The 57325-nt window shown below is 63.1% G+C and carries 57 protein-coding genes (2 of these 57 only partly in view); 32 read left to right on the plus strand and 25 right to left on the minus strand.

From position 1 onward, the window contains the following. On the minus strand, window positions 1-272 hold the 5' end (the start) of the coding sequence (locus tag LCM4577_RS29195; protein ID WP_198541107.1) for a helix-turn-helix transcriptional regulator. It extends 511 nt beyond the left edge of the window; only the first 272 of its 783 coding nucleotides appear in the window; the start codon lies at window positions 270-272; its stop codon lies beyond the left edge, outside the window. Between the two features lie 397 nt (window positions 273-669). On the opposite strand from LCM4577_RS29195, the gene LCM4577_RS29200 reads away from it, so the two are divergent. The 30 genes from LCM4577_RS29200 to LCM4577_RS29345 all read left to right on the plus strand — a co-directional run bounded on the left by LCM4577_RS29200 (window position 670) and on the right by LCM4577_RS29345 (window position 27397). Continuing rightward, a complete protein-coding gene (locus LCM4577_RS29200) occupies window positions 670-1011 on the plus strand; it encodes an HAD family phosphatase (RefSeq protein WP_157900514.1) in 342 nt (113 codons plus the stop codon). A 244-nt stretch (window positions 1012-1255) separates the two neighbouring features. Continuing rightward, window positions 1256-2704 carry a sigma-54 dependent transcriptional regulator gene (locus LCM4577_RS29205; protein WP_071074421.1) on the plus strand — a complete coding sequence of 483 codons (1449 nt, stop codon included), beginning with the start codon at window positions 1256-1258 and terminating at the stop codon, window positions 2702-2704. An 8-nt stretch (window positions 2705-2712) separates the two neighbouring features. Further along, entirely contained in the window at window positions 2713-2949 is a 237-nt protein-coding gene (locus tag LCM4577_RS29210; RefSeq protein WP_071074422.1) for a hypothetical protein, read from the plus strand. A gap of 226 nt (window positions 2950-3175) precedes the next feature. Further along, complete coding sequence (locus tag LCM4577_RS29215) at window positions 3176-4138, plus strand: hydrogenase (RefSeq protein WP_071074423.1); 963 nt, start codon at window positions 3176-3178, stop codon at window positions 4136-4138. Window positions 4139-4178: 40 nt separating this feature from the next. Further along, entirely contained in the window at window positions 4179-5777 is a 1599-nt protein-coding gene (locus tag LCM4577_RS29220; RefSeq protein ID WP_040971355.1) for a nickel-dependent hydrogenase large subunit, read from the plus strand. 83 nt (window positions 5778-5860) lie between these two features. Continuing rightward, window positions 5861-6175: a hypothetical protein gene (locus LCM4577_RS29225; RefSeq protein WP_040971354.1), complete on the plus strand. Its 315-nt coding sequence runs from the start codon at window positions 5861-5863 to the stop codon at window positions 6173-6175. Window positions 6176-6213: 38 nt separating this feature from the next. Beyond that, window positions 6214-6531 (plus strand): hypothetical protein, encoded by a 318-nt coding sequence (locus LCM4577_RS29230; protein ID WP_040971353.1) that lies wholly within the window; start codon window positions 6214-6216, stop codon window positions 6529-6531. 13 nt (window positions 6532-6544) lie between these two features. Further along, entirely contained in the window at window positions 6545-7021 is a 477-nt protein-coding gene (locus LCM4577_RS29235; RefSeq protein WP_040971352.1) for a hydrogenase maturation protease, read from the plus strand. Then, entirely contained in the window at window positions 7018-7338 is a 321-nt protein-coding gene (locus tag LCM4577_RS29240; RefSeq protein ID WP_052459186.1) for a hypothetical protein, read from the plus strand. The genes LCM4577_RS29235 and LCM4577_RS29240 overlap by 4 nt, the downstream gene beginning before the upstream one ends. Window positions 7339-7431: 93 nt before the next feature. Beyond that, window positions 7432-8454, plus strand: a complete 1023-nt coding sequence (locus LCM4577_RS29245; RefSeq protein ID WP_244508457.1) for a hypothetical protein — start codon at window positions 7432-7434, stop codon at window positions 8452-8454. A 19-nt stretch (window positions 8455-8473) separates the two neighbouring features. Then, window positions 8474-8686 carry a hypothetical protein gene (locus tag LCM4577_RS29250; RefSeq protein ID WP_052459184.1) on the plus strand — a complete coding sequence of 71 codons (213 nt, stop codon included), beginning with the start codon at window positions 8474-8476 and terminating at the stop codon, window positions 8684-8686. Between the two features lie 9 nt (window positions 8687-8695). Next, window positions 8696-8920, plus strand: coding sequence for a hypothetical protein (locus tag LCM4577_RS29255; RefSeq protein WP_040971350.1), 225 nt, complete (start codon window positions 8696-8698; stop codon window positions 8918-8920). Window positions 8921-8928: 8 nt separating this feature from the next. Continuing rightward, on the plus strand, window positions 8929-9798 hold the full coding sequence (locus LCM4577_RS29260) for a NifU family protein (RefSeq protein WP_071074424.1): 870 nt from the start codon (window positions 8929-8931) through the stop codon (window positions 9796-9798). After that, complete coding sequence (locus tag LCM4577_RS29265) at window positions 9795-10988, plus strand: NHL repeat-containing protein (RefSeq protein ID WP_040971348.1); 1194 nt, start codon at window positions 9795-9797, stop codon at window positions 10986-10988. Before LCM4577_RS29260 ends, LCM4577_RS29265 begins: the two co-directional genes overlap by 4 nt. Further along, a complete protein-coding gene (gene hypF, locus LCM4577_RS29270) occupies window positions 10985-13456 on the plus strand; it encodes a carbamoyltransferase HypF (RefSeq protein ID WP_244508458.1) in 2472 nt (823 codons plus the stop codon). The genes LCM4577_RS29265 and hypF overlap by 4 nt, the downstream gene beginning before the upstream one ends. After that, window positions 13426-13707 carry a HypC/HybG/HupF family hydrogenase formation chaperone gene (locus LCM4577_RS29275; RefSeq protein ID WP_071074425.1) on the plus strand — a complete coding sequence of 94 codons (282 nt, stop codon included), beginning with the start codon at window positions 13426-13428 and terminating at the stop codon, window positions 13705-13707. Before hypF ends, LCM4577_RS29275 begins: the two co-directional genes overlap by 31 nt. Window positions 13708-13722: 15 nt before the next feature. Beyond that, on the plus strand, window positions 13723-14415 hold the full coding sequence (locus LCM4577_RS29280) for an SIS domain-containing protein (protein ID WP_071074426.1): 693 nt from the start codon (window positions 13723-13725) through the stop codon (window positions 14413-14415). Then, the gene (gene hypD, locus LCM4577_RS29285) at window positions 14412-15560 is read left to right on the plus strand and encodes a hydrogenase formation protein HypD (protein ID WP_071074427.1); all 1149 of its coding nucleotides are present in this window, start codon (window positions 14412-14414) and stop codon (window positions 15558-15560) included. The genes LCM4577_RS29280 and hypD overlap by 4 nt, the downstream gene beginning before the upstream one ends. Beyond that, window positions 15557-16621: a hydrogenase expression/formation protein HypE gene (hypE, locus tag LCM4577_RS29290; RefSeq protein ID WP_071074428.1), complete on the plus strand. Its 1065-nt coding sequence runs from the start codon at window positions 15557-15559 to the stop codon at window positions 16619-16621. Before hypD ends, hypE begins: the two co-directional genes overlap by 4 nt. A gap of 6 nt (window positions 16622-16627) precedes the next feature. Continuing rightward, window positions 16628-16966 carry a hydrogenase maturation nickel metallochaperone HypA gene (locus LCM4577_RS29295; RefSeq protein WP_071074429.1) on the plus strand — a complete coding sequence of 113 codons (339 nt, stop codon included), beginning with the start codon at window positions 16628-16630 and terminating at the stop codon, window positions 16964-16966. Beyond that, window positions 16966-18000, plus strand: coding sequence for a hydrogenase nickel incorporation protein HypB (gene hypB / locus LCM4577_RS29300; protein WP_083354880.1), 1035 nt, complete (start codon window positions 16966-16968; stop codon window positions 17998-18000). The genes LCM4577_RS29295 and hypB overlap by 1 nt, the downstream gene beginning before the upstream one ends. 94 nt (window positions 18001-18094) lie before the next feature. Next, the gene (locus LCM4577_RS29305) at window positions 18095-19144 is read left to right on the plus strand and encodes a HoxN/HupN/NixA family nickel/cobalt transporter (protein ID WP_071074430.1); all 1050 of its coding nucleotides are present in this window, start codon (window positions 18095-18097) and stop codon (window positions 19142-19144) included. Window positions 19145-19789: 645 nt separating this feature from the next. Continuing rightward, window positions 19790-20458 (plus strand): DUF2278 family protein, encoded by a 669-nt coding sequence (locus LCM4577_RS29310; RefSeq protein WP_071074431.1) that lies wholly within the window; start codon window positions 19790-19792, stop codon window positions 20456-20458. Window positions 20459-20462: 4 nt separating this feature from the next. After that, window positions 20463-21002, plus strand: coding sequence for a hypothetical protein (locus LCM4577_RS29315; RefSeq protein WP_071074432.1), 540 nt, complete (start codon window positions 20463-20465; stop codon window positions 21000-21002). Then, entirely contained in the window at window positions 20999-22096 is a 1098-nt protein-coding gene (locus tag LCM4577_RS29320; RefSeq protein WP_131803540.1) for a hypothetical protein, read from the plus strand. Before LCM4577_RS29315 ends, LCM4577_RS29320 begins: the two co-directional genes overlap by 4 nt. A gap of 181 nt (window positions 22097-22277) precedes the next feature. Then, a complete protein-coding gene (locus LCM4577_RS29325; protein ID WP_083354881.1) occupies window positions 22278-23987 on the plus strand; it encodes a phospholipase D-like domain-containing protein in 1710 nt (569 codons plus the stop codon). Window positions 23988-24455: 468 nt separating this feature from the next. Next, complete coding sequence (locus tag LCM4577_RS29330) at window positions 24456-24743, plus strand: DUF2604 domain-containing protein (protein ID WP_071074435.1); 288 nt, start codon at window positions 24456-24458, stop codon at window positions 24741-24743. Next, window positions 24736-25353, plus strand: a complete 618-nt coding sequence (locus LCM4577_RS29335; RefSeq protein ID WP_071074549.1) for a putative metal-binding protein — start codon at window positions 24736-24738, stop codon at window positions 25351-25353. Before LCM4577_RS29330 ends, LCM4577_RS29335 begins: the two co-directional genes overlap by 8 nt. After that, window positions 25350-25838 carry a Mov34/MPN/PAD-1 family protein gene (locus tag LCM4577_RS29340; RefSeq protein ID WP_071074436.1) on the plus strand — a complete coding sequence of 163 codons (489 nt, stop codon included), beginning with the start codon at window positions 25350-25352 and terminating at the stop codon, window positions 25836-25838. The genes LCM4577_RS29335 and LCM4577_RS29340 overlap by 4 nt, the downstream gene beginning before the upstream one ends. Window positions 25839-25840: 2 nt before the next feature. After that, a complete protein-coding gene (locus tag LCM4577_RS29345) occupies window positions 25841-27397 on the plus strand; it encodes an E2 ligase fold family C protein (protein ID WP_071074437.1) in 1557 nt (518 codons plus the stop codon). A gap of 1062 nt (window positions 27398-28459) precedes the next feature. Here the strand turns inward: LCM4577_RS29345 and LCM4577_RS29350 are convergent. From LCM4577_RS29350 to LCM4577_RS29450, 21 genes are all read right to left on the minus strand, one after another. Further along, window positions 28460-30640 carry a nitric oxide reductase activation protein NorD gene (locus tag LCM4577_RS29350; protein ID WP_157900515.1) on the minus strand — a complete coding sequence of 727 codons (2181 nt, stop codon included), beginning with the start codon at window positions 30638-30640 and terminating at the stop codon, window positions 28460-28462. Between the two features lie 71 nt (window positions 30641-30711). Next, on the minus strand, window positions 30712-31545 hold the full coding sequence (locus LCM4577_RS29355) for a CbbQ/NirQ/NorQ/GpvN family protein (RefSeq protein WP_071074438.1): 834 nt from the start codon (window positions 31543-31545) through the stop codon (window positions 30712-30714). A 134-nt stretch (window positions 31546-31679) separates the two neighbouring features. Then, on the minus strand, window positions 31680-32717 hold the full coding sequence (locus LCM4577_RS29360) for an aliphatic amidase (protein ID WP_040985664.1): 1038 nt from the start codon (window positions 32715-32717) through the stop codon (window positions 31680-31682). 33 nt (window positions 32718-32750) lie between these two features. Next, window positions 32751-33446, minus strand: a complete 696-nt coding sequence (gene urtE / locus LCM4577_RS29365) for an urea ABC transporter ATP-binding subunit UrtE (protein ID WP_040985665.1) — start codon at window positions 33444-33446, stop codon at window positions 32751-32753. Next, window positions 33439-34200 (minus strand): urea ABC transporter ATP-binding protein UrtD, encoded by a 762-nt coding sequence (gene urtD / locus LCM4577_RS29370; protein WP_071074439.1) that lies wholly within the window; start codon window positions 34198-34200, stop codon window positions 33439-33441. The genes urtE and urtD overlap by 8 nt, the downstream gene beginning before the upstream one ends. Then, window positions 34197-35327, minus strand: a complete 1131-nt coding sequence (gene urtC, locus LCM4577_RS29375) for an urea ABC transporter permease subunit UrtC (protein WP_071074440.1) — start codon at window positions 35325-35327, stop codon at window positions 34197-34199. The genes urtD and urtC overlap by 4 nt, the downstream gene beginning before the upstream one ends. Window positions 35328-35360: 33 nt before the next feature. Next, entirely contained in the window at window positions 35361-36230 is an 870-nt protein-coding gene (urtB, locus tag LCM4577_RS29380; protein ID WP_071074441.1) for an urea ABC transporter permease subunit UrtB, read from the minus strand. Window positions 36231-36287: 57 nt separating this feature from the next. Further along, the gene (locus LCM4577_RS29385; RefSeq protein WP_071074442.1) at window positions 36288-37535 is read right to left on the minus strand and encodes a transporter substrate-binding domain-containing protein; all 1248 of its coding nucleotides are present in this window, start codon (window positions 37533-37535) and stop codon (window positions 36288-36290) included. Between the two features lie 212 nt (window positions 37536-37747). Beyond that, window positions 37748-38419: an ANTAR domain-containing response regulator gene (locus LCM4577_RS29390; protein WP_083354883.1), complete on the minus strand. Its 672-nt coding sequence runs from the start codon at window positions 38417-38419 to the stop codon at window positions 37748-37750. A gap of 26 nt (window positions 38420-38445) precedes the next feature. Beyond that, the gene (locus LCM4577_RS29395; protein WP_071074443.1) at window positions 38446-39606 is read right to left on the minus strand and encodes a transporter substrate-binding domain-containing protein; all 1161 of its coding nucleotides are present in this window, start codon (window positions 39604-39606) and stop codon (window positions 38446-38448) included. 80 nt (window positions 39607-39686) lie between these two features. Beyond that, a complete protein-coding gene (locus tag LCM4577_RS29400) occupies window positions 39687-40703 on the minus strand; it encodes an alpha/beta fold hydrolase (protein ID WP_041002006.1) in 1017 nt (338 codons plus the stop codon). A 60-nt stretch (window positions 40704-40763) separates the two neighbouring features. Next, a complete protein-coding gene (locus LCM4577_RS29405) occupies window positions 40764-42077 on the minus strand; it encodes a cytosine permease (RefSeq protein WP_071074444.1) in 1314 nt (437 codons plus the stop codon). A gap of 643 nt (window positions 42078-42720) precedes the next feature. Next, window positions 42721-43434 (minus strand): ABC transporter ATP-binding protein, encoded by a 714-nt coding sequence (locus LCM4577_RS29410; RefSeq protein ID WP_071074445.1) that lies wholly within the window; start codon window positions 43432-43434, stop codon window positions 42721-42723. Further along, window positions 43431-45149: an ABC transporter permease subunit gene (locus LCM4577_RS29415; RefSeq protein WP_041006735.1), complete on the minus strand. Its 1719-nt coding sequence runs from the start codon at window positions 45147-45149 to the stop codon at window positions 43431-43433. The genes LCM4577_RS29410 and LCM4577_RS29415 overlap by 4 nt, the downstream gene beginning before the upstream one ends. Further along, entirely contained in the window at window positions 45136-46005 is an 870-nt protein-coding gene (locus LCM4577_RS29420) for a branched-chain amino acid ABC transporter permease (protein ID WP_041002001.1), read from the minus strand. Before LCM4577_RS29420 ends, LCM4577_RS29415 begins: the two co-directional genes overlap by 14 nt. Before the next feature lie 139 nt (window positions 46006-46144). Beyond that, entirely contained in the window at window positions 46145-47329 is a 1185-nt protein-coding gene (locus LCM4577_RS29425; protein ID WP_041002278.1) for an ABC transporter substrate-binding protein, read from the minus strand. A gap of 36 nt (window positions 47330-47365) precedes the next feature. Beyond that, window positions 47366-48454, minus strand: a complete 1089-nt coding sequence (locus LCM4577_RS29430) for a GTP-binding protein (RefSeq protein ID WP_041001999.1) — start codon at window positions 48452-48454, stop codon at window positions 47366-47368. Then, entirely contained in the window at window positions 48441-50105 is a 1665-nt protein-coding gene (locus LCM4577_RS29435; RefSeq protein WP_071030775.1) for an amidohydrolase, read from the minus strand. Before LCM4577_RS29435 ends, LCM4577_RS29430 begins: the two co-directional genes overlap by 14 nt. Before the next feature lie 67 nt (window positions 50106-50172). Continuing rightward, on the minus strand, window positions 50173-50946 hold the full coding sequence (locus LCM4577_RS29440; protein WP_071074446.1) for an SDR family NAD(P)-dependent oxidoreductase: 774 nt from the start codon (window positions 50944-50946) through the stop codon (window positions 50173-50175). Continuing rightward, window positions 50943-51740 carry an SDR family oxidoreductase gene (locus LCM4577_RS29445; RefSeq protein ID WP_071074447.1) on the minus strand — a complete coding sequence of 266 codons (798 nt, stop codon included), beginning with the start codon at window positions 51738-51740 and terminating at the stop codon, window positions 50943-50945. Before LCM4577_RS29445 ends, LCM4577_RS29440 begins: the two co-directional genes overlap by 4 nt. A gap of 3 nt (window positions 51741-51743) precedes the next feature. Next, window positions 51744-53138: a transaminase gene (locus LCM4577_RS29450; protein WP_244508461.1), complete on the minus strand. Its 1395-nt coding sequence runs from the start codon at window positions 53136-53138 to the stop codon at window positions 51744-51746. A gap of 158 nt (window positions 53139-53296) precedes the next feature. Between LCM4577_RS29450 and LCM4577_RS29455 the strand changes: the two genes are divergently transcribed. Further along, a complete protein-coding gene (locus LCM4577_RS29455) occupies window positions 53297-54043 on the plus strand; it encodes an IclR family transcriptional regulator (RefSeq protein WP_071074448.1) in 747 nt (248 codons plus the stop codon). Window positions 54044-54111: 68 nt separating this feature from the next. Here the strand turns inward: LCM4577_RS29455 and LCM4577_RS29460 are convergent, their stop codons facing one another. Next, window positions 54112-54498 (minus strand): VOC family protein, encoded by a 387-nt coding sequence (locus LCM4577_RS29460; RefSeq protein WP_041006727.1) that lies wholly within the window; start codon window positions 54496-54498, stop codon window positions 54112-54114. Between the two features lie 308 nt (window positions 54499-54806). On the opposite strand from LCM4577_RS29460, the gene LCM4577_RS29465 reads away from it, so the two are divergent. Beyond that, a complete protein-coding gene (locus LCM4577_RS29465; protein ID WP_071074449.1) occupies window positions 54807-55766 on the plus strand; it encodes a helix-turn-helix domain-containing protein in 960 nt (319 codons plus the stop codon). 162 nt (window positions 55767-55928) lie between these two features. Here LCM4577_RS29465 and LCM4577_RS29470 read toward each other — a convergent pair whose 3' ends face one another. Together LCM4577_RS29470 and LCM4577_RS29475 are read right to left on the minus strand one after the other, a co-directional pair. Continuing rightward, window positions 55929-56897: a branched-chain amino acid ABC transporter permease gene (locus LCM4577_RS29470; RefSeq protein WP_041001989.1), complete on the minus strand. Its 969-nt coding sequence runs from the start codon at window positions 56895-56897 to the stop codon at window positions 55929-55931. A 5-nt stretch (window positions 56898-56902) separates the two neighbouring features. After that, on the minus strand, window positions 56903-57325 hold the final stretch of the coding sequence (locus tag LCM4577_RS29475) for a branched-chain amino acid ABC transporter permease (RefSeq protein ID WP_041001987.1). 471 nt of this gene lie beyond the right edge of the window; the window shows 423 of its 894 coding nt (coding positions 472-894); its start codon lies off the right edge, out of view — the gene reads right to left on this strand; its stop codon occupies window positions 56903-56905.

Here is a 57325-nt window from a genome sequence, read left to right on the forward strand (position 1 = left end):
TCGCTGGACGCATTGACGTCTGCACTTTGTTTCGCCAGGGCTTGGGTTGGAGGAATCTGCGAAATTGCCTTGGCGATCTCTGTGGCGTTCAAGGCGAGTTTGATCGTGTCTTTGGGGCGCGACGGGTCTCTCGTGACGTTCTTGAAGGCGTCGCCAGACGCGTTGATTTCCATAAGCAGCTTCGTCAGCTCCTGGGAAGGACCTGCCTGGGCAAGCAGCTTTGCGATGTCTGTTGCGCTCGTGGCGCCGATGGATTGAGAGGTCTTGGTCATCGTTTGCTCCCGATCGGGAACATAATCTTACTTCCTATTTGATTCAAGGCCTGGGGCTCCCGATCGGTATCAGAGCCGAATTTGATCCCGAGCGGGTTCATCAACCCTAAAGCAGGGCTAGAACTGGGCCGCCTGATACCGTTCGGGTGCAAAATTGGCGAAAGTGCGGGTGTGTGACCTTTAAAGCCGACGAGGCCGCCCGAATAGAACTTTTCGTTAGTCGAAGGGCATTGTCGGCAGCACAGCCCCCGATCTTCGATTGCTGCCGCTGGCGCGACCCGGTTCCATGCCGAATGTTTAAGTCCTGTATCCTGCAACCAACTTCAATGCCTGTCCCCTTCATCGGCCACGAACGGGGTCTGGTGCTCGCCACCGGCACGACCACAAGCAGACCGACGTGGTCTCGCTTCTTGGGTCAACTCTGGGCGCCGAGGCGCTTCGACTGTTCGCCAGCATCCGCACCGGCAAGGACGTAAGCGCCAATAAACCGCATCCGGAGGTCTATCGACTGGTGCTTTCGGATCTCGACCTCAACGGCCTGGAGTGCCTCTGCATCGAGGATTCCAGGAACGGGCTTCTGGCCGCGCGCGCTGCCGGCATGCGCACTGTGATAACCCCCAGCCAGTTCACCTGTCATGAGAACTTCAGCGGCGCCGATCTGATCCTGCGCAATCTAGCCCTGCCATGGTCGTCGCCCGAGTTCCACCCATTTCACCTCCTTGACGGACCAGTCGGTTGATTTCTGTCGCCTGCTTGCCCACAGGACGGTAGAGCGCTTCACTGTTTCAAGGAACCGGCGAACCACCCCATCTCTTTGTTTTTCAARCAATTCCGCACGAAAGTCGTTACACGCTGTTCCTGGAATTGCTCCCCCCGTCGGGGCGAAATGGGTGAGGTTCCAGTCTTCGGCCGAGTCGACACACCGACGTTGCGCCGAGGAGAACGAACTGCTAATCAAGTAGACACTTTGGAAACATAATTTCATGGATCATTCGGGTACGGTCGTCATTGTCGCTCGTCCGGGCAGCGACTGGTCGGACAGCCTGGAAGTGCTGTCGGAACGCTATGCCTATCGGGTCCTGCTGGTCGGCAGCCCGGCCGAAGCCCTGACCGCGATGAGCAGCATTCATGTCGATCTCGCGGTCGCCGAAGACCGGCAGGATGAGACCGTCGGCCTCGATTTCCTCACCCGCCTGCGCGTCTCGCATCCGGAGATCATGCGTGTCTATGTGAGACGGGCTCCTTCGTCGGTATCGCATCATGAGCTCTCCAAGGCCGCGATATATCAGTTCCTTCTGACGCCGCTCGACCCGGCGCAGCTTGGCCTTGTCGTCGAGCGGGCGTTGGAAGCGCGCGAACTTCATCGCCGGCATCGCATACTTTCGCGGGAATTCAAGATTTCCGGCGCACTCATGTTCGGAGAGCGCCGCGACCCGGCGTTCAGGCCGGAAAGCCATCAGTTCGAAAAGCTCGTCTACGCCAGCGAGAAGATGGCGGAGATGTGCGATCTCGCGCGGCAGGCGGCGGCGACGGAACTGCCGATCCTGATCCAGGGCGAAACCGGTACCGGCAAGGAGCTTTTGGCGCGCGCCATCCACTACAATTCGCCGAGGCGCGCGAGCCCTCTCCTGGTCCAGAACTGTGGCGGCATGCCCGACGAGTTGCTGCAATCGGAGCTGTTCGGCCACAAGCGCGGCGCCTTCACGGGGGCGATTTCCGATCGCCTCGGCCTGTTTCGCGCCGCCGATGGCGGAACAGTCTTTCTCGACGAGATTTCGGATGTGTCGCCATCCTTTCAGGTCAGCCTGCTGCGCTTTCTCCAGGAAGGCGAGGTCAAGCCGCTGGGCGCTGACAAGGTCATCCACTGCAACGTCCGCATCATCGCGGCCTCCAACAAGCTTTTGCAGGACCTTGTCGCGCAAGGCAGGTTCCGCCAGGACCTCTATTTCCGGCTGAAGGGCTTCGAGTTCGAGGTGCCGCCGCTGCGGGAACGACCGGACGACATCGGGCCGCTGGCCGAGTTCTTTGCCGCCAAGCATGCCGATGCCATGGGCCGCAAGGTTCTGGGCATCACCGCCAACACGCTGGAGAAGCTCGCCCTCTGCGGCTTTCCCGGCAACGTCCGCGAACTGGAGAACGAGATCCGCCGCATGGTCGCGCTGACCAAGGATGGCGAATACATCACCACCCGCAACATGGCGCCCTCGCTGCTCGCCGCCGCATCCGCTCGCAAGCAGGGCGACGGCCTCAGGGGCTTCGTGCCCGAGGGCACCACGCTCAAGGACCAGGTCGAGAGCCTGGAAAAGCAGATCGTCGGGCGCGCTCTTATCCGCAACCATTGGAACCAGAGCCGCACCGCCTCCGAACTCGGTTTGTCGCGCGTGGGGCTTGCCAACAAGATCAAGCGCTACAATCTCAACGAAAACGGTTGAGAGGCATCATGAGCAACGACAAACCGCAGCAGCCGGGCGCAGCCGTCATTCGCTTTCCCCAGTCTCGCGTGCTTCCGTCCGGACATGCGGAACCGACGCGATATCTGGGCTTCGGCGCGATGGCCACGGCAATCGGCGCGCCCGAGCACCAGGCCACGGGTCACTGGTGCAGCCGCTGCAAGGGCATCTGGTACGGCTATCTGCTCGAGGTCACCTGCCCAGCATGCGGCAATCGTCACGGTTGAGCCGCGGCCGTGCGGGACGCACGGGCGATAAACGAACTTTCCACCTGCTAAGATAGTTTGCAGGTCGACACGCGGGCAATGTTGCGCCGCAAAATATGCCTGATAATGCCAACCATCTGATTTAACGTCATTTTCCTCACTTGCGCCAACTTGGCACGCCGCTTGCGATTTCCTTTTCGTAGACGCGCTGCACCCAAAGGTCAGTGGCGTAGCGAAGGAGGAATTAATGGCCAATCTTCTATGGCTCCAGGGCGGAGCCTGCTCAGGTAATACGATGTCGTTCCTCAACGCCGAGGAACCAAGCGCTTGCGATCTCGTGACCGATTTCGGCGTCAACGTGCTTTGGCACCCGTCACTGGGACTGGAGCTCGGCGAGAATCTGAAGAAGCTCTTGGACGCCCTGACCTCGGGCCAGATGCCGCTCGACATCTTCGTCTTCGAAGGCACCGTCGTGAACGCGCCGAACGGAACGGGCGAGTGGAATCGCTTTGCCGGACGGCCGATGCGCGACTGGGTAAGCGACTTGAGCAAGGTGGCGAATTTCGTGGTCGCGGTCGGCGACTGCGCGACCTGGGGCGGCATCCCGGCGACGGCGCCGAATCCCTCCGAAAGCCAGGGGCTGCAATTCCTCAAGCGCAACCAGGGCGGCTTCCTCGGCAAGGACTACAAGTCGAAGGCCGGCCTGCCGGTCATAAACATTCCCGGCTGTCCGGCCCATCCGGACTGGATCACCCAGATCGTCGTGGCGGTGGCGACCGGCCGCGGGGCCGATCTCAAGCTCGATGAATTCCAAAGGCCGAAGACCTTCTTCACCTCCTTCACCCAGACGGGCTGCACCCGCAACATGCACTTCGCCTACAAGGTGTCGGCCACCGAATTCGGCCAACGCAAGGGCTRCCTCTTCTACGATCTCGGCTGCCGCGGCCCGATGACCCATTCGCCGTGCAATCGCGTGTTGTGGAACCGGCAGTCGTCCAAGACGCGCGCCGGCATGCCCTGCATGGGCTGCACCGAGCCGGAATTCCCGTTCTTCGATCTGGCGCCGGGCACGGTCTTCAAGACGCAGACTGTCATGGGCGTGCCGAAGGACATGCCTTCCGGCGTCGACAAGACCGGCTACATCAAGCTGACCGCCGCCGCCAAGGCTGCTTCGCCGCGCTGGGCTGAAGAAGACATCTTCGTCGTCTGACCGCGCTTCACCGAACCCGATCGACAAAGGTCAAGACATCATGTCCGCTGCAGTTCAAACACTTGATATTTCGCCCGTGGGACGCGTCGAGGGCGATCTCGACGTGCGCGTCGACATTCAAAATGGCGTCGTGGTCAACGCCTGGACCCAGGCCGAGCTCTTCCGAGGCTTTGAGGTAATCCTGCGCGACAAGGATCCGCAGGCGGGGCTGGTGGTGACACCGCGCGCCTGCGGCATCTGCGGCGCCTCCCACCTGACATGCGCGGCCTGGGCGCTCGACACCGCCTGGAAGACGGAGGTGCCGCGCAACGCGATCCTTGCCCGCAATCTGGGGCAGATCGTGGAAAGCCTGCAGAGCCTGCCCAGGCATCACTACGGCCTGTTCATGATCGACTACACGCACAAGAACTACTCCCACTCGAAATACTATGAGGAAGCCGTCAAGCGCTGGTCGCCATTCACGGGAACCAACTACGAGCTCGGCGTGACCATCTCCGGGCGCCCGGTGGAAATCTACGCCCTGCTCGGCGGGCAATGGCCGCATTCGAGCTATATGGTCCCGGGCGGCGTCATGTGCGCGCCGACGCTGACCGACGTCACCCGCGCCTGGTCGATCCTGGAGCACTTCCGCCGCAACTGGATGGAGCCGGTCTGGCTCGGCTGCTCCTTTGAGCGCTACGAGCAGATCCAATCCTATGACGACTTCATGGCCTGGCTGGACGAACGGCCCGAACATGCCAATTCCGATCTCGGCATGTTCTGGCGCATGAGCCTCGACGTCGGCGTCGACAAATACGGCAAGGGGCACGGCAAATACGTGTCGTGGGGCTACCTGCCGCATGAGGACAAGTATGACCGCCCCACCATCGAGGGCCGCAACGCCGCGGTCTTGATGAAGAGCGGTGTCTATGACGGCGCGACCGACAGCCACAAGCTGATGGACCAGGTCTACACCCGCGAGGACCTCATGCATGCCTGGTACGACGAGCCGGGCGGCAAGCATCCTTTCGACCGCGTCACCAAGCCAGTGGGCAAGAATCCGGTCGACTACGACAATCAATACTCCTGGGCCGTCGCCGTTCGCCACGACCAGAACGGCCGTCTCGAGGCAGGCCCGCTCGCGCGGCAGCTCATCGCCGGCGGCCGGCACGGCGAAAGCTGGCAGCACTATGACCCGCTGGTGCTAGACATGTATAAGAAGCTCGGCGGGGCAAGCGTGATGCTGCGCCACTTCGCGCGCATGCACGAAGGGGTGAAGCTCTATCGCCAAGCCGAGCACGCGCTGCGGGAATTCCGGCTGAACGACCCGTGGTATGTCAAACCGACAGAGAAGGACGGCCGAGGTTGGGGGGCGACGGAAGCCATTCGCGGTGCGCTTTGCCACTGGATCGAGGTGCAAGGCGGCAAGATCAAGAACTATCAGATCATCGCGCCCACGACCTGGAACGTCGGCCCGCGCTCCGACGGCGGCGAACTGGGCCCAATCGAGGAGGCGCTGATCGGAACGCCGATCGCGGATATGAACGACCCGGTGGAGGTCGGTCATGTCTGTCGCTCGTACGATTCGTGCCTTGTCTGCACCGTGCACGCCCACGACGCCAGCACCGGCGAGGAGCTTGCCCGGTTCCGTACGGCATAGGCACCTGCCGCTTCAACGACGCTGCCCGGTCGTCTGCCTCGCCGACGGCCGGCCCGCTGCACAAATGTCGGGGACGGTAGCCGATGAACAATGAGCAACAGCACGCCCTGCTGCGCAAGATGGCGCAGCTGATGAGGTCGGGCCTCGAGACGCAGACCGAGCCTTTTCCGGAAACCGAAAAGGAGTTCGCCGCGATTCTGGACGAGTTGCGCAAGCTCGATCCGAACAACGTCCAGGGCAAGATGGTCATCAGCGGCTTTGTCGACCACCCCTACGGGCCCGACAAGCAGCGCTGCATGGAATGCATGTACTACCTCGTCCACCGGGAATGGTGCGACTTGCCGGAGCTTGCGGTGCCTGTCGACGCGGACTGGTGGTGCCGGCTCTGGCGCATCTGACGTGCCCTTGCGCAGGCGTGCTCTGGACGGAGGCTGCGATGACGACCATTGACGACGGTCAGTTGCGTGAAACCATCGAGACGCTGCTGACCCGATCGCCGGACACGGAAGCTTTTCCACGGGCCGACAGCCACGAGGATGTGCTCGCCGTCATTGCCCGCCTGCGGGCGGCCGGAAACGATCTGGCGGCGAAACTCGTGATCGCGGGCTTCACCTTGCGCCCCGTCGAGCATCAGGGGATAGGGCAGGCATGTGAGAGCTGCATGTACTATCTCGTCCACCGGAGGTTCTGCGAGCTTCCCGAACTCGCGGTGCCGGTCGAGGCGGAGTGGTCGTGCCGCCTGTGGCGGATATGACGGGCCGGCGGGCATGATCGCGATCGTCGGCTGCGGCAACCTCAACAGGCAGGACGATGGTGTCGGGCCGGAGGTGATCCGCGCGCTGCGCGCCGGCGGCCTGGAAGGGCCCGGCGTCAAGCTGCTCGATGCCGGAACCGACGGCATGGCCGTCATGTTCGCGGCTCGCGGCTGCACATCGCTGGTCCTGGTGGACGCGGCCCGCACCGGCGTCGAAGCCGGCGCCGTCTACGAAGTTCCAGGCCGCGAACTGGAGCGCCCCTATACGCCAGGGCTCAATCTCCACGACTTCCGCTGGGATGCCGCGCTTCATGCCGGCCGGCGGATCTTTGGCGCAGCCTTCCCGCAGGACGTCACCGTGTTCCTGATCGAGGCGGAGCATCTGGATTTCGGGACGGACCTCAGTCCGAGCGTCGCGGCGGCCGCATTGTCGGTGGCCAGCCGTATCGAACGGATCGTCGCTGAACGCCGGACGGATCGACCCGGATGAACGCAGGCGGCTTCATGGTTCGCGTGAGCCGCGGCGGCCTGCACGTGTCCGCCGAAGACTATGAGCGATATTTCGATGGCATCAGCGGGATCGTCCTGATCCGGCGCGACAGCGACCTTCTCATCCTGCCGGTGCGGCTGGCGCAGGCCGGCGGCTATATCCTGAAACGCAAGAACCTGGCTGGCGACCGGGTCGCGCACGCGCCCGACTTCTTTCGCGCAAGCGGGATTGCCGACGAGAACGACCGGGAAATCGAGGTGACCTGGGACAAAGCTCAGGGCGGATTGGTCGGCCGGGGCGCATTTTTTGCATACTAAGTTTACACTTCGTAATTCAAGTAGACAACATACAAAAAGCTGCTAGCATCCGCCCCCATAGAGCTGCAGCCAAGCAGCATGGGAGGATATCGGGTGAGGCAGTTTCGCGTGGAGGAGGAGGTGCGCGCCGCGTTGGCGGCTGCGGACGACTCTTTGGCCTCGCAGCAGGAACGGGCCGAGATGCTGATGGAGATCGCGATGGGTCTTCAGCAGCGCCCGAAATCCCCSGACCAGATCGAAGCCGCGATTGATCTCTACGATCGGGCCGGAGCCATCTGTCCGACCGGCGAGCGGTTGCTCGGCGCCCGCATCGCCGCTCGCCGCGCCACCGCCCTGCTGGCCCTGCCGGAGGGGGGTGCTGAAGCTCTTGAAAAGGCGCGGACCGAACTGGAACGCGCGATCAGGCACTTCGCCGATCTCGGCCGGCCGGAAGAACTGGCGGAAGCGGAGATGAATCTCGGGCTGGCGATCCACAATCTCGTCGGCCTGAACAGGGCGCGCATCACCGACGCCATCTCCGCCTATCAGCGGGCGCTGCGGACATTCGACCGCGCGAGGTACCCGAAGGAATTCGCCATCCTGCAAAACAACCTGGCGACCGCCTTCCTGTCCATGCCTTTCACCGACAGTCGCGCCAGGATGCGCGAGGCGCTGGCCGTGCAGGCTTTCGAGGAAGGGCTGAAGAGCGTCAGCCTGATCGACCATCCCGCCGAATACGCGATGCTGCAGAACAACCTCGGCAACGCGCTGCAATATGCCTCGTCGAGTCATGTGGTGGAAAACAATCTGCGGGCGCTCGACGCCTATGACGAGGCGCTCAAGGTGCGAACCCGCGCGGCCATGCCGCTGGAATACGCCAACACCATCGCCAATAAGGCGAACTGCCTGTGGAACCTTCCCGACGATCCCGCGCAGCCGGGTGACGGCAACCGCGCCAACCTGACGGCAGCGCGCGAATACTATCGTGAATGTCGGGAGATATTCATGAGCGCCGGCGAGACGGACAAGGCGCGCATCGTGGCGGAGGCCTGCGAACAGATCGACCGCGAGCTGCTTTCGGCGCCGCCCGCGACATCCGACGGCCTGGCCGGGACCGTCCGGCATCATCTCAACTGAGGACAACAGGGAGCACGACGTGACAGGTGTTGAACTGACTGCAGGCGGAGCGGCACTGGCCCTGGTGGCCGGCGTCGTGACGTCCGGGATAGGCGGCGCCATCGGCGGCATCGCTACCGGCGGAAAGGCGATCGGAAACCAGCTGGCGGCGATGATGGGCAGCTTCTACGGGCCGGTGGGCGGCGTGGCTGGCATCATTGTCGGCCTGGTCCTGCTGGCGCTTATCGGGTGAGGTTCAATCATGTGGGAAATGGCGAAAAGCTCGATCCTTCTGTTCCTCAAGGGCAAGCTCTTTGCGGAGCCCGCCAAGGTCTACAGGCAGACGGCGATCGGTGCGCTGGTCACGGCCGCCTTGCTGCTCATCCTGGCCAAGCTCGGTGTCCCGGTGGTCGCCGCCGCGGCGGTGGCCGGCCTCGTGGGCGGCGCCCTGCAGCCATACCTCTTCAAGGACCTGCGGTATCGGTAGGATAGGAAATGAACGCCGTCGATCTCGTTCCGACCCATCGCGAGACGCTTGCCGGATACGTCGGGGACATCGAGCGGCTGGAAGCACTTTTCACTTCCTGGGACGAGACGCAGCGCGCCGCCGTGGACGCCTACCGGCGATCGATAGAGGAACTGCAGGGCGAGGCATTTCGCCGTCTGATCCGCGCTCTGAAAGCCGATCCGGCGGCGATGCAGGCCATGAAGACCGCGGTCGCGGACGAGATCGTCTACGCCGTGCTGCGGCGTCACAACATCCTGAAGCCAAGCCTGAGCGAGCGGGTCGAGGCAGCGCTCGATGGCGTGCGGCCAATGCTCGCCTCCCATGGCGGCGATGTCGAGCTCGTTTCGATACGTCCGCCCGCCATAGAGGTCCGCTTCACCGGCGCCTGCGACGGATGCCCCGCCTCCGCGCTGACCTTCCATGCAGGCGTCAAGAAGGCCGTTGAGGAAGCCTGCCCGGAGATCACCGACATTCTTCAGGTCAAGGGATCCGGCGGCGGCTCCAACGACAGCGTACGTTTCGTCAGTCCGTTTGCCCTTGGCGCCGTGGATGGCTGGCACCTTGTCTGCCGGCTCGACGAGATCCCGCAGGGCGGCATGCTTCGCCAGGTGGTCGGCGGCGAAAACGTGATTTTGTCTCGGCAGGGAGCGGTCGTCTCCTGCTTCCAGAACGCGTGTGCCCATCTCGGGCTGGAGATCGATGGCGGAGAGGTCGAGGACGGCATAGTGACCTGCCCGTGGCACGGCTTCCGCTACGATCTTGCGACCGGCGAGTGCCTCACCGCTCCCGAAGTGCAGCTCCAGCCGCACATGGTCAAGGTCATCGGCAACCGCGTCGAGGTGAGGCTCGCCAGATGACGCGCGTCTCGCTCGCACCCGCTTTCCGGCCGGCTTGCCCGGTCCCCTTGCCGGCCGCGCCGCTGCTCGATCCCGCCGGCGCCAGCATCGTGCTCGGCCACCATGTCGCTGCGAACGGCCTGCCGGTGCCGATCGCGCCCGGCCGCTCGACATTGTTCGGGCCGCGCGGCGTTTGCCTCGCCGGACCGGACGGCCCCCTCCTGGTGGCGGACACCGGTCACCATCGGCTGCTCGGCTGGCGTCGGATTCCGCGGGCCGACAACGCTCCAGCGGACTTTGTCATCGGCCAGCCGGACTTCTTCGCGGAAGGCCGAAACGCGAAAGGCGGGCCGGGACCGGCGACGTTGAACATGCCGACAGGCATCGCCAGCGATGGCCATATGCTGGCCGTGGCGGACGCGTGGAACCACCGCGTCCTGATCTGGAACTCGCTGCCGGAAATCTCCAATCAGCCGGCGGACCTTGTGCTCGGGCAGCCGGACTTCAACGGCGGCCTTGCCAATCGCGGCGTCCGGCAGGCCGGCCCGGACACGCTGAACTGGTGCTATGGCGTGACGATCTCGGACGGACGTCTTTTCGTCGCCGACACCGGCAACCGCCGCGTCCTGGTCTGGAACTCCCTCCCTGAGCGCAATGGCCAGCCCGCGGACCTTGTGCTGGGCCAGCCGGACATGATCGGGCGCGACGACAATGCTGGAACCGGCGCGAGCGCCGTCGGCATGCGCTGGCCCCATGCGATCGCCATGGCCGGTGGCAGGATCTTCGTCGCGGACGCCGGAAACAGCCGCATCATGGCCTGGAACGGCATGCCCAATGCCGACGGCGCGCCGGCCAGCTTCATCCTTGGCCAGAAGCATTTCGAGGAGCTCGATCACAATCGCGCCGCCTATGATCCGACCGAGCGGGCCTTGCAGATGCCCTACGGAATTGCGGTTCGGGACGGCACGTTGATATGCGCCGACACCGCGAATTCGCGGCTCGTCGGTTTCCCGCTCGCGGACATCGACATGGATGCGCCGGCGACCGCCCTCGCCGGCCAGGACGGTTTCGGCGCCAAGGGCGACAACCGCTGGGAGGCCGCCACGCGCGACAGTCTGTGCTGGCCCTTTGCCGTAGCGGTCCGCGGCGACCTGGTCGCCGTGGCCGACACAGGAAACAACCGTGTGCTGCTTTGGGAGGCCGCGCCATGACGGCGATGCTCGCCCGCGACATCGCAGACCGGCGGGTCAGCCTGCAGATCCGCGTGCGCGGGCGGGTGCAGGGCGTCGGTTTCCGCCCGACCGTATGGCGGTTTGCCAGGGAATACCGCCTCGACGGCGAGGTGCTCAACGACGGCGAAGGTGTCTTGATCCGGGTAAGCGGGCCGCGCGGCGAAATCGAACGTCTGGTCGAGCGACTGCGCGGTGAGCCGCCGCTCCTGGCGGCGATCGAGGCGATCGAGCTTTCTCCATTCGTCGGACGGCTGGACGAAGGCTTCAGGATCGTCGAAAGCGCGGCGGGCGAAGCCCGCACGGAGATATCGCCCGACGCCGGAATTTGCGCCGCTTGCGCGGCCGAAGCGCTGGACCCGTTCTCGCGCCGCTATCGCTACCCCTTCACCAATTGCACGCATTGCGGCCCGCGACTGACCATCGTGAGAGGCATTCCCTACGACCGTGCCTCGACCACCATGGCGCCGTACCCACTCTGCGCCGATTGCGCCGCCGAATATAGCGAGCCGGCCGACCGGCGCTTCCACGCCGAACCGATCGCCTGCCACGCCTGCGGGCCAAAGGCCAGGCTGGTCCGTTTCGACGGACGCGCGGTGAGCTACGAGCAGCACTCGATGCTGGACGATGTCGATGCGGCGATGAGCCTGATCCAGAAAGGCGAGATCGTCGCGATCAAGGCGCTTGGCGGCTACCAGCTGGCCTGCGACGCCACGCGCGCCGACGCCGTCGCCAGGTTACGGCAATTGAAGCGCCGCGACCGGAAGCCCTTCGCGCTGATGGCACGGGACATGGACGTGATCCGCAAATACTGCGCGGTCTCCTCCGAGGAAGAGCAGGCGCTGCGCTCGGCCGCGGCGCCGATCGTCCTGCTCGATGCCCCAGGCCCGCAGTACCTGCCCGAAAGCGTGGCGCCGGGCATGTCGACCCTCGGCTTCATGCTACCTTCGACACCGTTGCATGTGCTTCTGTTTCGCCGCATGGGCCGGCCGGTGGTGATGACCAGCGGCAACCTTTCCGACGAGCCGCAGGTGACGGATGACGCCCAGGCAGCGGCAAGGCTCGGGATGATCGCGCCCTTCGCCCTGATCCATGACCGCGACATCGCCAACCGCGTCGACGACAGCGTCGTGCGCCTCACTGCCGGCAAGGTCCGCGTGCTGCGCCGCGCGCGGGGCCACGCGCCCGCCTCTATCCGCCTGCCGCGGGGGTTCGAGACGGCACCGCAGATCCTCGCTTTCGGCCCGGAGATGAAGGCGACCTTTTGCCTGGTCAAGGACGGGCGCGCGGTTCTCTCGCAGCATCAGGGCGACCTCGAGGACGCGGCGACCTTCGACGACTATCGCAAGAACCTCGCGCTTTTTCGCGACCTGTTCGACCACCAGCCACAGGCCTTGGCCTGCGACATGCACCCCGAATATGTCTCGGGCAAGCTGGCGCGGGAGCGCGCGCAGGCACAGCAGCTCCCGCTTGTCGAGGTGCAGCATCATCATGCGCACATAGCCGCCTGCCTCGCCGAGAACGGCAGACCTCTGGACGCGCCGCCCGTGCTCGGCATCGCGCTCGATGGCCTGGGTTTCGGCGCGCGCACCGATATGCGGGGCGGCGGGATCTGGGGCGGCGAATTCCTGCTTTGCGACTACCGCCGCTTCGAGAGGCTGGGAACCTTCAAGCCGGTCGCCATGCCGGGCGGCGCGCAGGCCTCGCGCGAACCCTGGCGCAACCTCTACGCCCATTTGATGGCCGAGATGGGCTGGGCGCAGTTTGCGATGAATTTCGGCGAACTCGAAATCTTCCGGGCGCTTGCCGGCAAGCCGCGCGCCACGCTCGACGCCATCATCAAGGGCGGCGTCAACTCTCCGCCGGCATCGTCATGCGGCCGGCTGTTCGACGCCGTAGCCGCCGCCCTCGGCATCTGTTTCGAACGCCAAGCCTATGAGGGCGAGGCCGCGATGCGCCTGGAGGCGATGGTCTGCCGGAAAACCATGGTCGAGGAGGGTGATGAACTCGCCTATCCGCTCGCCATCCCCAATCTGAAAGGCAGCGGCCTCCCCTATGTCGAGCCGGTCGCGATGTGGAATGCGATCCTGGGCGATCTCGTCCTGCGGGCGCCCGTCGGCGTGATGGCGGCGCGGTTCCATAAGGGGCTGGCGAACGTGCTTGTCGCGATGGCTTTGAAACTCGCGCGCCGCGCCGGCGAGACCGGCCCGCGCTTCGAAACGGTCGCCCTCTCCGGCGGCTGCTTCCACAATCGGGTCCTGCTCGAAGAGACGACACGCCGCCTCGAGGAGAAGGAATTCGAAGTCCTTACCCACGCCGAGGTGCCCGCCGGTGACGGCGGCGTCGCGCTCGGCCAGGCAGCAATTGCCGCAGCGCATTGCATGGACGCCGGGATAACCCGGCAAGAAGGAGGAAACCCATGTGTCTCGGTATTCCAGGACGGATCATAAGGATCGACGACGCCGGGCGTAAACTCGCGACCGTCGATGTCAGCGGCGTCCGGCGCCAGATCAACATCGCCTGCATCGTCGATACCGAGCACCCGGTGGAAAGCTGCGTGGGCGACTGGGTGCTGGTCCATGTCGGCTTCGCGATGAGCCGCATCGATGAACACGAAGCCGCCGAAACGTTGAAAATCCTTACAGAGCTCGGCGAGGCGCAGGCCGAAATCGAGGCGATGCGCGCATCCGCCGTCCATTAGGGAAGGAGATTGGCGATGTCGAACGAAGGCACATTGAGCGGGCTCTACCCCTTTCTTCACGGAAAAAAGCAGGACCCCGCCAAGCTGCAGGCTGCCCTGCTGCATTCGGTTGCGGAAAAGGCCCGCGACTCGCGCGAGACGAACGAGGCGTTCTTCGGCGGCCAGGCCGAGATCCTCGTGGCGGCCGCGCATACGCTGGCCGACGTCTACAATAGGGGCGGGCAGCTCTTTTCCATGGGCAATGGCGGGTCGAGCTGCGACGCCAGTCATGTCGCGGTGGAGTTCGTCCATCCGGTGACGGCGGGCCGCCCGGCGCTCGCCGCGACCAACCTTGTTGCCGACCTCGCCATGATCTCGGCCGTCGGCAACGATCTCGGCTTCGATCATGTCTTCGTGCGCCAGCTCGTCGCGCATGCGCGCAAAGGGGATGCCTTGATCGGCATCTCGACCAGCGGCAACTCGCAGAACCTGATCGCGGCCTTCGTCAAGGCCAGAGAGATGGGCGTCGCCACGATCGGGCTGACGGGCGGCGACGGCGGCAAGATGAAGTCCTCCGGCGCGGTCGACCATTGCCTGATCGTGCCTTCGACCTCGATCCACCGCATCCAGGAATGCCATGTCGCCGCCTACCACATCATGTGGGACCTCGTGCACACGCTGCTCGCAGATGAGCGCGGCTCCGCGGCCAGGAAGGAAAAAGTCCAATGAAATTCGCCGACGAATTCCGCGACCGCGACAAAGCCGCAGCCCTGGTGCGCGAGATCGAGAAGCTGTGCGACCGGATCGAGACGACCAGGCACAGGCCGCTGAACATCATGGAAGTGTGCGGCGGGCATACCCACTCGATCTTCCGCTACGGATTGGAGGGCATGCTGCCGCCCGCTATCGAACTGGTGCATGGGCCGGGCTGCCCGGTCTGCGTCCTGCCGATGGGACGGGTGGATGACTGCGTGGCCATCGCCGAACAGCCCGGCGTGATCTTCACGACATTCGGGGATGCCATGCGCGTGCCGGGTTCGCGCAAGAGCCTCATGCAAGCCAAGGCCGACGGCGCCGACGTGCGCATGGTCTATTCGCCGATGGATGCGCTGGCGCTGGCGCGCAAGAACCCCGGCCGCGAGGTGGTCTTCTTCGGCCTCGGCTTCGAGACCACCATGCCGTCCACTGCCCTGACCGTCTTGCAGGCGGAGGCCGACGGGATCGAGAATTTTTCGGTGTTCTGCAACCACATAACCATCGTGCCGACCATCAAGGCGATCCTCGACAGCCCGGATCTGCATCTCGACGGCTTTCTCGGGCCCGGCCACGTTTCGATGGTCATCGGCACCGCTCCCTACGAGTTCATCGCCAACTTCTACAGGCGGCCGATGGTCGTCGCCGGCTTCGAGCCGCTCGATGTGCTGCAATCGATCTGGATGATCCTGAAGCAGATCAGCGAAGGCCGCGCCGAGATCGAGAACCAGTACACGCGCATCGTGCCGGAAGCCGGCAACGATCCGGCGCTCGCCGCCGTGGCGAGGGTCTATGAGCTGCGCGAGTTCTTCGAATGGCGCGGACTGGGCTCCATCGACCATTCCGGAGTGAGGGTGCGCGATGAATATGCGCGCTTCGACGCCGAGCGAAAGTTCTCGGTCCCCAACATCAAGATCGCGGACCCGAAGTCCTGCCAGTGCGGCGAGGTGCTGAAGGGCGTGCTCAAGCCGTGGCAGTGCAAGGTGTTCGGCACGCTCTGCACGCCGGAGACGCCGCTCGGCGCGCTGATGGTCTCGCCGGAAGGCGCCTGCGCCGCCTATTATCAGTATGGCGGCGTCAAGCGGCAGGCGCACAACGAAGCCGTCACGGCCGTGTCATGAACATCGTGTCCCCCCCTCCCCGCAAGCTCGGCCGCATCCACGTGCCCGCCGTCACGCTTGCCCATGGCGGCGGCGGCAAGGCGATGAAGGATCTGATCGACGACGTCTTCGTCAGTGCCTTCGCCACCGACACGCCGCGGGCCCTTGAGGATCAGGCGCGTTTCGATCTCGCCGCGCTGGCCGCGCACGGCGACCGGCTTGCCTTCACGACGGATTCCTTCGTCGTCGATCCGCTGTTCTTCCCGGGCGGCGACATCGGCAAGCTGGCCGTGTTCGGCACGGTGAACGATCTTGCCGTGGGCGGCGCGAAGCCGCTCTATCTGTCCTGCGCGGTCGTCATCGAGGAAGGCCTGAAAATCGAGGAACTGCGGCGGGTCGCGCAGTCGATGGCCGCGGCGGCGCGGCGCGCTAGCGTCACGATCGTCACCGGTGATACCAAGGTCGTGCAGCGCGGCGCCTGTGACAAGCTGTTCATCACCACGACGGGCGTGGGTGTGATACCCGCCGGCGTGGAGCTTGCGATCGGCGGCATCCGACCGGGCGACGGCATACTGGTCAACGGGCTTCTCGGCGACCACGGCGCGGCGATCCTGGCGGCGCGCGGCGACCTTGCCCTCGAAACGGAGATCGAGAGCGATTGCGCGCCGCTGCACGGCCTGATCGACGCCGTTCTGAAGGCGGCCCCGGCGACGCGCAGCATTCGCGACGCGACACGCGGCGGCATCGCCACCGTTCTCAACGAGATGGCGGAAGCATCGGGCGTCGCTATCGAGATCGACGAGGCAGCCACGCCGCTGCGCGAGGAGGTGCGCGGCTTCTGCGAGATACTCGGCCTCGACCCGCTCTACCTCGCCAACGAAGGCAAGATCGTCCTCGCGGTTCCGCCGGCCGAGATCGATGCCGCGCTGGCCGCGATGCGCGCGCACCCGCTCGGCGCATGCGCCATGCTCGTCGGCCACGCCCATGCGGGGGAGCAGGGACGCGTGACAATGCAGACCGCGTTCGGTGGCAAGCGTATCGTCGACATGCTGGTCGGCGAGCAGTTGCCGCGGATTTGCTGAGGCGCCATGCACGAGCTCGGCATTACGCGCAACATCGTCTCGATTGTCGAGGAGGCGGCGAACGGCCGACGGGTCAGACGCGTCAGGCTCGATGTCGGCCGGCTAGCCGGCGTCATCCCCGAGGCACTGAGCTTCTGCTTCGATGTCGTTTCAAAAGGAACTACGCTCGACGGTGCCTACCTCGATATCAGGGAGATCGCCGGCCGCTGCCGCTGTCTCTGCTGCGGCGCCGAGTTCGAGACGGCGACGCTATACCAGGCCTGCGGCTGCGGCTCGCGCCATCTTGAACGGCTGGCGGGCGATGAACTGAAGATCAGGGAAATGGAACTCGAGGAGGCTGTCTGATGTGCGCGACCTGTGGATGCGGTTCGAACGCCGATGCCAGGATACTGAACCTGCAGACCGGCCGGGTCCGGCCCTTGGGCGAGGACCGCGGCCATGTCCACGCCCGTTCGCAGGGCCACGCCCACAATCACCAAGATCATGAAAACGAACACCACCACCACTCACATTCCCATGACCACGCCGACAGCCATGAACACGATCATGAGCACGTCCACAGCCATCACGACCACGATCTTGACCATCCGCACAGCCATGACCATTCCCATCATCACGACGGCCTGGATGATCACCATGAGCACGATCACCAGCATGGACATGGGACGACGGTGGTGGAGTTGGAGGCCCGCCTGCTGGCCAAGAACGACAAGCTGGCCGCGAGCAACCGAGGCTGGTTCGAAGGGCGCGAGATCCTGGCGCTGAACATCGTCAGCTCGCCCGGCGCAGGCAAGACCACCTTGCTGGAACGCACCATCCACGACCTGAAGGACGAGATCCCGATCTTCGTCATCGAGGGGGATCAGGCCACCGCCAATGACGGCGAGCGGATTCGGGCCGCGGGAGCTGCGGCGGTCCAGGTCAACACCGGAACCGGCTGCCACCTTGAGGCCGACATGGTCGCGCAGGGTCTCGAGGAGCTGAAGCCACCGGCAGGCGCGATGGTGCTCATCGAGAATGTCGGCAATCTTGTCTGCCCTGCGCTGTTCGACCTCGGCGAGCATGCAAAGGTGATCGTGCTGTCGGTGACAGAGGGGGAGGACAAGCCGCTCAAATATCCGCACATGTTCCAAGCGGCCGACCTGATGATCGTCAACAAGACCGACCTCCTGCCCTATGTCGATTTCAGGCTCGACACTGCCGTCGCCAATGCATGCGCGGTCAACCCGGCGATCACTGCGATCGCCTTGTCCGCGCGTACCGGCGAAGGCATGGAGCTTTGGTATGATTGGCTGCGCAGCCATCCCGGATCTATCGGGCGGCCATCCATGGCGCCGGCGAAAGACCCTGCCGCAAACAGCGCCGGCCACAGCGGGTAGGCAGCGGCCGCAACTGGCAATCGGCATTGCCGCAGATTGATGTTTTCGGTCTTGGTTTTCGTTGCGCGACAACCCACTCGGGGAACCTTAAAGCGTGATAGCCAATCCTTTCGATGATCGGCCGGGGCTGCTCCGGTCCAAGGTGGCGCTGACTTATGCCCTCATGATAGCGGCCAATATTTTGGCCTGGGCCTGGGCCTGGGTCGCTTTCTCGGATCGTCCCGCTCTGCTCGGCACGGCCCTGCTCGCCTACACCTTCGGGCTTCGCCACGCCTTTGATGCCGATCACATCGCGGCAATCGACAATGTCGTGCGCAAGCTGATGCAGGAGGCAAAGGCACCCTTTTCGGTCGGGTTCTTCTTCTCGCTCGGACATTCATCCATTGTCGTGTTGGCCTCCGTCGCCATCGCCGCCACCGCGGCGTTTCAAGGCCGGCTCGATGAGTTCCACGACGTGGGCGGCGTGATCGGAACCTCCGTCTCGGCCTTGTTCCTGCTTGCCATCGGCATAGCAAACCTCTTCGTCCTCAAAGGCATTTGGCAGGCCTTTTCGCGCGTGCGGCGCGGTGAGCCTATCGTTGAGGAGTATCTGGAGGCGCTGCTCACCGGTCGCGGATTCCTCGCCCGGATTTTCCGGCCGGTGTTTCGTGTCGTCACGCGCTCTTGGCACATGTATCCGGTCGGCTTCCTGTTCGGCCTCGGTTTCGACACCGCGACCGAGATCGGGCTGCTGGGCATCTCCGCCTCGCAAGCGGCAGCCGGCTTGTCGTTCTGGACTATTTTGGTCTTCCCGGCCCTGTTCACCGCTGGCATGTCGCTTATGGACACCACGGACAGCGTAATGATGACCCGCGCCTATGGCTGGGCCTTCGTCAACCCGATGCGCAAGCTGTGGTACAACATGACGATCACCGCCGCTTCGGTGGTCGTCGCCGTATTCATCGGTGGCATTGAAGCACTGGGCCTGATCGGAGACAAACTCAGTTTGCAGGGTAGACTCTGGTATGTCGTCGGCAGCCTCAACGGTAGCCTGAGCAGCTTTAGCTACGTCGTCGTCGGAATTTTCGGTTTCAGCTGGTTAGCCTCCGCGCTGCTATACAAGCTCAATGGATATGACAGAGTGGAGGCGGCTCCCGTTCCGTGAGTTCTACCCATCACCTGACCTCAGTCACTCGTACGCAGCTAGCGCGGTCGACCGGCGCTCTGCGGTGTAGGTTCTTTGCAGACCGCGTTTTCAAGATCTGAAGCGCACTGCATTTGTCCCGCCTCCCCGCCAGCCAACGAAGGTCGACTGGAGTTCCAAGCAATGAATTCCAGCTTCGTGTTGAACCGGTGCCTAGCACGCGTGATGTACGGAAAAATCTGGTCGAAAGAAAGTGGGCAGTACCTACCCAACGCTTGTCTGACGCTATTGGTTATCCTATAGCTTCCTAGTAATCAAAACCACTTAAGGGATATTTCCAGCGCGGACATGAGCACTTGTTAGCCGCCTAACATATTTGCCGGCCGGCGACCAAAAAGTAGTAGACCAAAGCTTCTACTGCCGTGTATTTTTTTTCGTTCATTTGAATCGAACCAACATCTGTTGGTTCAGCTACTCTATTTTCCAGATATAAGTAAATAGATCACATTTCTGTGAAAATAAGCAATCCTCTAAGTTAGGCAATTCTATTAAAAGCCGTTTCTGCCATATTAGCGACCATCGCAAGAGCTAAAACCGATTCCCTCAAGACGCCAAGTACCCTGGAGTTCCAGGTAAAATCTGTCTCAATACCGGAAGGTAAAGCTAATGGCGCTAGAATACGGGTTTGCCAAGGGGAAGGTTAGCGGACCTCCCGTGCTTAGGGCGAAGCCATTGGGTCATGAGATTCAGTACCACCTGCACGTGCCTCTCGACGTTGCCGGAGCGTCCTGGGATGTTGCAATAAATGTTGGCACCAATGATTCCGACGACCTCCTGCAGTACAAGCTGGCATTCGACTTTCACCATTCTGTCATAAAGACACTTGTCGCGGCACCAATGGGGCGAAACGACCTGACGGGTCAAGGCGCGTTGCCTGCATTGGATTTCATGCGCTCAGATATCCTTGCCGAAACAGGACGGTGGCGRCTGAGCGATCCCATGGATGGGAGCATGGATGTCGAGCCGGCGGCTTCCATGAACAGACTGCTTCGCCAAGCTGCGCAAAACCGCTGGAATGTATATGTGTTTGGCCGTTTTTATAAGGAAGGCGACGGCATACACGACACCCATATGAATCAGGGATCGACTGGCGCTCAATTTGCGCATAGGCAGGGCGACGATCGCAACGATCACAACGATGTCTGGCAGGACGGCGCTGTCCTGGTCGCCAGCTCGCAGGAGCTGTGGGCCGCATATTTTGCTGCATTCGAGAACCAGCTAGTGCCAACCGACGAGCTCGGGAACCCAACAGCACACAGCAAACCGGTGGGTTAGTCCCATGGATGACAGGCTGATTATGATCATTCGGCATGCCGAAAAGCCCCTCCCCGAACAACCGGATCGTGGCGTCAACGAATTGGGAGAAAACGATGACAAGTCGCTGACCGTGCGCGGTTGGCAACGCGCCGGTGCCCTCACTCATCTGTTTTGCAACCCCCCGCCACCATTGCGGATTCCGGTGACGATCTTCGCATCGGCGCCGATCAAGCAGGATGGAAGCGGAACCCGCAGCCTTCGTCCTATTCAAACAATAACGTCGCTTGCTCAGCGCCTCGGGATAGAACCGGATTCGCGCTATACAAAAGGTCAGGAAGCCATCGCCGGCGCCGCCATCGGCGACAGCACCGTGCCGACGCTTGCGTGCTGGCAGCATGAATCGATCCCGCACCTTGCGGCGGCCATCGTCCATTCCAATAAGGTCGCACCTGACCAGTGGGATGATGACGACTACGACAGCATATGGATTCTTGTCCATTCCGAGGGGCGGTGGACGTTCGCGCGCAGTCAGCAACGTTTGTTGCCGGGAGACCGGCCGTGACGGAATTAGGTCCGAGTTCAGACGCAACGCTCCGGCGTTGCCCGAAATGCGATAGCCTTATCCCCCTCAAGGCCGTTGTTTGCCCTGTTTGCAAGTCCGATATCAAAGCCAAGACTGCTGGACAGGAGGCACGCGAGCACGCCGTCGACTTAGCGAAATTCATAAGGGACTGGATCGGCTTTCCCGCTGCAACAATAGCAGCAATTGCAGCTCTAACCGGCCCAGCCTGGAACAATGTTCTTGCATGGCTGGATATGGATCATGCGAAACTCGACATCAAATTCGTGAAGGCTGATTTCATGAATTTCGGCCTCGACGACAGAGGCATCACCGAGCAGGCCGACGAGGTGTTCGTCACACTCCCCTACACCAGATTCATTCTATCCAACATCGGCATCGTACCGGCGACGGTCAGAAGTGACTTCACCTGCGTTAGAGGCAACGAGACTGGCGACTTTTACTTCATCGATCTGAACACGAACAAGAGGCTTCCCGCGACCTTTATAATCAATCCAAACGAATCCATGCAGGTCGACGCGGTCAGAGATTCCGATCGCCCGCACGACAACTCACAACACGAAGGAAAGCTTTGCACGCTCGAGTACAGCGATAAGCATGGCAACAGAACTTATCCGACAGCGATGGATGACGCCTCACTTTTCCCATTGGACATGGGCTCGATCGAGGATCGGCGTATCGCCCTGCGGGCTCAATTTTGCCCGAACATGGTCAAAGGCATGAGGTTGGTTTCGGATGCAGCCGATTGCGTCGACGGCAGTCACGTCTTTGCGATCGAACCGATCTACCTGTGGGAGAAGGCATTGCAGCGGGCAGTCGCCCAATCCGTCGAATTTCATCAGTTTACGCAAACGGAAAATCGGGCTCCAGGCCTCATTCTCACAGGGTGCGACCAGCCAAATTGCGCCCAAGCAACCGCCCAGATGATGCAGGCGCTGCACTCATTCACGCCGAAGCTCACGGTGTGGCTGTGTCCCGGAGAATATCAAACACCAAGGGCTCCGGACAAGGTTGTCCTGGATCGCGATTGCAAGAACTACAATTTTCCGACCTCTGAACAGGAAAGCAAGCAATAGGGGGCCAGATCCGGACCGGTCACACAGAATTTACGAGCACGACAGCTTGTCTGTATTTGGAATCATCGACCAACCGTCCGCGCTTGCGGACTCAGGCGAGCGTTGTGGCGCGAGGCCGCCGCCTGTTTGACCGACCGTTACATATAGTTTTTTCAACTAGCGAGTGTCGAGGGAACCGCAAATGAGCAAAGCGACAGTGAAGGCCTACGCAAGCCCGAGTTGCGTACTTTTGACTTTTGATTGGAGCGACGGGGTAACGCATGCCGACTTTCTGGGCTTCGCCATCGAGCGGAGCCCAGGCTATACCAAGAAAGGCGACCCGCAATTCCTGTTCAACAAGCTCGACTTCGTACCCATAGCAAAAGGTTCGAAACCGAAAGGCAGTGATGTCGCACCCATTCAGAAGTTCAATTGGTGGGATGGGGGCCTGAAGCTGAGTGATCGGGGCCGAACATTTCAGTACACAATAACACCGGTGCTCGGCACCGGGCCGACCGATTTGAAACTCCAAACGGCCTCCAGCGGAGTAGTCGATGTTGCGATCCCGAATTCGAGCGATGGCAAGATTGCAACCTACTTCAATCGCGCTGTTGTCAGCGCCCAGAGCTTCCTTTCCGTAAAGGACGATCTCAAGGTCCAGATGGAGTGGCTTGCCAACGGTCTCCAGGAAGCCATTCCCGAGATCCTCTCAAACAGCGATGCTTTCGACTGCGCCATCTATCATTTGTCGGACGGCCTGTGGATCGTGCCGGCTTTCATGGACTTCGCGGGCCGTGGATCGATCACTTATTTCAACAAGGGGGACGACGACAAATCGCAGCCCGCCATCGATAAACTGAATGCGACCAAGCACAACATCTCGACCCATAAACGCGATGCCATTTCGAAGCTGATGCATGACAAGTTCGTGGTCTCGCACAAGGATGGCAGCGATGTCGCCGTTTTGATGGGATCCACCAATTTCACCCCTGAGGCACAGACGATTCAGGCCAACTTGCTGCACATCATTCAATCGCCGCAGCTGGCGAAGCTTTATCAGACCAGGAGCACGTTGCTCGCGGCGAATAAGAAAACCAAGGACACGGCTGTCGGCGCAGGCTGGAAGCCGATAACCGACGTGGCCGGCTCCGATATTCGCGTGTTCTTCCTTCCGGAACCCGGAAGCGAAAGGCAATTCCTTGATACGGTAACCGACGCCGTCAAGGCAGCGAAGTCCTCCGTGCTCTTTTGCATGTTTACAGCATCCGACACGGCTCTGATGGACGCGATTTTTGCCCAAGCCGATTCCAAGGACCATCTCGTGTACGGGCTTTTGAACGCCATCGATGACCCGGAAAAGCCAACCAAAAGCGGCGCAAAACGCAATCTGCCCGAGATAGCCGCGACTATTTATCATCGATCGCGAGAGAAGCCGGATACACTTCCCTATTCCGCTTTCGGCAAAAACGCGCCCCGCGGATTCCTTCCTGAGCTGCGCACCATCGATTGCAGCAAGTATGATCTGTCGGTGTCGTCGGGAAAAAAGAAGAATGGCGGTCCGCCGCCAATCCACATCCATCACAAGTTCATTGTCATCGATGGAGATACGGCTCACCCAACCATCTACACCGGCTCGCCGAACTTCAGCAAAGCCTCAGAAAACTCCAATGATGAAAATGTCTTGGAAATCAAGAACAATGAGCCATTGGCACACGCCTACGTCGCCGAGTTCATGCGGCTCTACAACCACTACAGAGCGAGGGCTATCTGGAACCGCACCCACGAGAAGCAAGGCGCCGCAGCAGCCACCGGCGGAGATCCACTGGTCCTGAAAACAAAGCGCGACGATTGGGTGGGAGAGGCATACCGAGACGGCTCAAAGTCCTTTCTGGCAAGAACAAGGGGGCTTTAACGGAGGCCAAAGTCTTTGGTCCGAAAGATAGGATCGTCGCGCCTTGGTCGGCCCGCCGCTTTCCGCTAGAGCATCAGCCCTCAGGCCTGTTCGACCGTGGCAGCCTGCCCCCCGTTTCGGGCCCTGGATGCACCCAGCGAGATTGCTGCTCTCAGCGGACTTCGGCCATGTCCCGGCTGGGGGACCAAGCTTCTCCCTCTGGGCCGGAGTCACCGGCCAATTGATAACCTTGCCGAGAGAGACAATATTGCCCGGAACTTCTGCATCAATAACTGTAGACAGCTGCTTTGGTCATTTACTTTGCAGCCAAGTCCACTGTAAATGGAGGCGGCCGCGGATCGCTGCCTGCCTTCGTCTTTCGCGTCCCGGGTCCTGTTGCGCCGGGCGGACGAATAAAGATCGCCAGTTGGCCTTCTATCGGCAACCGGCGCGTTGAGGCCGCGTAGGGCAAGTCACAGGAGTAGGACAATGCCGAAGAAGGACGAAAACCACCGCGGCGGGGCCGGAAAAATTGAGATCACGGTTGTCGTGAACGGCCAGGCCACCGAGGTCGAGGCCAATCCCAACCAGCCGCTTCACGTCGTTCGCACCAAAGCTCTCGAAAATACACAGAACGTTGCGCAACCGGCCGAGAATTGGGAATTCAAGGACGAGGCCGGAACCTTGCTCGACGTTGACAAAAAAGTCGGCGAGTTCGGTTTCGCCAACGGCGTGACCCTTTTCCTCAGTCTCAAGGCCGGTGTGGCAGGTGCCTGATATCCAAAGTGCGGACCCCGAGGTCTCGCGAGCCAAGTTTGATCGCGAGATCAGCTGGTTCCGCGAGCAAGCAGATGCCTACCGGACGCAGGGATGCTTTCTCATCGAGGCAAGCTTCCCGAAGGCTTTCATCCTCTTTGCAACCCCGAAGCTGAAGCCACGCGTCATCGGGGCATCAATCGAGGTTGATTTCACCAACTACGACTTGAGACCATTATCAGTAGTCTTTGTCGATCCCTTTACGCGCCTGCCGATTGCCCGAAAAGATCTGCCAATCAAAATGCTGAGGCGTCCTCCTATGCCCGGAACTCCGCCAGAGGCGATTGCGGCCCTCATGCAGCAGAGCGCTCTGCCATTGACGGACTTTCTACAGGCTAACAGCCTCGACGACCCTCCGTTCCTGTGCATGGCCGGGATCCGCGAGTATCATGATAATCCGGCGCATTCAGGTGACCCATGGCTTCTCCATCGGCGTTCTGGCGAAGGCTCATTGGCTTTCATCGTGGACAAGATCATCAAGTACGGGACCGGCCCGATCGATCAGCTTCCAGTTCAACTTCAGTTGGTGGTTGGCGCGCCGATAGTGTCGCCACTGGCGATACCCGAATGACCGCGCTTAAGGATGTGGCTACGGTCGCATTGCCGCAGCTTTGCGTTTCAAAGATACAGGCGCATCTGCGCGCGGTTGGACAGCAGGGCTACGAGGGAATGGCTCTTTGGGCTGGCGTTCAGCGAGAACGGCATTTTGAAGTCACGGAGGCGATTATCCCGCAGCAGCGTCACATCCGGACGAGCGACGGTGTTTGCGTCATAGTTCCGGCTGAAGAGCTTCATCGGCTTAATGTCTTGCTCTACAAGCGGAATCTGAAACTTCTGGCTCAGGTACATAGCCATCCGGGGCGGGCCTACCATTCGACGACCGACGATGCCTATGCAGTCGCAACTACGGTTGGGTGCCTGTCGCTTGTGGTGCCGAATTTCGCCCGCGAGGCCTTCGATCTCACCCGTGTTGCCGCGTATCGGCTGGATAGTGAGGCGAATTGGGCTGAGCTTTCATCCGCGGCGTTGGCGCGACTGATTACGATTACGAGTTAGAGATGGCACTCGCGAATTTCATCGACCGCGCCGCAACGGCTGCCGCTCAGGTCCTGGCCGACTTCCATCTAGCTGATTTCAAGGCGCTTCTCGAAAAGCAGGTCGTGGCGGTATCTTTCGACGGCCAGGCCGCTTCGTGTGCCGAGGGCCAGGCAACGCTTGATCTCACGATCAGGCTTATGGCTCGCCTTTATCCAGTTCTGGCAATTCTGCCCCTGGATCAAGGCGCGAACTCCCTGGCTCGCACGCTCGAGCATCTGGCGAAGTCGATCAATCCAGGAATTGGCATCAGGCATTCCGGCAAGAATGCTACGGTCGGTGTGGTTGCCGGCGCGGTGCGGCCATCGCTGCGATGCCCAACCTTCTTCATGGGGTCTCAGGGCTGGACAGCAAAGCTGTCGCGCGCAGGTCCGGTGCAGTCCGGCTCGAGTTTGCTGCCCTATGGTGCGGGTGGCGCCAGCTGTCTTGCTGCCGCCAATGTTTTTCGCACGATATTCGGCCACCAGCTCACCGGCGCCGACCTGGACGACAGCATCGACCTCTGCTTGCGCACGTATGGGCGGGGCAAAGCTGTCGATCCAAGCTCCTGTGATCTCTCTGTCGATCTTGGCGAGACCCATCTGGTGGGCCTTGGCGCGATCGGCCATGGCGCGCTTTGGGCCTTGGCGCGCCAACCTGGTCTGTCCGGCCGCTTGCATGTGATTGATCATGAGGCGATCGAGCTCTCAAACTTGCAGCGCTACGTGCTGGCCGGCCAGTCGAATGTCGGAACGTCCAAAGCCGCACTCGCATCTGCAGGGCTTCGAACGACAGGTCTCGAGGTCGAGGCGCATCCTGTGAAATGGGCGGACTATATAGCGCGCCGTGGTGACTGGTTCCTGGAGCGAGTTGGTGTCGCGCTTGACACATCTGCAGACCGGATCGCCGTACAAGGGGCCCTGCCTCGGTGGATCGCCAATGCCTGGACCCAGGAGCACGATCTGGGCATCTCGCGCCATGGATTTGATGACGGCAAGGCCTGTCTTTGCTGCATGTACATCCCGCACGGCAGGTCAAAGGACGAGCATTTGCTAATCGCCGAGGAGCTCGGAATACCGGACGCGCACGAACAAGTGAAAACGCTCTTGCAGACCAACACTGGCGTCGCCGCCGACTTTGTTGCTCGTATCGCCACAGCGATGGGCGTTCCATTTGAGCCGCTCGCCACGTTTGTCGGCCAACCCCTTCGGTCCTTCTACCAACAGGCGATTTGCGGCGGACTCGTGTTCCAGCTTAGCGGCGRCAGCCGCCTGGTTCGAACCGTGGTTCCGATGGCGTTTCAGTCAGCTCTCGCCGGTATTATGCTTGCCGCCGAACTGGTCAAGCATGCTGCGGGTTTGCCCGCGAGCGCGACTACGAGCACCCGGATGAATCTCTTGCGGCCGCTGGGATCGCATCTGAACGACCCAAAAGCAAAAGATGCGAGCGGTCGCTGCATTTGTGCCGATGAGGAATTCCTCGCCGTGTTCCGGCAAAAATACCACGACCCTGTTGCCGGGTTGGTCATCGTGCCCGCCTGAGCGAGCCGGCGCTGTACGCCGATGACAAGGTCGAGGCACTCTCGAGAACCGTGTTCATGCCGATCGAGGCAAAAGCCGTGCGATCGTCTGGAGGCCAATTCGTCACCGGTGTGACGGGGCTGGCTTCGGGCCAGGATGGGACGCCAACGGCACCACAGTCGCCTAAGATCGGGCTATTTGCGCCACGGTCTCCCGAGGGGTATCGCCGTGATGGCGGACTTGGAAATCCGTCGCGCTCCAACCTGCTGCGGCGCCAGATTTGCGGCAGGCCCGTGGAGCGCGGCGGAGATCGCAGATCGGACAATGCGGGTGTACCTGAGCGGCAGCGACGTATGCCGGGTGTCGCCGACAGGATGATGCAACCAGGATGGAGCCATGGGAAAAGTCCCATCTGATCGGCCCGCCTGAGGAGCTGACCGATCCAATCTCCAGACAAAACTAGTATCGGTCGTTCACGATGGCCCGTCGATGAACCTGAAGTACGGCAGCTTCTATAGGATCGACTATGGTTTGCTGAACGGCCGAGATGAGGGCGAAACGGCCGTCCGTACCGAGTCCACAAAGGCGCTACTTGTAGGCGGAGATCTCCAGGGCGATCTCCGAATACGAAGTGCCCCCCCTTATACGCTGCCTGAGGGATCGGGGGTAGAAACCTCTGGCTCGATTACGCGCGCCATCTAAATTCAGTGGCAAGGGACTGACATGTCCTATTCAGGAACCAAACCTATCCACAGAAATATTTTGTTGGTATTTCTGTTGGTATCAGCTGCGGTTGACCTTCCCTAAGCATCTGAAAGCAAAATATGATTTTCTTTACTTGGATTCCGCCTCTGGGCACCATCCCCACAGTTCCTTCCGCCGAAGCCTCTACGCTTCAGTCTCCGCAAATGGCTGAATTTGCCTACTTTTTCGGCGCGCAAGTCGCGGCTGGGCAAATTTTATCGCGTTTCTCTAGGCGGCTATCCTGTCATTCTCGCGGATGCCCGCCGAGCGCGCGATGAAGTAAACGCCTCCTCAAGACCCCTCACGATGTTCGATTTTCGACGCGCGGCACGGTCGTGGTCATCTTCCGAGCGCCAGGTACAGCTTGGGCAGCAGGTCGGTCAGTCGGTCGATCGTGGCGATGCTGAAGGCGTTCTTCTGGCCAAAGATGCGGCCCAGATAGGATTCGGCGTTGGAATCCAGCCCGACACAGAATGTGTTGACGCCAAGACGGCTGAGACCTTGCACCGCTTTGCGCGCATCTTCTACCAAATAGCGACGGTCCTCGACATCAATGTCCGATGGCTCGCCATCACTGACGACGAGAAGCAGTCGCCTGTAGCTGCGTTGTGTCGCGAGGTCGGCGCCAGCGTGCCGGATGGCGGCGCCGAGCCTGGTCGAAAAGCTGCCTTGCAGCCCCGCCAGCCGCGCCTCGACCAAGCTGTCATAAGGCTGGCTGAAATCCTTGATCCGTGTATAGCGCACGTCCTCGCGACGATCGGAACAGAATGCGGCGATCGCGAAGGGATCGTCGAGACCGGACATAGCCTGCGACAGCAGCGCCGCGGCCTGGCGCTCGATGTCGAGCACGGTCCGGCGCCCGTTGGCGACGCGATCGTTGGTCGATTGCGAAACGTCCAGCAAAAGCAGCACCGACAGGTCACGGCTGCGCCGCTCGTAGCGGCCATGGATGCGCGGGCTCGGCGTCTCCCCGATCCGACGCGCGATCGCGGCATCGATGCAGGCATCGATGTCGAGGAATTCGCCCTCCGATTGCCGCCGCAGGCGTTCAGCACGGCTGACCCTGGCCGAACGAATCAACGCGGTGACCCTATCGGCAAGGTCGCCGCGCTTCTCGCGCAGCCGCGCCACCTGCGCGGCCGTTGCCGCATTTGCGGGATATTCCTTGACTGACACCCAGTCCGGCTGTTCGCGGCCGGTCACGTAGTCGAACTCGCCATAGCGCGCCACCAGCACGCCTCCCATGCTCAAAGGTTCGATCTGCACGCGTCCCGCCTCGCCGTCCGGCCTGCTCTCCTGCTCAATGCGGTCGGGGCGCTCGTGGTTCTCCTCTTGCCGGATGCGCGCCGACGACAGGACCTGTTCGGCATCCTCGGCCTGGCTGTCGTCATCGCCGAAATCCCAAAGACCGAGATTGTCGTCGCGATACGGCGGCTGCACGACATAGTTCCTGGGGTCGAACTGGATCCGCATCTGGCCGAGATCGTTGCCAAGCAGGTTGCCGATCCGCCGGCTGAGCTGCTGGTCATGCGGGTCTTCCCGTAAAAAGGCCTCGCGCGCCTTGGCGATCCACGGGTTCGGATCCTCGTAGGATGGATCGGCGAGCGCGCGCGCCAGCCGCGCGAAAAGGGCCGGCGCCGTGACGGCGCTCGATGGCTGCACGGTGTGAAAAGGCAGGAACAGTCGCGCAAGCCCGGGCAGTTCACGAATTGCGAGCTGCTCGACGCGAGCGTCCTCGATCAGCGATACCAGCGCGATCTGCGCCGGTTTGAGGCCGCCGACGGGAAAGCGTTCGCGCGTGAAGCGCAGATGAGCGCCGATGTGGGCGACCGCCGCGCGGTAAAGGCGCTCGGCATCGGCGGACTGGAAGCCGGGGAAGGATGAGGGCAGGCGGACCACGCTGCCGTCGAAGCCGGCGCGCCGTCGCGCCTGCTCGTGCGCGTTGGAAGGCGTCTCGCGAAGTGGCGGGCTGTCGCCCCACAGCGCCGTGAGAAAGGGCCTGAGCTTTGCTTCCATATCGGCAAAGCCGATCTGGCCGCTGGCCCGCTGCAGCCATCGGATGGCGGAGGGGTCGTCAAGCCGGAAGAAACGCAGGCGTCTTTCCCGATCTCCTTCGGCCATACGTATGCCGATGCGGGTCCATGATTCCAGGCCCTCCAGCCCGACCTGGAGCAGCAGCTGGGGCATATGGGCGAACAAGAGCGCCAACGATTCCGGCGCGCTGTTGCTGACATATTCCACGAGCAGCAGCCAGCGGGGAAAGCCGTCCCGCCCGACAGTCTCGGCGGCGGCGAGCGCCTGTTCGGGCAGCAGCGCCGCCGCGGCTCGCCCCGCGCGGATGGCAACGCCCGAGACGACGCCGGCGAGATCGACGGCCGTCTGCGGCGAGACCAGGCGCGCGATTTGGGGCGACAAGCGGACATAGGCGTCGGTGACCCCCTCGCCATAGCCCGCCCCGGACAGGCGCCGGCAGGCGCGTATCCAGGCCTGATGAAGATCGCCGGGAAACGCGTCAGCCAATTGCCGTTGCAAGATTTCCTCATCGGTCGCGTCGTGCCGCGCCGGTGTTTGCACAAGGCTGGCCATGACGCTCAAATGCAGGCGGCGACGGCGGACTTCAGCGCGTCGCGCATGTCGGGGTCGTCGGTGATCGGCAGCACCAGGGCGACTTCGCAGGCCTCGTCGATCGGAATGCCGCGGCGGGCGAGCAGACCGGCGTTGATCAGCATGCGGGTCGAAGCGCCTTCCTCCAGTCCGTGTCCCTTCAGGTTGCGGGCGCGATGGCCAATCCGAACCAAGGTCTGCGCCAGCGGCCGATCGACGCCGGCCTCGTTCGCGACGATCTCGGTCTCGACCGCTTGCTCGGGATAGGAGAAGGCTATGGCGACAAAGCGCTGTTTGGTCGATTCCTTGAGGTCTTTCAGBACGCTCTGGTAACCAGGATTGTAGGAGATGACGAGGTGGAAGTCCGGGTGTGCCTTGAGCACCTCGTTCTTCTTCTCCAGCGGGAGGATGCGGCGGTCGTCCGTCAGCGAATGGATGACGACCGTGGTGTCCTGGCGGGCCTCGACGATCTCGTCGAGATAGCAGATGGCGCCGGAGCGGACGGCGAGCGTCAGCGGTCCGTCGTGCCAGACCGTGCCGTCGGCATCGAGCATGTAGCGACCGACGAGATCGGAGGCGGTCATGTCCTCGTGGCACGAGACGGTGATCAGCGGCCGGCCGAGCCGCCATGCCATGTGGTCGACGAAACGCGTCTTGCCGCAGCCCGTCGGACCTTTGAGCATAACCGGCATGCGCGATGCGAAGGCGGCTTCGAATAGGGCGACTTCATTGCCGACGGGCCGGAAGTAAGGCTCGGAAACGATGCGGAAATCCCCCAACGCATCGCCTTCTACCGCGGCGGATCCGGTCCCTCGATCCATTTCAATCTCCAAACGCGTGGCACAAGTCCATGTCTTTGCGTATGCCGCCAAGATCGCTGCGCGCTTTTGGGCGGCATGCTTTCTAGGTGCGCCGCGGCCCCTCGCAGGCCGCGGCGCTTGGCAGCGACCGTCGCTCAACGATGGGCTGCCACCTTGTTGGGAATGCCTTCGATCGGGCTTTCCGGCGTGCCGACAGTCTGCCGGGTCAGCGCCTCGACCTTCTCGCGCGTGCCTTCCGGATCGGTGATCCACTGCTTGTAGAAATTATACGGACACACAGCGTGCCCGCGCGTGTCGTCGCCGGAGTTGATGAGGCCGGTATAGCCACGGTGCAGCAGCTTGAAGAGATGGTTCTGCGACTGCATGTTGCGGCGCGCGTCGCGCAGCAGTGATGTCGAAAGCTGCGCGTACTGGATGCCGTTTTCTTCCGTTCCGCATTCGCCAAGCGTGCGGCCATCGAAGCCGATGATCGAGGAATGGCCGAAATAGGAGTAGACGCCGTCGAAGCCGGACGCATTGGAGACCGCGACATAGACGTTGTTGGCCCAGGCCATCGACTTCGAAATCAGGATCTGCTGTTCCTTGGCCGGATACATATAGCCCTGGCAGCGGATGATCAGCTCGGCGCCGCGCATGGCGCAGTCGCGCCAGATTTCCGGGTAATTGCCGTCGTCGCAGATGATGAGGCTGATCTTCATCCCCTTCGGACCTTCGGAGACATAGGTGCAGTCGCCCGGATACCAGCCCTCGATCGGCACCCAGGGCATGATCTTGCGGTATTTCTGCACGATCTCACCCTTGTCGTTCATCAGGATGAGGGTGTTGTAGGGAGCTTTGTTGGGGTGCTCCTCATGGCGCTCGCCGGTCAGCGAGAAGACGCCCCAGACACGGGATTTCTTGCAGGCCTCGGAAAAGATCTTGGTTTCCTCGCCAGGGATCGACGAGGCGGTCTCGTACATCTCCTTCTGGTCGTACATGATGCCGTGGGTGGAATATTCAGGGAAGATCACGAGGTCCATGCCGGGCAGACCGGCCTTCATCCCCTCGACCATCTTGGCAATGTTGCGGGCATTGGCGAGCACTTCGTCGCGCGTGTGCAGGCGTGGCATTTTGTAATTGACGACGGCAACGCCGACGGTGTCGTTGCTGCTCGAAATATCGCCGTGATACATGTCTTACTCCTCCTGGGGTTTGCCGGTGTCCATCTAGACAACCAGATGCTGGTGGATCATCTCATCGCTGAGCTGCCCGATCGGGCCGCTGACCGCGACGCTGCCTCTGTTGAGGATGGCGAAACGCTGTGAAGCGCGGCGGGCGAATGCGATGTTCTGTTCGACCAGGACGATCGTCAGCCCGTGCTTGCGATTGAGGTCGATCAGCACATTCTCGATCTGTTCGACGATGTTGGGCTGGATACCCTCGGTCGGCTCGTCGAGCAGCATGATCTTGGGCTCGGACAGCAGGGCGCGCGCAATGGCGAGCTGCTGCTGCTGGCCGCCTGAAAGGTTGCCACCGCGGCGGCCGAGAAATTCCTTGAGAATGGGGAAAAGTTCCAGCACCCACTCGGCGATCCGCCCGCCGCCGCCCTTCGCGGCGAAAGTCCCAACCATGAGGTTTTCCCGCACCGTGAAGCCCGGCAGGATGCCGCGGCCCTGCGGGACGTAACCGACGCCAGCCAGCGCGCGCTTGTGCGTGGGCTGGTCGACCAGTTCCTCGCCGTCCAGCCTGATGGAACCGGTGGTGCGGCTCATCAGGCCAAGCACCGTCCGCAGCAGCGTCGTCTTGCCCACACCGTTGCGGCCCAACACGGAAAAGAAGTCGCCCGTGCCGACGCTCAGTGACACCGACTGGAGCGCGCGGCTGCGTCCGTAGAAGCCGTCGACATTGGCAAGCTCAAGCATGGCCGATCCCTCCCGAGCCGAGATAGGCATCGCGCACCGCCTGGTTGGATTCGATCTCGGAGATCGTTCCTTCGGCGAGCAGCTTGCCTTGGTGCATGACGGAGATGGTCTGGGCGATGTCGCGCACGAAACCCATGTCGTGCTCGACGACGATCAGCGTGTGCTTGCCGCGCAGCCGGCAGAACAGGTCGGCGGTCTTCTTCGTCTCCTGCTGGGTCATGCCGGCGGTCGGCTCGTCCATCAGGATCAGAAGCGGGTTCTGCGCCAGGATGAGCGCGATCTCGAGCCATTGGGTCTGTCCGTGCGAAAGATGCGCCGCCGGCGTGCCCAGCTCATCCTCCAGGCCGACGAGCTCCGCCAGCCTTTCGATATCGGCCTTGTCGCGGCTCTGTCGGAATCTGAACAGGTTTGACAAGACGCCTGGGCTTGCGGAGCGCCCGATCTGGAGATTGTCGCGCACGCTGAGATCGCGAAAGACACTCGGCACCTGGAATTTGCGGCCGATGCCGGTGCGGGCGATGGCATGCTCGCTCAAGCGGTGGATGGGCTTATCCTGGAAATACACCTCGCCGGCAGCGAGCCGCGTCTTCCCGCAGATCAGGTCGAGCGCCGTGGTCTTGCCGGCGCCGTTCGGCCCGATGAGGCAGCGAAGCTCGCCCTGCGCCACACGCAATGTGAGATTAGAAACGGCTACAAAGCCGCTGAAGGATACTTTCGCCTTGTCGACAACGAGCTGAGCGCCGGCCTTGGTCATGGCAGGCTCTCCAGATGGTGGGTGCCGGCGCCCGCGGCGTCGGTTCGCTGCGGCTGCTGGGCAGGCGCGGGGCACCGACGCTCAAACCGTGCCGTGATCGTTTCCACGGCGCCGGCTATGCCCTTGGGCAGGAACAGCACGACAAGGACGAAGAGCAGGCCCATGACGAGCGTCCAGGAGTCTAGAAATGTCTCCGATTCCGACAGCGCGCCCTGCATGCCGGCAACGATCAGGGCGCCCAGCATGGCGCCGACCAAGCTCTGGCGCCCACCCACGGCAACCCAGATGACGACGGAAAGGGAGAGCGGCACGCCCATGAAGGTCGGCGAGGCGAACTCCATCACGATCGTGTAGAGCATGCCGGCGAGCCCGGCGATGGCGCCCGAGACCGAGAAGATGAAGATCTTGTAGAGCGCGACGTCGTAGCCGAAGAAGCGGACGCGATCTTCCTGGTCGCGGATCGCCTGCACGATCAGGCCGGCCTTGCTTTTGGTGACCGCCAGCGCAAGGAACAGTGAAGCTGTCAGGCAGATGGCGACCAGATAGTAGCTCGCCGAGCCGTAGGCATCGAAAGCGAAGCCGGCGACGTCGAACTGAGCGAGGTCGGTGATGCCGTTGAAGCCGCCCGTATAGGCCTGCTGATCAATGATGACGAGCTGAACGACGACCATTGCCGCCAGCGTGGTGATCGCCGCATAGACCCCCGTCACGCGGCCCCGGAACATGAACCAGCCGAGAAGCGCCGCGAACAGGACCGGTATGACGATGCCGGCGGTCACGCCGAAGGTCGTGGAATAAAAAGGCTTCCAGAACCACGGCAGTTCCGGCACGTTGTTCCAGACCATGAAATCCGGCAGGCCATCCGGACCCGTATGGATCGGGATGGTCTTCAGCTTCAGCGCCATCGCCATGCAATAGGAGCCGAGCCCGAAGGTGGTGGCCTGGCCGAGGTTCAGGATGCCGGCGTAGCCCCATGACAGGCTAAGCGCGATGGCCAGCATGCCAAGCACCAGATAGCGGGCGTATTTGTTGAGCAGGAAAGAGTCGTTCATGAACACGGGCACAAGCAGGATCGCCAGGCATACCGCCGCGCAGATCACGATTTCTGTTTTTGTCTTGCCGGACACTGAGCTGTTTCCCTGATTCAAATCCGCAACGACTCAAGTCCGCACGCGGGCGGTGAAGAGCCCTTGTGGCCGGAAGCGGATGAGGACGACGATTGCGAGCAGCACGAGCGCCTTGGCGATCGTGTCGTTCGAATAGAAGGCCAGATAGCCGGACAGCTCACCCAGGATGCCGGAGCTTGCCAGCGTTCCCATCAGGCTTTGTGTGCCGCCGAGGACGACCACCATGAAGGCATCGACCACATAGTTGGTGCCCATCTCCGGCGAGACGCTCTTCAGCGGCGAGACCAGGGCGCCCGCAAGTCCGGCAAGGCCCGCTCCGTATGCAAAGGTCAGCCGATAGATGCGGCTGGCGTTGATGCCGTAGCTCGAGGCGACGGCGCGGTTCTGGGTTATCGCCCTGAGCTTGAGGCCGAAATTGGTGTGCCGGTAGATCACCCAGGTGAGGACGAAAAGAGCGAGCGCCACGAACAGGATGAACAGGCGGTAGGCCGAGTCCGTCGCGCCGAGGATGGTGACGCTCTTCGACAGCGGCTCCGGCATCTGCACGTAGCGCAGCTCGCCGCCCGCGGCCAGGCGCACGGCCTGCTGCGCCATGACGCCGATGCCCCAGGTGGCAAGGATGGTGTCGAGCAGCCGGTCGTAGAGACGGCTGATGACCAGCACCTCGACCAGCCATCCAATCGCGGCCATGATGATGAAGATCGGCACCAGGCTCGCGAGCAAACCCATGCCGAACTCGGTCTGCAGCGCCCAGGCGGCATAGGCGCCTAGCATGACGAATTCGCCATGCGCCAGATTGATGACGCCGGTGACGCCATAGATGACGGCGAGACCAAGCGCCACCAGCATCAGGATCGATGCGATGCTGAGGCCCGTCATGAGCTGCGATACGATGATATCCATGGCACACCTTTCGAAGGGGCGGCGCCGTCCCGGGCGCCGCCGATCCGTCTTCCGGTCTCAGACCTGCTTGAGCCCTTCCGCCGTGCATTTCTGGTTCGGGTAGGCCTTGTAGGGCACCGGCTCGAGCCACTCGGCGGACTGCTTCAGGATTTTGAACTGGCCGTCTGCCTGGCACTGGCCGATCTTGGGCCACAGCCAGGTGTGCAGGTTCTCCGGCTCGATGCGGACCTTGCCCTGCGGAGCCACCATCTCCTGGCCCTTGACCGCCTCGCGGATGGTGTTGGGCGTGATGTCGCTGCCGGCGAGCTTCTCGACCGCCTGCTTGAACAGGTGGACCTGGAAGTAGGACGGCTCGGACACGAAATGGGTGACCTTGTCGGCGCCCCATCGTTTCTTGTAGGCGTCGACGAATTTATGATTCTCAGGCGAATCCCAGACCATGAAGTAAGGCGCCGAGGTGAAGTGCCCGGCAGCCGCCTCGCCGCCCATGGCCGCCACTTCGTTCTCCGACGTCGTCAGGCTGGCCATCGGCATGGTCRCAGGGTCGAGCCCGGCGGCATGGTATTGCCGGTGCAGGGCCACCACCGAGTCGCCGACCACGGTGGAGAAGATGACGTTCGGCTTTTCCGCCTTGAGCTTGTTGATGACGGATGAGAATTCGGAATGGCCGAGCGGGACGTATTCCTCGGCCACCACCTCGGCGCCGAGTTCGGCCAGCAGCTTCTTGCAGTAGTTGTTTTCCTCCTTCGGATAAATGTAGTTCGACCCTATGAGGTACCAGCGCTTGCCGAAATTCTTGACCAGCCAGGGGACGAAATCATCCTGTTGCTGGTTGGGCACGGCCCCAGTGTAGATGACATTCTTGGAGCATTCGCGCCCCTCGTAAAGGGTCGGATACCAATAGAGGTTGTTCTGCTTCTCGAACACCGGCAGCACCGCCTTGCGGCTGGCCGACGTATAGGAGCCGAAGACCGAAACGCATTTGTCGGACAGCACCAGCTTGCGCGCCTTTTCGGCGAACGTGGCCGGATCGGAGGCGGGATCCTCGACCACCGGCACGATCTGCATGCCGTTGATGCCACCCGCGGCATTGATCTCCTCGATGGCCAGGACCGTGGCCTTGTTGAGCGATTCCTCGATGATGGCCGTGGTGCCGGTCAGCGAGAACAGGACGCCTACCTTGATTTGGCCGTCCGCGGCGCGCGCCAGCGAGGCGTTCTTGCTCCAGATATGCGGAAATCCGACGAGGGACACTGTGCCGAGCGCGGCTGTGGCCTTGAGAAAACTACGACGGTTTTTGTTCACCTTTTTCTCCCCTTGAAAACGAAAAAGGCCCCGAAGCGAGCTGCGTGAAGCAGATCGTTTCGAGGCCTCAGTGCCTTTGATGTGCGCGGCACCCTGCCGCCCGCGAACTCTGTCGTTCGCAACAAAAAACCCCACGTCCCGCTTTCGCGAATGCCGTGAGGTTCCGTTACCTGTATTTCGCCGGCGGCACCGTTGCCGCCAATTTGAAAACGCTAGCTGAGAAGATCGTAGGAGTCAACAATGGCGCTGGCGACCGCGCCGATCGTCACGCGCCGTTCCATCGCCTGCCGGCGAAGGTAGTTGTAGGCCTCTTCCTCGGTGATGTTCTTCACCCGCATCAGAAGCGATTTCGCGCGCTCGACGCTGCGCATCGTGCGCAGGCTCTCGTCCAATTTATCTATGCGGCCGCGCAGGCGGCGCTCATAGAGGAAATGGCTGCGCGCCAATGAAAGGACCGCCTGTACCGAGCGCGTCGTCGTCGGATAATGGAGCACGCCGTGGGCGGCGCAATTGTGCAGAAGCTTGAGGTCGAGCGGACTGTCGCCGCGATCGATGACGACAAGGGCAGCCCCCGGTTCTCCGGGTATCCAGGGCAGCCTTTGCGGCAGGTCCGCGGACAGCGTGCAGAACACGGCATCGTAATGAACCGGTATCTGCGGCGGGATCGGCCATTCGTGATGCACCTGGCAGCGCAACCTTTGCAACTCGCGCACGAGCCGCTCGCCATCGTCATCTCGGTCGACGATAACGGCAACCTTGAGATCCCAGAGCGACTTGGTTGCGGAAGAAGGGGAGGATTGCGTGAAAACCCCACCATCCCTCCGTGGTGCCCCTGCCTGCCCGATCTTGTCGCGACCATTCCTCATGTCGACGGTCTCTTGCACGATTGTCCTCCCTTGCTGCCGCTTGGTCAGGTTAGTTCCAGGGATCGCTGGCGCAGGCTGCGGCCGTAGCCAAGCAAATAGGGATCGGATCGAACGCAGCTTGGGGACTCATAGACGAGGTCGAACTGGCCCTGCCGGTTCGCGCGACCGATGCGCGTCCACAGATCCGCATGGCCCCAGATCGGATTGATGACAACWTCGCCCTGTGGCGCCTCGAATTCGGACCCCATCACGGACGACCGCAGGATCTCTGTGTCCATCGACCCGGTCTGCTCCAAGGTCTTGGCAAACACGTTGACCTGGAAGTACGAAGCCTCCAGGCACATGTTGGTCGGCTCGTCCTCGCCATAGCGCTTCTGGTAGTGGCGCACGAAGGTGGAATTGCGCTCGTTGCCGATGCCCTGGAAATAGGGAGCCGCGGTGATGTGGCCCTCGCCGACGTCATGACCCATGGCGCGGATCTCGGCCTCCGTGGTGGTGAGGCTGGCAATCGGCATCATCTTCGGGTTGAGCCCGAGCTCGGCATAGGCTTGATAAAGGTAGACCGTTCCATCGCCGACGACTGTCGAGAAGATCACGTCGGGCTGCGCGCGTTTCACTTCACGCATGACCGGCAGGAATTCGGCACGCTTGGCGCCCATGTTGACGTAGGACTCGCCGACAACGCTGCCACCGCTGTTGCGGATCAGCTCGCGCATGATGCGGTTGGACTCGCGCGGGTAGATATAGTCCGAGCCGATGAAGTAGAAGCGGGTGCCGTAGGTCTGCATCAGCACACGGCACAGTTCGACGCTGTTCTGGTTGGGCGTAGCGCCGGTGTAGATGACATTGGGGGAGAATTCGAAACCTTCGTAGAGGGTCGGATACCACAGCAGGCCGTTCAGCCGCTCGACGACCGGCAGGACCGCCTTGCGGCTGCTTGATGTGTAGCAGCCGAATATCGTGCTGACTCCGTCCTCGACCATCAGCTTCTTGGCGTAGCGGCCGAAGGCGCTGGCCTCGGAGCCCGGATCGTAACAGATCGGCTCGATCGGCCTGCCGTTGACGCCGCCCGCGGCGTTTATCTCCTCGATCGCCGTCAGCGTTCCCCTGAATTGCGTTTCCTCGATGACGGCCATGAAGCCGGAGCGGGAAAAGAGGACGCCGACGCGCCACGGTTCGGAGGTATTGCTTGATCTGGTCAACATACGCTCCCAAAGTTCCCCAACTGCGTTTTCTTGTTGTCGGACGCGGCCGGCCGCAATCCTGCGGTCGGCCGCGATCGCGGTCAACTGGCCAGCAAATCCTTGAGCTTGCCGTCCAGGAACTTCACATCCTGCTGGCTCGTGCCGGGGCCGCCGGCAAAGTGACCCCAGATGGACTCGAAAGGAATGAATTTGGCATTGGGCATGTTCGCCACTTCGAACTCGCTGTCTTCGGGTGGGAAATAGAGATCCGTCCGGCTCGGCATAACGTAGGTCTTTGCCCGGATGGACGACAGCGCCTTCTTGAAGTCGCCCTTGTACAGCTCGTTGTCGGAGATATCGCCGTTCTGCCAGGTCCACAGCATCGTCAGGAGATTGTTGGCGTCTTTCGGCAGGAAGAACCCTTCCCAGAATGCGATCAGGAAATCCTCGAGCGAGGAGAAGCCCAGCGTTTCGAGATCCAACTTCTGCCGGTAGAATGCTTGCGAAAAACCCCAGCCCGCATAGACCCTGGCCATCGCACGCAGACCTTTTTCAGGCTTCTTCTCATACCAACCATTGTTCCAGGCTGCATCGGCCGTCAGCGCTGCCTTGACGCCTTCGAGGAAGACGAAGTTGTGCCGCGAGCACTTGGCCGACCCACAGAACGGAGCAATGCGCTCTACCATCTCGGGATACTGAGCACCCCACTGGAAGGTCTGTAACGCGCCCATCGACCAGCCGGTGACCAGCGGCAATTTCTGGACCTTGAACTTCTCCGTCACAAGACGATGCTGGGCGCGGACGTTGTCGTATGCGGTTACCAGCGGAAAGCGGGATGCGTTGTAAGGCTCGGGCGTGTTGCTCGGCGAGGATGAGAGACCGTTGCCGAACATGTTCGGGATGACGATGCAATATTTGGCTGGGTCGAGCGCCATGCCACTGCCGATCAGCCATTCATTGTCGGCGTGCTGGCCCGAATACCAGGTCGGATAGACGATGAGGTTGTCCTTTTTGGCGTTCAGCTCGCCGAATGTTTTGTAGGCGAGCTTGGCGTTGCGCAGCGTGGCGCCGCGCTGCAGGGCGAAGTCGCCGAGGTCGAAGATTTCATAATCAGCCATATGCTTCACTTTCCTTGCGAGTTTGAGGCGGGACGCGAAAGCGGCCCGCCCGATCCAATCTCAAGCGGCCGCCCGTGCAGTCTGCTGCTGCCGGCCGATCACGGCATAAGCGATRCCGCCTGCCAGCATGGCGCTGATGGCCGTGGAGAAATGCGGGGCGTAGAATTCGACAATCAGCGCCACGGCCGATCCGATTGCCCAGGCGATGAAAGCGGTTGGCCGCCAGTCTTCGCCGATCTCCGCATTCCTGCGGTAGAGATACTGGTCGACAAGCACGATGGCGCCGATCGGCGRCACCACAACACCGAGCAGCGACAGCCACTGAATGAAGAAGGCCCACACATTGCCGGCGGCAACCACGATGCCGATGATGCCGAGGACCACCGCCATGATCCGCATGCGCGTGCCCAGGATCCGCGACCAACCGGTGGCCGAGTTGTAGAGGCAGTGCGCGCAGACCGAGCCGAGATTGCAATAGAGGAAGAGGAAGGCGAGCGCCCCGAGCCAGCCGATCTGCTTGCCGTTCATGTAGCCGAACATGTTGTCGGTGCCGAACGGGTTTGCGTTCGGCACGGCCAGCGCCGCGGTCATCACCCCGCCGGCCAGCATCGCGAGAAGATTTGCGAATGGAAACGCCGAGAAGGTAGCGACCACTGAACTGCGCGCATCCTTGGCCCAACGGTTGAAGTCGGCGGTGACCGTGCCGGCATCGATGAAGAGCGCAATGACCACGGTCAGGCCGATGCCCATCGTCATGGTCGCGGCGCCGTTGTTCCCGGGATAGTTGAAAATTGCGTTCCATCCGGACGTCGAGGCGACATCGAGCGCTACCCATCCGCCGAGGATGACGAAAAGCGGCACAGAAACCAGGCCGATGAGGTGGAGACCACGCACACCGATAAAGGTGATGCCGATATAGAGCAGGCCGGCCACGATGGTCATGGCGACGTAGTTCAGGCCATAGGCCGAGCTTATAAGGGCGCCAGTTATCCCGGTTTGGACCGCATACCACCCCAGCAGCAGCGTCGACAGCAGGCCGGACGCGAAGACATAGCCCTTCTTGCCGAAGACGATTGAAGCCAGAAGGGCGAAGTTCATGCCGCGCCGCGTCCCCAGAAGGCCGAGCGCGCCGACGTAAGCGAACATGATGAGGTTGCCGATCCCCATCGCCCAGAGCGCGTTGCGGAACCCCATGCCGAGCACGAGGATGGATCCGGTCATCGCTCCTGTAATGATCATCGGGAACCCGATCCAGACGGTCGTCACCGAAAACGTGCTCCGCCTGGCGGAAATGGGAACGGGTTCGTGCTCGTATTCTTCGCCAAGGACGTGGTCGACTTCATCGAGCGTATCGATGTCCGTGGTCTTCGTCATTGCACCCTCCTGGGTCAATCGCGTTGCGTGACGGCCCGTCTTGCGATTGGACGCCCTTGTCCGAGCCCGCGTTTTCCTCGGTGGAAGTGCTGTCGGCCATGAATTTGTCTGGATGCCTGCCGCGGCGGCTTTTTTGCCTTTTTCCGCGCCTATCCTCGCCTTCCGGCCGACCGGCGCCTGTTCCCCTTGGCTTCTCGGTCGGTATCGCACAAACGACAAAGGCCCCCCGATGGCTCCTGGAGCGGAGTCAAAGGGAGGCCCTTTTGCCTTGATCTGAATGGTGGCCCCGTTGCCACCTACCTGCCTAGCAGGCAACATAAACCTACATGCAAGGTGGAACCGAGTCAAACAAGCATGTTCAAGGCGCTGCTGGTTTCGACCTGGTGCGCGCCGCGCGCGGCTCCCGGGACCCGATCGCCTCCAGGACGAAGCCATAGCCGGATCCATCCGGCGTAATCGGCGTGACATTGCCGGTTGGCGATGACGGGAGAACCGGAGAATATCCGAGCTGCGGTTGCATCTCGAAATTGAACTGCCAGCCGATCGCCGATCCCAGCGGCAAGCTGCGCTGGCTGAGCGTCCCCCGCCTTGGAAGCTGTTGTCGTCGCGCGCGATGCGAAAGCGCCCGTCCACAGTGCACGTGTCAGGCAGGTACAGCGCTTTCGGCTCCGCCGAGATAAAGCCGATGCAGTTCGTCCGGCGATTGCCGCAGCCTCGCGCAGTCGCCGTCATAGACGACGCGGCCGCGGCGCATGACATAGGCGCGGTTGCCGATCGAGAGCGCGAGCGCCGCGAATTGCTCGACCAGCACGACGGCCAGGCCGTCATCGGCGAGCTTGCGCACCGCCGTCATCAGACGCGTGACGATGACCGGGGCGAGACCGGCGGACATCTCGTCGATCAGCAAGACTTTCGGGCGGGTGAGAAGCGCCCGCGCGATGACCAGCATCTGCTGCTCGCCGCCGGACAGCAGGCTCGCCTTCACCGCGCGACGCTGCACCAGCTCGGGGAACAACGCATAGGCTTCCGCGATGTCGGCGCCCGGATGCAGGCTGACGCGCAAATTCTCTTCCGTCGTCAGCTGACGGAAGACGGTGCGGCCCTGCTCGACGTGGGCGAGGCCTTCGCGCGACCGGGCGCCGGGCCGTGCCTTCTGCAATTCGCGGCCGTCGATGGCGATGGTGCCGCCGGCGACCGGGATGATGCCCGAAAGGCCTTCGAGCAGGGTCGTCTTGCCGGCGCCATTGGCGCCGAGCACCACGCTGATCGCGCCGCTCTCCGCGACAAGGTCGACCGAGGTGACGACCGGCAATTCGGCGCGGTTGATCGACAGGTTGGAAACGACGAGCCTGCTCATGCCGCCACGCTCTCTTCCTCGATGCCGAGATAGGCTTTCTTCACCGCCCGGTCGCTGAGCACCTTGGCCGGCGGGCCCGATGCGATGACCTGGCCGAAGTCGAGCACGGTGACCTCCGAACAGACGGCACGCACAAGGTCCATGTCATGCTCGACCAGAAGCACCGCCGAGCCGAACAGCTTTGGGATCTCGGCGATCCGCTGGCCGAGCCGCAGCGTCTCCTCGTGCGACTGGCCGGCGGCGGGCTCGTCGAGCAGCACGACGGCCGGGCGGGCCGCGACAACGCCGGCGACATCGAGCAGACGCCTGGTGCCGGCATCGACCGAAGCCACAAGCGTGTCGGGATGCGGACAGTCTAGCCAATCGAGCACCGCTTTGGTCTCATTCGCCGACAGGCCCCTGGCCGCCAAGGCCAGATAACCGCCTACGGTGAGCTCCGGCGCGATACGGTTGGTCTGCCAGCTGCGGCGCACGCCCTCGCGGGCACGCAGATGCGCCGGCACGCCTTCGAGCGGCTTGCCGCCCAGCCGCACACTGCCCTGATAGGACGACAGGAAGCCGGCGACCGCGTCGATGAAAGTCGACTTGCCGGCGCCGTTCGGGCCGATCAGCCCGGCCACCGTGCCGGCGGCAACGCTCAGGCTGACATTGTTCAGCGCGACGACGCTGCCATAGCGAACAGTGAGCCCCTCGATGCTAAGCGCAGGTCCGGCGGCGCGCTCGATTGGTCCCGGCAATTCCGAGGCGGACGCGACGGCGGCTTTTGGCGCGCCGGCCGGCAACAGCTTGCGGAACTGGCGCCGGAAGGTCTCGCTCATCGTCTCGCCGGTCGACAGCGCCTGCGTGGCGCCGATGGCGAACAGCACGTTGCCGATGTCCTGCGGCCAGTCGAGACGGCGCAGGATTTCCGGGAACATCACGACGAGCAGGCCGCCAATGATCGCGCCCTCGGCGAAATGCGCGCCGGTCATCACCGACACCGCATAGAGCGAGAGCGACTGCATCATGCTGAAATTCTCGGCGACCAGCGTGCCGAGATAGCCGGCAAGCAGGCCGCCGGAAATGCCGGCGACGAAGGCGCTCAGCGCAAAAGCCGAGAGCTTGGCGGTGGCGATGCTGACGCCGTGAGCGGCTGCGGCGCGCTCCGAGTGACGCACGGCCAGCCAGGATGCGCCGAGCCGCGAGCGGCTGATGACTTCGAGCGCCACGGCAATCGCGACATAGAACAGCAGCACGAAGACGAAATAGCCCTCGTCGCTGTCGAACAGTTCCGGCCGCGGCACCTGCAGGAAGTCGGTCTGGCCGGGATACGTCATGGTGGCGAGGATAGTGTCGAACGCGGTGGCGAAGGAGAGCGTGACGATGGCGAGATTGATGCCGCGCAGCCTGAGCGCCGGCAGGCCGATGGCGATGCCGAACGGCACGGCCGCAAGGCCGCCGATCAGGATCCATGCAACGAGGCCGCCCGGCGCCTCGGCGAGGTTGAGATAGCCGACCGTCCAGGCGCCGACGCCGGCGAAGGACATCTGGCAGAGCGCGATCATGCCGGTGCGGCCGGCGACGAGGCCGAGGCTCTGCAGCGCGACGCCGGTGATCAGCACCGAGGTTGCGAGAAACACCCAATAAGAGGGCAGCAGGCCGGCATAGGCGACGCCGCCGGCGACGAGCGCGACGACGATAAGGATCAAAGAGGCCCGAAGACTAGCGCGCTTCATCCCAGCGGGCCTCCCGCTGCGACCAGAGGAGAACGGCAAGCACCACCAGGAACGGGATGGCGCTGCGATACTGGCTGACGCTGTCGATGGAGCTTGCCAGTCCTTCGACGATGCCGAGCGCGATACCGCCGGCCAACGCCCACCAGAAGCTGCGGAAGACGCCGATGAGCGCCGCGGCCAGCGCTGGCACGACAAGCAGGCTGAGCGTCATGAAGTTCGGTGAGCGCTGCGGCGCGATGATCATCAATGCGAAAGTCGTGAAGGCGCCGGTCATGCCCCACACCAGCAGCGACAGGAGCTGCACGCGCACGCCGAGCAGTTCCGCCGCCATCGGCCGGTCGGCCAGCGCGCGCAGATTGAGGCCGATCTTGGTCCGGTTGAGAAAGAGATCGGAGAGGATGGTGAACAGCACCGCCAACCCGATGGTGAGCACCGAGGCGATGGTCACCTCGACACCGGCGAGACGGAAAGCCGAGCCCGGAAACAACTCCGGCATGTTGTGCGGATGCTGGCCGCCCGTGAGGCGCAGCCCGATTGCGATCAGGCCGACGAGCAATGCCACCGTCACCGCCGCCTTGGTCGAAGCGCTCGCCTCGCCGAACCATCTGGTCATGATATTGCCGACCGCGACGCCGGTTGCCGTGCCGGCCGCTATCCCCGCCAGCACAGAGGGCCAGATCGGGAAACCGGCCTCGAACAGCGCGATCAGCACGAAGGTGCCGGCGGTGCCGATCGCCGCCCCGGTAAAGTTCACCACGGCGACGAGCCGGTAGGTGAAGACGGCGCAGACGCCGAGCAGGGCATACGTGCCCCCGGCCGTCAGTCCCGCCACGGCGGATGTGAGCAATGCGTTCATCTTTTCCCAATCTGGAAGTAGGGCCGGCATCGGCCCGAATATCTGTCGAGGTCGGCGCCGCCCCTCATGCCCGACATTTCTCCCGTGAGCGGGGAGAAGAGGCCGGTCACGAGAGACAGCGCCGACACCCGGGAGGACCTCATTTGGCCTGCGGCAGCACGACCCAGTCCGGCGTCTCGACCTTCCAGGCGCCGGCATCGAGCTTCATCACCTTGGTGGCCTGCATCGGCGAATGCGTCTTGGCCTTGCCGAAGACGTAAGGCGAGCCGGCGAGCGGGTTGGTGAGCGGTTGCATGTCGTGCAATGCCTTGGCGACACTTCCGCGCGTGACCTCGCCGTCGATCGAGGCGACCACCTTGAGGAATATCTCCGCGGCGAGATAACCGCCCTGCGAGAAGGCCGTGAGCGGCCGGTTTGCCTTCTGCATGTCGGCAATCCACTGCGCGTTGGCGGCCGAATTCTTCTCGGTATAGGGCTCCCATTCGGTGCCGACATAGATCGGCTGCTTGGTGTCAGCGAGCGCCTTGGCGACCTGCTCGGTGTAGCCCGGCGCCAGGAACAGCCAGTTGATGCCCGTGATCTTCTGCGCATCGACAGTTTTGATCAGCTGCACCACCTGCGGCTCGACCTGGTTGGTCAGAACCGCGTCGCAGCCGGCATCGCGCGCCTTGATGACATAGGGCGTCAGATCGCCCTGGAAGGGCAGCGTCAAGTCGAGGAGATGGATCTTCTGGCCGCTGATCTTCTCCCAGTTCTCGATCGCCTTCTTGTAGGCCTCCTGCGTGCCGCCGATGATGATGAAGAAGGCGCAGAGCTTCTTCGTTTTCAGCTCATTGGTGGCGTAGTAGGCCATGGCCGTCGACAGCGTGTACGGGCCGACATTGACGGGCGCGACATTGGGCGAGGAGAAGCAGGCGGCGTCGACGCCGAGACCCTGCACCGAAAGGATCTTCTTGCGGCTGTAGGTGGCGGAGTTGACGGCGCAGTCGAGCAGGGAGGCGGAGCCGACCAGGGCGACCGCTTCCTTGTTGTCGATCAGGTCGCGCGCGGCTTGTGCCGCGACCGCCGGATCGGCCTTGTCGTCGGCGATCGTGTAGTCGATCTTGCAGCCATTGATGCCGCCGGCCGCATTGACGGCATCGAAGGCGGCCTGCGTCGCTTTCGGCACTTCCGAGAAGTCGGCCGGACCGGTGACGGTCGACACGGCGCCGACCTTGATGGCGCCGTCCTTGCAGGTAGGGCCGGCGGCGGACGCCGTGCCGGCCATGGCGACAAGGCCGATGCCGACAAATGCCGCTGCGAGCAGTCTCGATTTCCAGTGCATGTTCATTCTCCCATTTTTGTCATGCGTTGTTCGGTTTCAGGCGGCGGCGAGCGTGGGCGAAACGATGCTGGCGGCGTCGACCGCCGCGAACTTCACCAGCGTGCGGGCGATGGTCTCGCGCTCGATGTCGCGGACGATGAACACCAGCCGGGTGCGTCGGTCCGCCGACGGCCAGCGATCGAGCCGCGCCGGCGGATGAAAGACGTGCTGCACGCCATGCAGCACAAGCGGCCGCTCGGGATCGTCGGCTGTGCGCACGATGCCCTTGAAGCGCAGCAGGTCCTCGCCCTTCAGTGCCGCGACGTAGTCCAGCCAGCGGGCGAAAGCGTCCCATTCGACCGGCTTGTCGATAATGAAGCTGAAGGACCGGATGCCGTGGTGCGTGTCGTGATGATGATCGTGACCATGGCGGCAATCAGGTCCGCATCCATGGTCGTGGTGACCAGCCGCTTCGACCCGCATCGCGATGCGGGTCGCGTCCGCCGCAGCATCAGCGGGCAGGCTCGCCAGCAGTTCGAGTTCGACTTCGCCATTGCGGGCGACGGTTTGCTCGACGGCTGGCGCCAGATGCTCAAGCCGGTGCCGCAAACCGCCGAGTGCCTCGTTCGAGACGAGATCGGTCTTGGTGATCAGCAACCGGTCAGCGACGGCGATCTGCTTCGCCGCTTCGGAATGGCGGGCGAGCGTCGTCGCGCCATTCACCGCATCGACGGTGGTGACGACACCGCCGATGCGAAAGCGTGTCATGAGCTCGGCTTCGGCCATCAGCGTGTGCAGGATCGGCGCCGGATCGGCGAGGCCGGTCGTTTCGATGATCACCTGAGAAAGCGGCGGCGTTTCGCCGGCCTGGCTCTTACGATCCAGCTCCTTCAGCGTGGCGACCAGATCGCCGCGCACCGTGCAGCAGACACAGCCATTGTCGAGGAGCGTGAACTGTTCTTCGCTGGCCTCGATCAGCAGATGGTCGAGCCCGACGGCGCCGAACTCGTTGATAATGACTGCGGCGCCGGCAAGCGAGGGCTGGCGCAGCAGGCGGTTGAGCACCGTCGTCTTACCGCTGCCCAGGAAGCCGGTAAGCACCGCCACCGGAACCCTTGCATCGATTGCGGGATCAGGCGCGCTCATAGACCACCCTCCCCTCGAAATACGTCGTCAGCACTTTGGTGTCGGCGAGGTCGTCGGCCGGCGTTTCCAGCACGTTACGGTCGAGCACGATGAGGTCGGCCGATTTGCCGATCTCGATCGAGCCGACTGTGTCGGCAAGGCCGATGGCGCGGGCCGAATTGATGGTGAAGATCTCGAGCGCCGTGGCCACGTCGATCGCCTGCTCCGGCCAGAGCGACGCGCCCGGAAACTCGCCGCTCGGGTTGCGGCGAGTCACCAGCCCTTCGATGCCGTCCCACGGATCGGGGTTGGGCATCACCGGCCAGTCGGAGCCGCCGGCGAGCAGCGCGCCGGCGGCGAGCAGGTCCTTGTTCGGCCAGAAGCGCAGCGCGCGCGCCTCGCCCATCGTCTGCTTGTGGCCTTCGAGGAAGCTCGTCGGATACCAAAGGAAAGGCGAAAGGTCGGCGACGACGCCGAGGTCGGCGAAGCGGGCGATGTCGTCCGGCGCGATGTAGCTCGCATGCGCGATATGATGCTTGAGCTTTGTCGGGCCGTTGAAGGAACGCACGACGTCGATCGCGTCCAGCGCCTGGCTGACGGCGGCGTCGCCCGCGCAATGGATCTTCACGCCGAGCCCGAGCTTCTCGCATTTGCCGACCCAGCGGATCAGCTCCGGCACGGTGACGATGGTCGAGCCGCGGAAGCAGCAGCCCAGAACTGGATCCTTGGTGTAGGGCTCGTGGAAGGCGGCGGTGCGGGCGCCCGGCACGCCGTCGAGGAAGATCTTCACGAAATCCGGTTTCGCATGGGCGCCGCGATATTGCTCGCGCAGCGCGATCAGCTCATCGCCGGCGATGCCGAACATGAAGGACGGCTCGACCGCGGGCATGGCCGAGACCGACCAGGCAGTCAGCTCGCCGCGATCGTCGAGGCCCTTCAACGCCGCAAGGATCGGCTGCATGGCGGCGGCGTCGAGGAATGCGGTGACGCCGTAGGAGTTGAGCGTCGCGATCGAGCGCGCCATCGCGGCACGGTCCATCTCTTCGGTGTAGTGGCCGGATTGCGCGATGGTGCGCTCGACGATGCCGGCGGCGGATTCGATCATCATGCCGGTCAGCGCGCCGGTCGTCGGGTCGCGGCCGATGGAGCCTTTCTCCGGATCAGACGAAGAAGCCGACAGGCCGGCGAGCGCGAGCGCCTGCGAATTGACCCAGCGATTGTGATAGGTGTCGTCGCGCAGCATCACCGGCCGGCCTTGGCTGACCCGGTCGAGCGCCGCCAGCGCTTCCAGGCGGTTGAGCTTCGGCAAGAGATCGCTGCCCCATTGGCCGCCGATGATCCAGGAGCCTTCCGGCGCCTTGGCCGCTGCCTCGCCGACGCGCGCGATCAGCGTCTCGAAGCTCGCGGTCGGCGGAAAACGCAATTCGAAAAGCTCAGCCTGGCCGCCCATCATCAGATGCGCATGCACGTCGACGATGCCCGGCATCATCATCGCGCCCTTGAGGTCGACGACGCGGGTAGCCGCGCCTGTCAGCGCGGCGACATCAGCACCTTCGCCAATCGCGACGATGCGGCCGCCCTTGACGGCGACGGCCGATGCCCAGGGCCGTTTGCGGTCGAGCGTGTAGATGCGGCCATTGGTGAAAACCAGGTCGGCACTTCTCTCGGGCATTCTCTTCTCCTCCTGCTCCCGCCGACCGGCACCCTCATGCTGGCGGACGGGCAAACCTCAATTCACGTCACACCGCCCTGTTCTGTGTCGGGGCGCGGCCGCCGCCATCCGCGACCAGCACCGCGCCGGTGACGAAGGACGCTTCGTCGGAGGCGAGGAACAGGCAGCAGGAGGCGATCTCTTCAGGCTCGGCGACGCGGCGCAGCGCGATGCGGCTGGTCAGCGCCTTGAACTCCGCGTCGGGCGTCGAGCCGTTGGCGCTTGCGGCGACTTTCATCTCGTAGACGCTCATCGGCGTGCGCACCCAGCCGGGCGCCACCGCGTTGGCGCGGATGCCGTCGACACCATGCGCGAAGGCCACCGAGCGGGTGTAGGAGACGAGTGCTGCCTTGCTCGCCGAATAGGCGGCGTTCTGGCCGCTGGCGTTGAAGGCGCCGACCGAGGCGATGTTGACGATCGCGCCTCCGCGCTGCTTGAGCAGCGGCAGCGCCGCGCGGCAGACCATCATCGAGCCGGTGACGTTGACGGCAAAGCTCTTGGCCCAGGTCTCGTCGCTCAGCGTCTCCGGCTCGTCGAGGATCATGACACCGGCAGCATTGACGACGATGTCGAGGCGGCCGCCGCAGGCTTCGATGGCGCGGGCGATGTCGCGGGCATCGGTGATGTCGCCGCGTACGGCGGTGCCGCCACTGGCCTTGGCCGCTTCATCCAGCACGTCCCCGCCATGCCCGAAGGCGATAACCTTGGCGCCGTGGCGGCCGAACAATTCGGCGGTGGYGCGGCCCATGCCGGTGGCGGCACCCGTGACCAGAGCCGTGCGGCCTTCGAGGCGGCGGCTCATGCGAGCCCCCAATGCCGTTCGACGGCATAGCCGGTCTCTGGCAGGGTCGAGCCGCCGTCGACGACGATGGTCTGGCCAGTGGTGTATTTCGCTTGGCTCGAGGCGAGGTAGAGCATGGCGTAGGCGATGTCATCGGCCTCGCCGAGACGGCCCATCGGGATGAACTGGCCGAGCCTGTCCGCCACCTCCGGCTTGCTCATCGTGCCCCTGCCCGGCTTGGCGATGAAGCCCGGCTCGACGCCGTTGACGGTGATGCCGTCGCGGGCGAACTCGAAGGCGGCGCCGCGGATGAAGGCGTTGACGCCTGCCTTGGCTGCCGAGTAGTGCGCGCCGCCGGCCATCGCCACGCGCGCCGAAACCGACGAGGTGACAAGGATGCGGCCGAAGCCGTTGGCGCGCATCGCCGGGGCGGCCGCCTGCGCCAGCCAGAAGCAGGCCTTGAGGTTCACCGCAAGCGCCTCTTCCAGCTTGTCCTCGTCGAGTTCCTCGACCGAGGCCCAGGGACAGCCGCCAGCATTGTGGACGACGATGTCGAGGCGGCCGGATTTGCCCGCAACATCGCCGACCAGGGCGTGCAGCGCCGCGCGGTCCAGCCCGGCAAGCGCGACGGCGCGGGTGGATAGGCCACGCGCGGACAGCTCGGAGGCAAGCGCCTCGGCGACGTCGAGCGTGCGGTTGGCGATGACCACCGAGGCGCCGGCCTCTGCGAAACGCGTGACGATGGCGGCACCGATACCGCGCCCGCCGCCGGTCACCAGCGCCACCCTGCCCGTAAGGTCGAACGGGTTCGCCATGGCTCAGACGACGCCCGCGCCGCGAACGAGATCGACGAAACGGCCAAAGACTTCCGTATGGCGATCGACATCGACAGACGACGTCGCCGGGCACATCAGGAACATGGTGTGGAACGGCGTCACCAATATGCCTTCGTTCATGTAGAAGGCATGCAGCAGCGTCTCCAGATCGCCGCGCCGGCCGGCAATGACGTCGGCGCCGCTCAGCGGCGGCTTCGGCATGAACATTATCTCGGCGCGGGCGCCGACCTGCGTCACATGCCAGGGCAACCGGTTGGTTCGGATGATGCCCCAGGCGGCTTCGGCAAGGCGCGTGGCGTTGGCGATCATCAGCTCGAAATTGGCCGGCGTCAGCACCTCTTCCAGCACGGCGCGCATGGTGGCGACGGTGAGCGCGTTGCCGGCCAGCGTGCCGCCGATGCCGAGATGCGCCGACTGGCGCACGCGCGGATTGACCATCGGCACGATCTTCCAAAGCCGCTCGGCGATCTCCCGCGAGACGCCGAAGATGCCGGCCGGAATGCCGCCCGCGATCGCCTTGCCGGCGACCAGAATATCCGGCTCCAGCCCGTGCAGCGCGGTGTAGCCGCCGGGGCCGCTGGAGATGGTATGCGTCTCGTCGATGATGAGCACCGTGCCGGTGCGGCGGGTGATCTCACGCAGCGCCGCGTGAAAGCCGTCGGCGACCGGTATCATGCCGAAATTGGTCATCAGCGGCTCGGTAAGCACGCAGGCGACGTCACCATGCGACAGCGCTTCCTCGAGCGCCGCGACGTCGTTGAACTCGACCACCCGGGAGACGGCCGAATGATCGACGCCGTTCGGGTGGATCATGTTGCGCATGCCGATCCTGCCGTCGCGGATCTCGACATGCGCCTCCTCGACGCCGCCATGATAGCAGCCGGAAAAGACCAGCACCTTGGGGCGGCCGGTGATCATGCGCGCGATGCGGATGGCGCCGCGATTGGCGTCGGTGGCCGACGTCGTCAGCGTCCAGTAGGGCAAGCCGAAGCGGCGCGCGAGCTCGGCGCCGACCCAGAGGCTGTCCTCGGTGGGCAGCATCATGGTGGTGCCGTTCTGCAATTGGCGGAGCGCGGCGCGCGTCACCGCCTCCGGCGCGTGGCCGCACATGCCGCCAGTGTCGCCAAGCGCGAAGTCGACATAGTCGCGGCCGTCAATGTCAGTGATATGCGCGCCGCTTGCCGAAGCAGCGTAGACCGGGAAGCCGCCGGCCCAGCGCCGCATCCAGTGCGACGGCCCGCCATAAAGAAAGTGCTTTTTGCCTTCCTCCCATGCCGCCGCCGAGCGCGGATGCGTGTCGAGGAACCGCGCCTGCTCACGGTCGAGCAGGTCTTCCGTCGTTGCTGATTGCAAAGCTGTCTTGCTGGCGGCCGTCACGGCGCTGAACTCTCCCTGGCGCGCCAAATTCCGGGGCGCATAGCCGTTCCCAGTCGGTTCATTATTTGAACCAGTGTTTTGTATGTTATGAACACACTGGAGGCAGGGAGGGCGCCTGTCAAGTTAATTCACATGCGAAGTATCTTGGAGGATGCGCGATGAGCACGGTGGGCAAGGCAGTGTCGCTGCTGGAGCTGTTCACGCTGCACGAGCCGGAGATCGGCCTCTCCGATCTCGCCCGCCGCGCCGGGCTCGACAAGGCCACCGCCAGGCGGCTCCTGACGGCGCTTGCCGCGCACCGGCTGATCGAGCAGGAGCCGCGCAGCCGCCGCTATCGGCTGGGTGCCGGCCTGTCGCGGCTCGCCCGAATCCGCGACGCGCATTTCCCCTTCGTGCGCCTCGCAGCGCCGGTCATCCGCGAGCTGGCGCAAGAAACCGGCGAGACGGTACATCTGTCGGAGTTCAGCGCCGGCGCACTGCTCACCGTCCATGTCGCGCTTTCGGCCAAGGCTAATCGCGTCAATGTCGATGTCGGCCAGGTGCTGCCGCTGCATGGCACGGCCTCGGGCATCGCCTTCCTTGCCGCCTCGCGCCTGGAGGTGGCCAGCGCCTATCTGGAGCAACCTTTGCAGGCCTTCACCGCGCATACGATGACAGAGCCGGACACGCTGGCCAAAGCCATCGCGTTCGCGGCCGCAACCGGCTATTCGCGCAGTTCGCAGGGCTATGAGGAAGGCGTGCACAGTATAGGTGCCGCGATCCTCGGCGCCGACGGCCAGCCGATCGGCACGCTGTCGATCGCCTCCCCCGTCTCGCGTATCGACGACCATCTGGCGGCCAGTCAGGGCGAGGCGGCGACCAGGGCAGCACGGCTGATCTCGGCGCGGCTGACCGGCGAGGCATAAGTTCATCTCCGCCGTTGCGGCCGGTATCGTTCGGTGCTGCCGACGCCAGACGTTCTCGTTCCTGGCCGTCAAACACCGTCCTGGTAGAGTTCGATCGGAAGTCCATCGGGATCGGCGATGAAGGTGAACAATCGGCCCGTGTAGGGATCTGTTCGGATGGGCTCCACCTCAACGTCGCGCGACCTAAGCAGCCCGGCGGTTGCCTCGACCGAGGCAACCGCGAACGCAAGATGTCTTAATCCGCAGGCCTCGGGCCTGCTGGGCCGGCCTGGCGGATTCGGGAAACTGAACAACTCGATCTGGATGGGGCCATGACGCAAATCGCATTTCCAGGACTGCCTCTCCGGGCGCCAGTTTTCGGCGAGGACGGCGAAATCGAGCTTGTTGGTGTAGAACTGCTTGGACGTTTCGTAGTCACTGCAGATGATTGCGACATGATGGACAGCCAGGAGCATCAAACGGGTCTCACGTGAGCTTCGATAAGGGCGACGCAGCAGACTCGCATCGGGCACGCCTTTGACGCAACCAGGTACCGACACCGGCATCGAGCGGCCAGAGAAACGTACCGAGTCCCGGCCTTGCTAGGACCTTCTCGCTTGCGCCGAGCGCTTCCTTGGTCACCGAGCGCGAATGAATTTCTGCCGTTGCGATGAAGATGCTTAGCATGTTAACTTATTTGCCGGTTGCATCGGCGCTGCCGTTGCGTCTCAATCCCGCGAAAAGAGGCCACGAAAAAGGGCCACGAAAAGACGGGGCGAAACTGATGGAGGAGACTATGCTCGGCCACCATGTGAGCGTCGCCGACGGCGAGGCTTTCCTGTCCGCTTCGCGGATGCTGTTCGGCCCTATCACGCAGCGGTTCTCGCGCGGTGAGGCACCCTCGCTGCCGAAGCTGGTCTCCGTCAATCTGGGCTCCTGTCGACTCTCCGAGATCAGGGCGAAATCGCACCTCGTGGTCAACGACCGTGCCTTCTGGCGCAGCTTCGATCCCGACGCGATCAAGATCCTGATGCAGCTCAAGGGCCGCAGCCGCTTCGAGCAGCAGCAGACGGCGATCGATCTCGGGCCGCGCGCGGCGATCATCTACGATCCGGTGCGGGCTTATTCGCTGCAGAACCTCTCCGACGTCGACCAGCTCATCCTCCAGGTGCCGCGCTCGACCTTCGGCGACGAGACGCTGGCCCGTCTTTCGGCGCCGGTGCCGCTGCCGGGCGAGGGCGACAGCCTAACCCATATCGTGTCCGGGCTGATGCAGATGGCGATCGGCGAAGCGCACAAGCTCGACGAGGCCGGCTGCCGCCGCGTCGGCGAAAGCCTGATCCAGCTCGTCAACGGCCTGATCCAGGCAAAGCCCATGGCGCCGGAATTCCGCCGCTCGCCGCTGGAAGCGCTGCGCGAGCGCATCGTCGCCTATATCGACGCCAATCTGGCCCGCAGCAGCCTCTCGGCCGAGGACATCGCCCGCCATATGGGCTGCTCCCGGCGCTACCTGCACCGCGCCTTTGAGGGCGAAGGCATGACGCTGGAGCGCTTCGTCTGGGACAGACGGCTGGAGCGCAGCAAGGAGGAACTTCTCTCCCCCGCCCGCGCCTCGGTATCGATCTCCGAAATCGCGTTTGCCTGCGGCTTCAATTCGAGCGCGCATTTCTCGCGTGCGTTCAAGAGCAAGTATGACGTGTCGCCACGGGAGTTGAGGGAGCGGATGCGCACCCTGGTGCATTAAGTAGTTTCGGCTGGAGTTTTAGCAGATACAGCAAGCCGTTCCCGCCCTTGGCAGGCACCCGGTGTTCCAGTTTCCATCAGTTCTCGCAGATAGCTGAATCCTCGGCTTGCAGCTCTTGCGCTGCAACCGTCGACAGCGCCTAGTTCGGGGTGTRCACAAATTTCAAGCCGTGCGCGCCTTGCCGACAAAACTCCGCATCAGCCCCCTTGGCAGGAACAGCATCGCCAAAATGATTGTCAGCCCCGAAATCACCGGGTGATAGTCGGGGACGACGATGCGGGCGAGATCGAACACGGCGTACATCACCAGCGCGCCGAGGATCGGGCCGAGCAGCGTGCCGGTGCCGCCGACCACCGTCATCATCAAGGGCAAGAGCATCCAGTCGAGGTCGAACACCGAGTCCGGCCCGACATGGAAGATGTAGAAGGTATAGAGGCTGCCGGCGACGCCGGCGATGAAGGCGCTGCCGGCGAAGGCTGCGACTTTGACCTTGAGCGTGTCGATGCCGTTGGCGGACGCCGCCATCTCGTCGTCGCGCACGGCGATCAGGGCAAGGCCGTAGCGCGAGCGCATCAGCGCGCGGATGGCCAAGGCGGTGGCGACCATAAGGCCTAGCCCGACCCAGTAATGCGGCCGCAGCGTGTCGAAGCTGCTTGCCGGGGCGACGATGCCGAAGGCGCCGCCGGTGAAGTCGCCGCCATTGACGAAGATCACCTTCACGATCTCGCCGAAGCCGAGCGTGCCGAGCGCGAAATAATCGCCATGGAGTTTCGACAGGAGCGGCAAGCCGATGAGGACCGCCGCGAGTGCCGCGACGAAGCCACCCAGCAGCATTGTCACCGGGTCGAAATAATAGATGTTCGGATGGCTGTCATAGAGCGAGCCCCAGAGATAGTTCCCGCTCCACAGGATCGCGGTGGTATAGGCGCCGAGGCCGAAGAAGGCATGGCTGCCGAGGCTGATCTGGCCGCCATAGCCGGCGACGAGGTTCCAGCTTTGCGCCATGACGGCGTAGAGGAAGACGAAGAACAGGAAGGAGAAATAATAGGCGTCGACAGCGCCGGGCAGGAACGGCAGCAGCGCCAGCGCCGCGATGACGACGATTGCGATCCATTGCGAGGGTCGGCTCATCGTTCTCAAGCCTTCTTGTAGGGACGGCTGAACAGGCCTTCCGGTTTGAACATCAGCACCAAAAGGAACACGCCGTAGGCGATGGCGTTCGTCCAGCCGCCCGAGATGAAGAACTGGACATAGGCTTCGATCAGGCCGAGCAGGATGCCGCCGGCCAGCGCGCCGGTGACGTTGCCGATGCCGCCCAGCGCCAGCGCCACCAGCGCCTTGAGGCTGAAGATGAAGCCGGCGAAGGGGTTGAACGGAAAGGTGGTTGCGACCGCGACGCCGGCGGCGCCCGCCAGCGAAATGCCGATGGCGAAGGCAATCGCATTGACGCGGTGCGGGCTGATGCCCATCAAAGTCGCGGCGTCCATGTCTTCCGAGGCGGCACGCACCGCCTTGCCGACGATCGTCTTGCGCAGGAAGAGCATGACCAGGCCGGTGCC

The organism is Mesorhizobium sp. LCM 4577, from assembly GCF_001854795.2.
GTDB classification, from domain to species: domain Bacteria; phylum Pseudomonadota; class Alphaproteobacteria; order Rhizobiales; family Rhizobiaceae; genus Mesorhizobium; species Mesorhizobium plurifarium.

Bases quoted from the DNA above. Each gene is read 5' to 3' on its own strand.
- LCM4577_RS29205 (WP_071074421.1), top strand. From the start codon at position 1,256: ATGGATCATTCGGGTACGGTCGTCATTGTCGCTCGTCCGGGCAGCGAC.
- LCM4577_RS29210 (WP_071074422.1), top strand. From the start codon at position 2,713: ATGAGCAACGACAAACCGCAGCAGCCGGGCGCAGCCGTCATTCGCTTT.
- LCM4577_RS29220 (WP_040971355.1), top strand. From the start codon at position 4,179: ATGTCCGCTGCAGTTCAAACACTTGATATTTCGCCCGTGGGACGCGTC.
- LCM4577_RS29225 (WP_040971354.1), top strand. From the start codon at position 5,861: ATGAACAATGAGCAACAGCACGCCCTGCTGCGCAAGATGGCGCAGCTG.
- LCM4577_RS29230 (WP_040971353.1), top strand. From the start codon at position 6,214: ATGACGACCATTGACGACGGTCAGTTGCGTGAAACCATCGAGACGCTG.
- LCM4577_RS29235 (WP_040971352.1), top strand. From the start codon at position 6,545: ATGATCGCGATCGTCGGCTGCGGCAACCTCAACAGGCAGGACGATGGT.
- LCM4577_RS29240 (WP_052459186.1), top strand. From the start codon at position 7,018: ATGAACGCAGGCGGCTTCATGGTTCGCGTGAGCCGCGGCGGCCTGCAC.
- LCM4577_RS29255 (WP_040971350.1), top strand. From the start codon at position 8,696: ATGTGGGAAATGGCGAAAAGCTCGATCCTTCTGTTCCTCAAGGGCAAG.
- LCM4577_RS29260 (WP_071074424.1), top strand. From the start codon at position 8,929: ATGAACGCCGTCGATCTCGTTCCGACCCATCGCGAGACGCTTGCCGGA.
- LCM4577_RS29265 (WP_040971348.1), top strand. From the start codon at position 9,795: ATGACGCGCGTCTCGCTCGCACCCGCTTTCCGGCCGGCTTGCCCGGTC.
- hypF (WP_244508458.1), top strand. From the start codon at position 10,985: ATGACGGCGATGCTCGCCCGCGACATCGCAGACCGGCGGGTCAGCCTG.
- LCM4577_RS29275 (WP_071074425.1), top strand. From the start codon at position 13,426: ATGTGTCTCGGTATTCCAGGACGGATCATAAGGATCGACGACGCCGGG.
- LCM4577_RS29280 (WP_071074426.1), top strand. From the start codon at position 13,723: ATGTCGAACGAAGGCACATTGAGCGGGCTCTACCCCTTTCTTCACGGA.
- hypD (WP_071074427.1), top strand. From the start codon at position 14,412: ATGAAATTCGCCGACGAATTCCGCGACCGCGACAAAGCCGCAGCCCTG.
- hypE (WP_071074428.1), top strand. From the start codon at position 15,557: ATGAACATCGTGTCCCCCCCTCCCCGCAAGCTCGGCCGCATCCACGTG.
- LCM4577_RS29295 (WP_071074429.1), top strand. From the start codon at position 16,628: ATGCACGAGCTCGGCATTACGCGCAACATCGTCTCGATTGTCGAGGAG.
- hypB (WP_083354880.1), top strand. From the start codon at position 16,966: ATGTGCGCGACCTGTGGATGCGGTTCGAACGCCGATGCCAGGATACTG.
- LCM4577_RS29315 (WP_071074432.1), top strand. From the start codon at position 20,463: ATGGATGACAGGCTGATTATGATCATTCGGCATGCCGAAAAGCCCCTC.
- LCM4577_RS29325 (WP_083354881.1), top strand. From the start codon at position 22,278: ATGAGCAAAGCGACAGTGAAGGCCTACGCAAGCCCGAGTTGCGTACTT.
- LCM4577_RS29330 (WP_071074435.1), top strand. From the start codon at position 24,456: ATGCCGAAGAAGGACGAAAACCACCGCGGCGGGGCCGGAAAAATTGAG.
- LCM4577_RS29340 (WP_071074436.1), top strand. From the start codon at position 25,350: ATGACCGCGCTTAAGGATGTGGCTACGGTCGCATTGCCGCAGCTTTGC.
- LCM4577_RS29360 (WP_040985664.1), bottom strand. From the start codon at position 32,717: ATGTATCACGGCGATATTTCGAGCAGCAACGACACCGTCGGCGTTGCC.
- urtE (WP_040985665.1), bottom strand. From the start codon at position 33,446: ATGCTTGAGCTTGCCAATGTCGACGGCTTCTACGGACGCAGCCGCGCG.
- urtD (WP_071074439.1), bottom strand. From the start codon at position 34,200: ATGACCAAGGCCGGCGCTCAGCTCGTTGTCGACAAGGCGAAAGTATCC.
- urtB (WP_071074441.1), bottom strand. From the start codon at position 36,230: ATGGATATCATCGTATCGCAGCTCATGACGGGCCTCAGCATCGCATCG.
- LCM4577_RS29400 (WP_041002006.1), bottom strand. From the start codon at position 40,703: ATGGCTGATTATGAAATCTTCGACCTCGGCGACTTCGCCCTGCAGCGC.
- LCM4577_RS29410 (WP_071074445.1), bottom strand. From the start codon at position 43,434: ATGAGCAGGCTCGTCGTTTCCAACCTGTCGATCAACCGCGCCGAATTG.
- LCM4577_RS29415 (WP_041006735.1), bottom strand. From the start codon at position 45,149: ATGAAGCGCGCTAGTCTTCGGGCCTCTTTGATCCTTATCGTCGTCGCG.
- LCM4577_RS29420 (WP_041002001.1), bottom strand. From the start codon at position 46,005: ATGAACGCATTGCTCACATCCGCCGTGGCGGGACTGACGGCCGGGGGC.
- LCM4577_RS29425 (WP_041002278.1), bottom strand. From the start codon at position 47,329: ATGCACTGGAAATCGAGACTGCTCGCAGCGGCATTTGTCGGCATCGGC.
- LCM4577_RS29430 (WP_041001999.1), bottom strand. From the start codon at position 48,454: ATGAGCGCGCCTGATCCCGCAATCGATGCAAGGGTTCCGGTGGCGGTG.
- LCM4577_RS29435 (WP_071030775.1), bottom strand. From the start codon at position 50,105: ATGCCCGAGAGAAGTGCCGACCTGGTTTTCACCAATGGCCGCATCTAC.
- LCM4577_RS29445 (WP_071074447.1), bottom strand. From the start codon at position 51,740: ATGGCGAACCCGTTCGACCTTACGGGCAGGGTGGCGCTGGTGACCGGC.
- LCM4577_RS29455 (WP_071074448.1), top strand. From the start codon at position 53,297: ATGAGCACGGTGGGCAAGGCAGTGTCGCTGCTGGAGCTGTTCACGCTG.
- LCM4577_RS29460 (WP_041006727.1), bottom strand. From the start codon at position 54,498: ATGCTCCTGGCTGTCCATCATGTCGCAATCATCTGCAGTGACTACGAA.
- LCM4577_RS29465 (WP_071074449.1), top strand. From the start codon at position 54,807: ATGGAGGAGACTATGCTCGGCCACCATGTGAGCGTCGCCGACGGCGAG.
- LCM4577_RS29470 (WP_041001989.1), bottom strand. From the start codon at position 56,897: ATGAGCCGACCCTCGCAATGGATCGCAATCGTCGTCATCGCGGCGCTG.